This is a genomic window from Streptomyces sp. NPDC001020, assembly GCF_053599115.1.
This window is the reverse complement of the sequence record NZ_JBSFLQ010000001.1, coordinates 168,224-225,894: the sequence shown is the minus strand read 5'-3', so window position 1 is coordinate 225,894 and position 57,671 is coordinate 168,224. Positions and strand designations below refer to the sequence as shown.

The 57,671-nt window shown below is 70.4% G+C and carries 45 protein-coding genes and 2 tRNA genes (2 of these 47 running past the window's edge); 38 read left to right on the top strand and 9 right to left on the bottom strand.

The genetic code is table 11. From position 1 onward, the window contains the following. The 6 genes from ACWDEX_RS01025 to obgE all read left to right on the top strand — a co-directional run. On the top strand, positions 1-449 hold the end of the coding sequence (locus ACWDEX_RS01025; RefSeq protein WP_450460981.1) for a TIGR03960 family B12-binding radical SAM protein. Its footprint begins 1,477 nt before the window's first position; 449 of the gene's 1,926 nt are visible here — the last part of the coding sequence; its start codon lies off the left edge, out of view; the stop codon is at positions 447-449. Positions 450-657: 208 nt separating this feature from the next. Further along, positions 658-1,443 carry a TIGR03936 family radical SAM-associated protein gene (locus ACWDEX_RS01020; RefSeq protein WP_450460980.1) on the top strand — a complete coding sequence of 262 codons (786 nt, stop codon included), beginning with the start codon at positions 658-660 and terminating at the stop codon, positions 1,441-1,443. 259 nt (positions 1,444-1,702) lie between these two features. Continuing rightward, complete coding sequence (locus tag ACWDEX_RS01015; protein ID WP_450460979.1) at positions 1,703-5,833, top strand: Rne/Rng family ribonuclease; 4,131 nt, start codon at positions 1,703-1,705, stop codon at positions 5,831-5,833. Between the two features lie 330 nt (positions 5,834-6,163). Continuing rightward, the gene (gene rplU, locus ACWDEX_RS01010) at positions 6,164-6,484 is read left to right on the top strand and encodes a 50S ribosomal protein L21 (protein ID WP_450460978.1); all 321 of its coding nucleotides are present in this window, start codon (positions 6,164-6,166) and stop codon (positions 6,482-6,484) included. Between the two features lie 14 nt (positions 6,485-6,498). Next, on the top strand, positions 6,499-6,753 hold the full coding sequence (gene rpmA / locus ACWDEX_RS01005; RefSeq protein WP_061922958.1) for a 50S ribosomal protein L27: 255 nt from the start codon (positions 6,499-6,501) through the stop codon (positions 6,751-6,753). 160 nt (positions 6,754-6,913) lie between these two features. Further along, positions 6,914-8,350 carry a GTPase ObgE gene (obgE, locus tag ACWDEX_RS01000; protein WP_450460977.1) on the top strand — a complete coding sequence of 479 codons (1,437 nt, stop codon included), beginning with the start codon at positions 6,914-6,916 and terminating at the stop codon, positions 8,348-8,350. Between the two features lie 127 nt (positions 8,351-8,477). Here the strand turns inward: obgE and ACWDEX_RS00995 are convergent, their stop codons facing one another. Together ACWDEX_RS00995 and ACWDEX_RS00990 are read right to left on the bottom strand one after the other, a co-directional pair. Then, positions 8,478-12,041 (bottom strand): bifunctional glycosyltransferase/CDP-glycerol:glycerophosphate glycerophosphotransferase, encoded by a 3,564-nt coding sequence (locus ACWDEX_RS00995; protein ID WP_450460976.1) that lies wholly within the window; start codon positions 12,039-12,041, stop codon positions 8,478-8,480. Positions 12,042-12,063: 22 nt separating this feature from the next. Continuing rightward, positions 12,064-14,295 carry a bifunctional glycosyltransferase/CDP-glycerol:glycerophosphate glycerophosphotransferase gene (locus tag ACWDEX_RS00990; RefSeq protein ID WP_450460975.1) on the bottom strand — a complete coding sequence of 744 codons (2,232 nt, stop codon included), beginning with the start codon at positions 14,293-14,295 and terminating at the stop codon, positions 12,064-12,066. A gap of 331 nt (positions 14,296-14,626) precedes the next feature. Between ACWDEX_RS00990 and galE the strand changes: the two genes are divergently transcribed. The 6 genes from galE to ACWDEX_RS00960 all read left to right on the top strand — a co-directional run bounded on the left by galE (position 14,627) and on the right by ACWDEX_RS00960 (position 20,906). Further along, a complete protein-coding gene (gene galE / locus ACWDEX_RS00985) occupies positions 14,627-15,598 on the top strand; it encodes a UDP-glucose 4-epimerase GalE (protein ID WP_450460974.1) in 972 nt (323 codons plus the stop codon). 155 nt (positions 15,599-15,753) lie between these two features. Further along, positions 15,754-16,914 (top strand): glutamate 5-kinase, encoded by a 1,161-nt coding sequence (gene proB / locus ACWDEX_RS00980; protein WP_450461111.1) that lies wholly within the window; start codon positions 15,754-15,756, stop codon positions 16,912-16,914. A gap of 143 nt (positions 16,915-17,057) precedes the next feature. After that, positions 17,058-17,543, top strand: a complete 486-nt coding sequence (locus tag ACWDEX_RS00975; RefSeq protein ID WP_450460973.1) for a hypothetical protein — start codon at positions 17,058-17,060, stop codon at positions 17,541-17,543. An 83-nt stretch (positions 17,544-17,626) separates the two neighbouring features. Further along, a complete protein-coding gene (locus ACWDEX_RS00970; RefSeq protein ID WP_450460972.1) occupies positions 17,627-18,913 on the top strand; it encodes a glutamate-5-semialdehyde dehydrogenase in 1,287 nt (428 codons plus the stop codon). Positions 18,914-19,033: 120 nt separating this feature from the next. Beyond that, positions 19,034-19,648 carry an SCO2584 family spore wall biosynthesis protein gene (locus ACWDEX_RS00965; RefSeq protein WP_450460971.1) on the top strand — a complete coding sequence of 205 codons (615 nt, stop codon included), beginning with the start codon at positions 19,034-19,036 and terminating at the stop codon, positions 19,646-19,648. Between the two features lie 190 nt (positions 19,649-19,838). Continuing rightward, entirely contained in the window at positions 19,839-20,906 is a 1,068-nt protein-coding gene (locus ACWDEX_RS00960; protein ID WP_450460970.1) for an SCO2583 family membrane protein, read from the top strand. Between the two features lie 112 nt (positions 20,907-21,018). Here the strand turns inward: ACWDEX_RS00960 and ACWDEX_RS00955 are convergent, their stop codons facing one another. After that, positions 21,019-22,158 (bottom strand): M48 family metallopeptidase, encoded by a 1,140-nt coding sequence (locus tag ACWDEX_RS00955; protein WP_450461110.1) that lies wholly within the window; start codon positions 22,156-22,158, stop codon positions 21,019-21,021. Positions 22,159-22,333: 175 nt separating this feature from the next. Here ACWDEX_RS00955 and ACWDEX_RS00950 point away from each other — a divergent pair, with 175 nt between their 5' ends. The 7 genes from ACWDEX_RS00950 to ACWDEX_RS00920 all read left to right on the top strand — a co-directional run bounded on the left by ACWDEX_RS00950 (position 22,334) and on the right by ACWDEX_RS00920 (position 26,782). Next, positions 22,334-22,492, top strand: coding sequence for a hypothetical protein (locus tag ACWDEX_RS00950; RefSeq protein WP_450460969.1), 159 nt, complete (start codon positions 22,334-22,336; stop codon positions 22,490-22,492). A gap of 185 nt (positions 22,493-22,677) precedes the next feature. Beyond that, positions 22,678-22,833, top strand: coding sequence for a hypothetical protein (locus ACWDEX_RS00945; RefSeq protein WP_450460968.1), 156 nt, complete (start codon positions 22,678-22,680; stop codon positions 22,831-22,833). A gap of 82 nt (positions 22,834-22,915) precedes the next feature. Beyond that, a complete protein-coding gene (gene nadD, locus ACWDEX_RS00940; protein WP_450460967.1) occupies positions 22,916-23,578 on the top strand; it encodes a nicotinate-nucleotide adenylyltransferase in 663 nt (220 codons plus the stop codon). Positions 23,579-23,594: 16 nt separating this feature from the next. After that, positions 23,595-25,388 (top strand): LCP family protein, encoded by a 1,794-nt coding sequence (locus ACWDEX_RS00935; protein WP_450460966.1) that lies wholly within the window; start codon positions 23,595-23,597, stop codon positions 25,386-25,388. A 113-nt stretch (positions 25,389-25,501) separates the two neighbouring features. Then, entirely contained in the window at positions 25,502-25,948 is a 447-nt protein-coding gene (rsfS, locus tag ACWDEX_RS00930) for a ribosome silencing factor (RefSeq protein ID WP_450460965.1), read from the top strand. Further along, complete coding sequence (locus tag ACWDEX_RS00925; protein WP_450460964.1) at positions 25,945-26,613, top strand: histidine phosphatase family protein; 669 nt, start codon at positions 25,945-25,947, stop codon at positions 26,611-26,613. Before rsfS ends, ACWDEX_RS00925 begins: the two co-directional genes overlap by 4 nt. 96 nt (positions 26,614-26,709) lie before the next feature. Further along, a tRNA-Ala gene (locus tag ACWDEX_RS00920) sits at positions 26,710-26,782 on the top strand. 133 nt (positions 26,783-26,915) lie between these two features. Here ACWDEX_RS00920 and ACWDEX_RS00915 read toward each other — a convergent pair. After that, complete coding sequence (locus ACWDEX_RS00915; protein WP_450460963.1) at positions 26,916-27,767, bottom strand: helix-turn-helix transcriptional regulator; 852 nt, start codon at positions 27,765-27,767, stop codon at positions 26,916-26,918. 214 nt (positions 27,768-27,981) lie between these two features. Here ACWDEX_RS00915 and ACWDEX_RS00910 point away from each other — a divergent pair, with 214 nt between their 5' ends. The 3 genes from ACWDEX_RS00910 (at position 27,982) to ACWDEX_RS00900 (ending at position 30,038) form a co-directional block, all read left to right on the top strand. Further along, positions 27,982-29,346, top strand: a complete 1,365-nt coding sequence (locus ACWDEX_RS00910; protein WP_450461109.1) for an MFS transporter — start codon at positions 27,982-27,984, stop codon at positions 29,344-29,346. A gap of 246 nt (positions 29,347-29,592) precedes the next feature. Next, on the top strand, positions 29,593-29,826 hold the full coding sequence (locus tag ACWDEX_RS00905) for a hypothetical protein (protein ID WP_016643127.1): 234 nt from the start codon (positions 29,593-29,595) through the stop codon (positions 29,824-29,826). Between the two features lie 139 nt (positions 29,827-29,965). Then, positions 29,966-30,038: transfer RNA gene (locus ACWDEX_RS00900), tRNA-Ala, on the top strand. 107 nt (positions 30,039-30,145) lie between these two features. Here the strand turns inward: ACWDEX_RS00900 and ACWDEX_RS00895 are convergent. Then, complete coding sequence (locus ACWDEX_RS00895) at positions 30,146-31,732, bottom strand: NADH-ubiquinone oxidoreductase-F iron-sulfur binding region domain-containing protein (protein ID WP_450460962.1); 1,587 nt, start codon at positions 31,730-31,732, stop codon at positions 30,146-30,148. After that, the gene (locus ACWDEX_RS00890) at positions 31,729-32,934 is read right to left on the bottom strand and encodes a cytochrome b/b6 domain-containing protein (RefSeq protein WP_450460961.1); all 1,206 of its coding nucleotides are present in this window, start codon (positions 32,932-32,934) and stop codon (positions 31,729-31,731) included. The genes ACWDEX_RS00895 and ACWDEX_RS00890 overlap by 4 nt, the downstream gene beginning before the upstream one ends. 445 nt (positions 32,935-33,379) lie before the next feature. Between ACWDEX_RS00890 and leuS the strand changes: the two genes are divergently transcribed. From leuS to holA, 8 genes are all read left to right on the top strand, one after another. After that, a complete protein-coding gene (leuS, locus tag ACWDEX_RS00885; RefSeq protein WP_450460960.1) occupies positions 33,380-36,268 on the top strand; it encodes a leucine--tRNA ligase in 2,889 nt (962 codons plus the stop codon). 169 nt (positions 36,269-36,437) lie between these two features. Continuing rightward, complete coding sequence (locus ACWDEX_RS00880) at positions 36,438-37,175, top strand: hypothetical protein (RefSeq protein WP_450460959.1); 738 nt, start codon at positions 36,438-36,440, stop codon at positions 37,173-37,175. A gap of 72 nt (positions 37,176-37,247) precedes the next feature. Continuing rightward, complete coding sequence (locus ACWDEX_RS00875; RefSeq protein ID WP_450460958.1) at positions 37,248-38,093, top strand: DegV family protein; 846 nt, start codon at positions 37,248-37,250, stop codon at positions 38,091-38,093. 143 nt (positions 38,094-38,236) lie between these two features. Next, complete coding sequence (locus tag ACWDEX_RS00870) at positions 38,237-39,364, top strand: helix-hairpin-helix domain-containing protein (protein WP_450460957.1); 1,128 nt, start codon at positions 38,237-38,239, stop codon at positions 39,362-39,364. Then, a complete protein-coding gene (locus tag ACWDEX_RS00865; protein ID WP_450460956.1) occupies positions 39,361-41,997 on the top strand; it encodes a ComEC/Rec2 family competence protein in 2,637 nt (878 codons plus the stop codon). The genes ACWDEX_RS00870 and ACWDEX_RS00865 overlap by 4 nt, the downstream gene beginning before the upstream one ends. Before the next feature lie 174 nt (positions 41,998-42,171). Continuing rightward, positions 42,172-43,053, top strand: a complete 882-nt coding sequence (locus ACWDEX_RS00860) for a YceI family protein (RefSeq protein ID WP_450461108.1) — start codon at positions 42,172-42,174, stop codon at positions 43,051-43,053. A 41-nt stretch (positions 43,054-43,094) separates the two neighbouring features. Further along, a complete protein-coding gene (locus ACWDEX_RS00855; protein WP_450460955.1) occupies positions 43,095-43,340 on the top strand; it encodes a hypothetical protein in 246 nt (81 codons plus the stop codon). A 91-nt stretch (positions 43,341-43,431) separates the two neighbouring features. Beyond that, positions 43,432-44,421 carry a DNA polymerase III subunit delta gene (gene holA / locus ACWDEX_RS00850; RefSeq protein WP_450460954.1) on the top strand — a complete coding sequence of 330 codons (990 nt, stop codon included), beginning with the start codon at positions 43,432-43,434 and terminating at the stop codon, positions 44,419-44,421. 354 nt (positions 44,422-44,775) lie between these two features. On the opposite strand, the gene rpsT is transcribed toward holA, so the two are convergent. Continuing rightward, positions 44,776-45,042 carry a 30S ribosomal protein S20 gene (gene rpsT, locus ACWDEX_RS00845; RefSeq protein ID WP_450460953.1) on the bottom strand — a complete coding sequence of 89 codons (267 nt, stop codon included), beginning with the start codon at positions 45,040-45,042 and terminating at the stop codon, positions 44,776-44,778. A 231-nt stretch (positions 45,043-45,273) separates the two neighbouring features. Here rpsT and lepA point away from each other — a divergent pair, with 231 nt between their 5' ends. The 5 genes from lepA (at position 45,274) to ACWDEX_RS00820 (ending at position 53,461) form a co-directional block, all read left to right on the top strand. Beyond that, the gene (gene lepA, locus ACWDEX_RS00840) at positions 45,274-47,142 is read left to right on the top strand and encodes a translation elongation factor 4 (RefSeq protein ID WP_450460952.1); all 1,869 of its coding nucleotides are present in this window, start codon (positions 45,274-45,276) and stop codon (positions 47,140-47,142) included. A gap of 240 nt (positions 47,143-47,382) precedes the next feature. Beyond that, on the top strand, positions 47,383-49,257 hold the full coding sequence (locus ACWDEX_RS00835) for an AMP-dependent synthetase/ligase (protein WP_450460951.1): 1,875 nt from the start codon (positions 47,383-47,385) through the stop codon (positions 49,255-49,257). Between the two features lie 291 nt (positions 49,258-49,548). Continuing rightward, positions 49,549-51,486 carry a SpoIIE family protein phosphatase gene (locus ACWDEX_RS00830; protein WP_450460949.1) on the top strand — a complete coding sequence of 646 codons (1,938 nt, stop codon included), beginning with the start codon at positions 49,549-49,551 and terminating at the stop codon, positions 51,484-51,486. Positions 51,487-51,550: 64 nt separating this feature from the next. After that, entirely contained in the window at positions 51,551-52,783 is a 1,233-nt protein-coding gene (gene hemW, locus ACWDEX_RS00825) for a radical SAM family heme chaperone HemW (protein WP_450460948.1), read from the top strand. Positions 52,784-52,882: 99 nt separating this feature from the next. Beyond that, a complete protein-coding gene (locus ACWDEX_RS00820; RefSeq protein WP_450460947.1) occupies positions 52,883-53,461 on the top strand; it encodes a Uma2 family endonuclease in 579 nt (192 codons plus the stop codon). Here the strand turns inward: ACWDEX_RS00820 and ACWDEX_RS00815 are convergent. Both ACWDEX_RS00815 and ACWDEX_RS00810 read right to left on the bottom strand, forming a co-directional pair. Further along, complete coding sequence (locus tag ACWDEX_RS00815) at positions 53,439-54,248, bottom strand: DUF3097 domain-containing protein (protein ID WP_450460946.1); 810 nt, start codon at positions 54,246-54,248, stop codon at positions 53,439-53,441. The genes ACWDEX_RS00820 and ACWDEX_RS00815 overlap by 23 nt on opposite strands. Before the next feature lie 46 nt (positions 54,249-54,294). Further along, complete coding sequence (locus ACWDEX_RS00810; protein ID WP_450460945.1) at positions 54,295-55,029, bottom strand: MBL fold metallo-hydrolase; 735 nt, start codon at positions 55,027-55,029, stop codon at positions 54,295-54,297. A 190-nt stretch (positions 55,030-55,219) separates the two neighbouring features. Between ACWDEX_RS00810 and hrcA the strand changes: the two genes are divergently transcribed. The 3 genes from hrcA to ACWDEX_RS00795 all read left to right on the top strand — a co-directional run. After that, entirely contained in the window at positions 55,220-56,239 is a 1,020-nt protein-coding gene (gene hrcA / locus ACWDEX_RS00805) for a heat-inducible transcriptional repressor HrcA (RefSeq protein WP_450460944.1), read from the top strand. Continuing rightward, positions 56,240-57,376 carry a molecular chaperone DnaJ gene (gene dnaJ, locus ACWDEX_RS00800; RefSeq protein ID WP_450460943.1) on the top strand — a complete coding sequence of 379 codons (1,137 nt, stop codon included), beginning with the start codon at positions 56,240-56,242 and terminating at the stop codon, positions 57,374-57,376. Positions 57,377-57,583: 207 nt separating this feature from the next. Continuing rightward, positions 57,584-57,671, top strand: partial view of a nitronate monooxygenase gene (locus ACWDEX_RS00795; protein WP_450460942.1) — the beginning only. 1,031 nt of this gene lie beyond the right edge of the window; the window shows 88 of its 1,119 coding nt (coding positions 1-88); it begins with the start codon at positions 57,584-57,586; its stop codon lies off the right edge, out of view.

Below are 57,671 nucleotides of genomic sequence, written 5' to 3'. Positions count from 1 at the left end.
AGAAGTACGGCCGTTCGATCGGCTTCCGCTACCACGACGGCAAGCCCGGCATCGTCGAGGGTCTGCTCTCGCGTGGCGACCGCCGCATCGGTGCGGTGATCCGCGCGGTCTACGAGGACGGCGGCCGCTTCGACGGCTGGCGTGAGCACTTCTCCTACGACCGCTGGATGAACTGCGCGGACAAGGCACTTGCCCCCCAGGGCGTGGACCTCGACTGGTACACGACCCGCGAGCGCACGTACGAGGAGGTCCTGCCCTGGGACCACCTCGACTCGGGCCTCGACAAGGACTGGCTCTGGGAGGACTGGCAGGACGCCCTCGACGAGACGGAGGTCGAGGACTGCCGCTGGACGCCGTGCTTCGACTGCGGCGTGTGCCCCGCCATGGACACTTCCATCCAAATCGGCCCCACCGGCAGGAAACTGCTGCCGCTGACGGTCAAGAAGTAGAGGTGCCGCGCCGCTGATCGCACTCGGGACTTTGCCGGGGGCAGCAGCGGCGCGCGCCCTTCGGCGGCCCTCGCGAGCCCCGGCCGGTCTCCCGGCGGGACCCGAGGCCGCCGAGACACGTACTCTTGGTAGTAGTACGACCGCTCTCACGAAGGACTGAACGACACTGGGCAAGCGACAGCCCGAAGGCCCGCCGCCCGCACCCGCGGTGCAGCGCATCCGACTGCGTTACACCAAGCGCGGCCGCCTCCGGTTCACCAGCCACCGTGATTTCCAGCGCGCCTTCGAGCGTGCGCTGCGCCGTGCCGAGGTGCCGATGGCGTACTCGGCAGGGTTCACGCCGCATCCGAAGGTGTCGTATGCCAATGCCGCACCCACCGGCACGGGCAGTGAGGCGGAGTATCTGGAGATCGCGCTCACCGAGGCGCGCGACCCGGATCGGCTGCGCGAACTCCTCGACGGGTCGCTGCCCACAGGGCTCGACATCGTCGACGCGGTCGAGGCCCGCACCTCCGGGCTCGCCGACCGGCTCGCGGCGTCGGTATGGGAACTGCGCCTGGACGGTGTGGAGCCCGCGGACGCCGAGCGCGCCGCGGCGGCCTTCAATGCGGCCGAGACCATCGAGGTTCAGCGCAGGACCAAGAACGGCGTCCGTACTTTCGACGCCCGTGCGGCCGTCGCGAGCCTTGAAAGCCGTGAAGGTGCTGCAGCGCGGAGTTCGCAGGCTGATAGGCCGACCGACCGGCCCTGTGCGATACTGCGGCTGGTTGTTCGGCACGTGACGCCTGCCGTACGACCCGACGACGTCCTGTCCGGTCTCCGCGCCGTGGCCGACCTGGCGCCGCCGGTCCCCGCAGCGGTGACCAGGCTGGCGCAGGGGCTGCTCGATGAAGAGACCGGCACGGTGACCGACCCGCTCGCGCCCGACCGCGAGGCAGTAGCGACCGAGCCGACCACGGCCGCCGCCGCTGCCGCCGCGAAGGCGCCGGTGTAAGGAAGGATCCGCGTAGGGACGGACGTCGTAGCGCCGCCCTCGTACTCGGGAGCCACCTGGGTCGGGCAGCGCACCGACCAGAAGACTTTCGCCAGGCCGTACGTACATGGCGTACGGAACCGGCGAGACAGGACACAGAAAGCTCCCGTGTGGCGCCCGCGCCCCGGACGGCGGCACCGCGCATCGCGCGAGCCGCGGACGTCACCGGCGATGCCGGACCAGGCGCGGCGCCCGGGAGCCTGACGGGAGAAACGCCCGCATGCTCGAGCCGACCGAACCCATCAAGGGTTCCGCACACAGCACCCCCAGCGACACCCTGCCCCCGCGTCGCCGACGCCGCGCCGCGTCGCGTCCGGCGGGCCCGCCGACGGCCGCCGCCGAAGCCGCGACGACCGAGGCCGTGGCAGGGGCGGCGCCGGCCATACCGGCCGCGGAGACCGCGCAGCCTGCCGAGGCCGTACCGGCCACGGCGCTCACTGGGGCGGAAGAGATCGAAGAGACGGAGGCGGTGGCCGAGGCTGCCGTTTCCGGTGAGGCCGAGGCCGTAGTGCCCGAGGAGGCGGCGCCGCGTCGTGGGCGTCGTCGTGCCACGCGTCGGGTGACTTCGCCGGCCGGGGCGCCGGAGTCCGCGCAGGCGGTCGAGGTGACGGCGTCTGCCGGTGGCGAGGCCGCCGAGGCGGCTGTGGAGGCGCCTGCCGCTGAGGCCGAGGCCGTAGTGCCCGAGGAGGCGGCGCCGCGTCGTGGGCGTCGTCGTGCCACGCGTCGGGTGACTTCGCCGGCCGGGGCGCCGGAGTCCGCGCAGGCGGTCGAGGTGACGGCGTCTGCCGGTGGCGAGGCCGCCGAGGCGGCTGTGGAGACGCCTGCCGCTGAGGCCGAGTCCGAGGCCGAGTCGATCATGGAGGAGGCGGCGCCGCGTCGTGGACGTCGTCGTGCCACGCGTCGGGTGACCTCGCCGACCGAGGCTCCCGCGCCCGTGGAGGCGCCGTCGAGCGAGGAGGCCGAGGCCGCCCCTGCCGCCGAGACCCCTGCTGAGGCTCCCGCCGTCGAGACCCCCGCCGAGGCTCCCGCCGTCGAGACCCCCGCCGCCGAGGAGACCGCCCCCCGCCGCTCCCGTCGCCGGGTCACCCGCCGGGTGTCCGCGCCCGCCGGTGCCCCCGAGGAGGAGACCACCGCCGTGCGTGCGAAGGCACCCGTGGCCACCGTCGAGGCAGGGAAGACCGCCACCGAGGCCGTCGAGATCCCCGTCCCGGCGACCGCCACGCCGGAGCTGGAGCCGGTCGCCGAGGACGCCGGTCCCCGCCGGTCCCGCCGCCGCGTCGTCCGTAAGGCCGCCGGTGGTTTCTCCGAGCCCGCGCAGCCTGCCGCCACGGAGTCGCCCGAGGCCGCGCAGCGGCCCGAGCGGCCCGCTGTACCCACGTTCCAGGCGCCGGTGTTCGCTCAGCCCATGTTCCAGACCCCGGAGCGGGCCGCCGCTGCCGCAGCCGCCGAGGCCGCGGAGCAGGAGGAGGCCGCCGAGCAGGAGACCGCCGGCCCGCGTCGCCGTCGTCGGCGCCGTGGCGGTGACGAGGAGCCCGTGACCGTGACGCCCGAGACCACCGAAGAGGTGGAGGAGGCCGAGGAGCCGGAGGAGTCGGCCGAGGGCGAGGAAGAGGCCGAGGAGGCCGGTTCGCGTCGTCGCCGTCGCCGTGGCGGCCGTCGCCGTCGCCGTGGTGAGTCCGCCGAGGGCGAGTCCGCGGAGACCGAGGAACTCGCCGCCGAGCAGGCCGCGCAGGACGCCGAGGACACCGCCGAGCAGGTGGAGGAAGACGCCGAGGAGGCGGAGGAGGAGCCCGGCGAGGAGCCGGAGGCCTCCAGCTCCAGCAGCCGTCGTCGTCGCCGTCGTCGTCGCCGGGCCGGTGACACGGCCGCCGACAACGAGCCCTCGTCCGACGACCCGGAGCGCACGGTCGTCAAGGTCCGCGAGCCCCGCAAGAAGGAAGAGCGGGAGGGCGTCGACGAGGTGCAGTCCATCAAGGGCTCCACCCGTCTGGAGGCCAAGAAGCAGCGTCGCCGCGAAGGCCGCGAGCAGGGCCGCCGTCGCGTCCCGATCATCACCGAGGCGGAGTTCCTGGCCCGCCGCGAGGCCGTCGAGCGCGTGATGGTGGTACGCCAGAGCGGCGAGCGCACGCAGATCGGCGTCCTGGAGGACGGCGTGCTCGTCGAGCACTACGTCAACAAGGAGCAGTCGACCTCGTACGTCGGCAACGTCTACCTCGGCAAGGTGCAGAACGTCCTGCCGTCGATGGAGGCCGCCTTCATCGACATCGGCAAGGGCCGCAACGCCGTGCTGTACGCCGGTGAGGTCAACTTCGAGGCGCTGGGGATGGCCAACGGCCCGCGGCGCATCGAGTCCGCGCTGAAGTCCGGGCAGTCCGTGCTCGTCCAGGTCACCAAGGACCCGATCGGACACAAGGGTGCCCGTCTGACCAGCCAGGTCTCCCTGCCCGGCCGCTACCTGGTCTACGTGCCCGAGGGTTCGATGACCGGCATCAGCCGCAAGCTGCCCGACACCGAGCGGGCCCGGCTGAAGTCCATCCTCAAGAAGATCGTCCCCGAGGACGCGGGTGTCATCGTGCGCACCGCCGCCGAGGGCGCGAGCGAGGACGAGCTGCGCCGGGACGTCGAGCGGCTGCAGGCGCAGTGGGAAGAGATCCAGAAGAAGGCCAAGAACGGCGGCGCGCCGACGCTGCTGTACGGCGAGCCGGACATGACCGTCCGTGTCGTGCGCGACATCTTCAACGAGGACTTCTCCAAGGTCCTCGTGAGCGGCGACGAGGCCTGGCAGACCATCCACGGCTATGTCTCGCACGTCGCGCCCGACCTGGCCGATCGACTGAAGAAGTGGACGAGCGAGGTCGACGCCTTCGCCACGTACCGGATCGACGAGCAGCTCGCCAAGGCACTGGACCGCAAGGTGTGGCTGCCCAGTGGCGGGTCGCTGGTGATCGACCGGACCGAGGCGATGGTCGTCGTCGACGTCAACACCGGCAAGTTCACCGGCCAGGGCGGCAACCTCGAGGAGACCGTCACCAGGAACAACCTGGAGGCGGCCGAGGAGATCGTCCGTCAGCTCCGGCTGCGCGACCTCGGCGGCATCATCGTCATCGACTTCATCGACATGGTGCTGGAGTCCAACCGTGACCTGGTGCTGCGGCGCCTGCTGGAGTGCCTGGGCCGGGACCGCACGAAGCACCAGGTCGCCGAGGTGACCTCGCTGGGCCTCGTCCAGATGACGCGCAAACGCGTCGGGCAGGGTCTGCTGGAGTCCTTCTCCGAGAGCTGTGTCCACTGCAACGGCCGTGGCGTGATCGTGCATCTGGACCAGGCCGCCGCCACCGGTGGCGGCAAGCGCAAGAAGCGCGGCAAGGGCGCCGCCGAGCCCGAGACGCAAGAGGCGGTGGCCACGGAGGCCGAGGTGGTCGTCGAGGCCGCACCGGCCGTCGAGACCGAGGTCGAGGTGACCGCCGAGGCCGCGGCTCCCGTCGCGCTGCCCGAGCCGGCGTTCGCACCCGACGAGGAGCTGTACAGCAGCGTCGCCGAGGCCGAGGCCGCCGCTTCCCGGGGCCGTACGCGGCGTCGGTCGACCCGGCGGGCGTCCGCTCCGGCGGGTGCACCGCGGACCGAGGAGCGGGCGCCGAAGTCCCGTAAGGACGAGCGCGCACCGAAGTCCCGGGAGGCCGCGGAGGCGGAGCCGGTGGCGGCCGAGGACCCGGTCGTCGAGGCACCCGCGCCCGTCGAGGAGGAGGCCGCGCCCAAGGGCCGTACGCGCCGCCGTGCCACCCGCAAGGCGTCGGCACCGGCCGGTTCGCCCACGGAGGCCGTGGTGACGGTCACCGAGCCCGCGCCGCAGGCCGAGGCTCCGGCCGAGGTGGCCGCCGAGCCGGTCGAGGCGCCCGTCGAGGAAGCCGCTCCGGCCCGTCCGCGCCGCCGTGCCGTCCGCAAGGCCACCGCACCCACCTCGTCCGAGGAGGCGGCGGTCGTGGTCCTCCCGGCGACGGAGGCTCCCGCCGCACCCCAGGCCGAGGCCCCCGCGGAGGCCGGGACCGAGGCCGAGGCGCCCGCCAGGAAGGCGACGGCGAAGAAGGCCGCCACCAAGAAGGCCGCCACCAAGAAGGCCGCCACCAAGAAGGCGACGGCGAAGAAGGCCGCCACCAAGAAGGCGACTGCCGAGAAGGCGACGGCGAAGAAGGCGACGGCGAAGAAGGCCGCCACCGAGAAGACGGCGGCGAAGAAGACGGCCGCCAAGAAGACGACGGCCAAGAAGGCCACCGCCAAGAAGACGGCGGCGAAGAAGACGGCGGCGGCACAGCAGACGCTGTCCTCCGTCTCGGCTTCCACCGACGAGAGCTGACGCACTCGCCGGAACGGTGTGGTCCTGTCCGTTGCGGGCAGGACCACACCGTTTCCCACCCCCACGGATCAGGGAGGCGTACGCGCACCACGTCGGCGCGCTCGCCCGAGAGCTGGGTCCGGTTTGACCCCTGTGGGGCGGGCCCCGTAACCTTGGCCGTCGGCGTGTTCCAATACGCCAACTCCTGAGCACCTCACCTCCCGCCCCGGGAACCGTCAGGGCCCGTCGGAACGGGGGAGGCCGCTCGTCCTCCTGGATTTATCGGGTCCTTGCGGACCCGTGTGGGCGGCTGGCATCAGGGGTTCCGTTCCGAATGAGAGTGAGATCCGCGTGTACGCCATCGTGCGCAGCGGTGGTCGCCAGCACAAGGTTGCTGTCGGCGACATCGTTGAGGTTGACAAGATTTCCACTGCCAAGGTTGGCGACACGGTCGAGCTCTCGACCCTGCTCGTTGTCGACGGCGACGCAGTGACCAGCGACCCGTGGGTGCTGGCCGGCATCAAGGTCCAGGCCGAGGTCGTGGACCACCACAAGGGCCAGAAGATCGACATTCTGCGCTACAAGAACAAGACCGGCTACCGCCGTCGCCAGGGCCACCGCCAGCAGTACACGGCGATCAAGGTCATGTCGATCCCCACGGCTGCGAAGTAAGGGACTGAGAACAGATGGCACACAAGAAGGGCGCATCGTCCACCCGGAACGGTCGCGACTCGAACGCTCAGCGGCTCGGCGTGAAGCGCTTCGGCGGTCAGGTCGTGAACGCGGGTGAGATCCTGGTCCGCCAGCGCGGTACCCACTTCCACCCGGGTGCGGGCGTGGGTCGCGGCGGCGACGACACGCTGTTCGCGCTGCAGGCCGGTGCGGTGGAGTTCGGCTCCCACCGTGGCCGCAAGGTCGTGAACATCGTTCCGGTCGCCTGACCCGAGCGCTTCACGGCTTCGCGAACGATCGCGAAATCTTCGCGCGAGGCGGACCTCACTTCCCGGTCGGGAAGGCGGGTCCGCCTTTCGCTTGTTGAGCAGCACATACATTCCGTACTCCCCCAGCCGTCGGCCGGGGACCCCCCAGGAGGCACCAACCATGACCACCTTCGTGGACCGCGTCGAACTCCACGTCGCCGCGGGTAACGGAGGCCACGGCTGTGCCTCCGTACACCGCGAGAAGTTCAAGCCGCTCGGCGGCCCGGACGGCGGCAACGGCGGTCGGGGCGGCGATGTGATCCTGACCGTGGACCAGTCGGTCACCACGCTTCTCGAATACCACCACTCCCCGCACCGCAAGGCCACCAACGGCAAGCCCGGTGAAGGCGGCTTCCGAGCCGGCAAGGAGGGCCAGGACCTGGTCCTGAAGGTGCCGGACGGCACGGTCGTACTCGACAGGGCGGGAAACGTGCTCGCCGACCTGGTCGGGCACGGCACGTCGTACATCGCCGCCCAGGGCGGCCGTGGCGGCCTCGGTAACGCGGCGCTGGCCTCCGCCCGCCGCAAGGCGCCCGGCTTCGCGCTGCTCGGCGTGCCCGGTGACACCGAGGACATCGTCCTGGAGCTCAAGACGGTCGCGGACGTGGCCCTGGTCGGCTACCCGAGTGCGGGCAAGTCCTCGCTGATCTCCGTACTGTCCGCCGCCAAGCCGAAGATCGCCGACTACCCGTTCACCACCCTGGTCCCGAACCTGGGCGTGGTCACCGCGGGCGCGACCGTGTACACCATCGCCGATGTGCCGGGCCTCATCCCGGGCGCCAGCCAGGGCAAGGGGCTGGGCCTCGAGTTCCTGCGGCACGTCGAGCGGTGCAGTGTCCTCGTGCACGTACTGGACACGGCCACGCTGGAGTCCGAGCGTGACCCCGTCTCCGACCTCGACATCATCGAGGCGGAACTGCGGCAGTACGGCGGCCTCGACGATCGTCCTCGGATCGTCGTCCTCAACAAGATCGACGTCCCGGACGGCAAGGACCTGGCCGAGATGGTGCGGCCCGACCTGGAGTCCCGCGGGTACCGCGTCTTCGAGGTGTCCGCGGTGGCCCACACCGGGCTGAAGGAGCTGTCGTACGCCCTCGCCGACCTGGTCGGCAAGGCACGGGCCGCCAAGCCGAAGGAGGAGGCGACCCGGATCGTCATCCGGCCGAAGGCCGTCGACGACGCGGGCTTCACGGTCACGCGCGAGGACGACGGGCTGTTCCGGGTGCGCGGCGAGAAGCCCGAGCGGTGGGTGCGTCAGACCGACTTCAACAACGACGAGGCCGTCGGCTACCTCGCCGACCGGCTCAACCGCCTCGGCGTCGAGGATGCGCTGATGAAGGCGGGTGCCCGCTCCGGTGACGGCGTTGCCATCGGCCCCGAGGAGAACGCCGTGGTCTTCGACTGGGAGCCGTCGGTGATGGCGGGCGCGGAGATGCTCGGCCGGCGCGGTGAGGACCACCGCTTCGAGGGCGCACGTCCGGCCGCGCAGCGTCGGCGTGACCGGCAGGCCGAACGGGACGAGACGGAGCAGGAGTTCGACGACTTCGAGCCCTTCTAGAAGAAGTCAGTTCGCGGTGAAGACCGTGCGGCGGTGACCGCACGGCGGCAACGCGCACGGAACGGGCCGGGCCCCGGAGGTCGCAACCTCCGGGGCCCGGCCCGTTCCCGTCGCTACGGCCGCCGGGTCACAGCGTCCGGGCCTGCTCCAGCATCCGGTCCACGACCCGAGCCGAGGCGTGGCCGTCATCCAGGTCGCAGAACAGGTGGTGGAAGCGGTCGAAGCGGTCCTGGTACTCGGCCGACACCCGGTCGATGTCGCGGATCGCGTCGACCAGCTCCTTGGAGTTGAAGACCAGCGGGCCGGGCGAGTCCTGCTCGAAGTCGAAGTAGAAACCGCGCAGCGTGTCCCGGTAGTGCTCCAGGTCATAGGTGAAGAACAGCATGGGCCGCTTCAGGTGGGCGTAGTCGAACATGACCGAGGAGTAGTCCGTGATCATGATGTCGGCCGTGACGTAGAGGTCCGCGATGTCCGGGTACTCCGACACGTCCCATACGAACCCGTTGCCCGCGCCGGGCACTGCGTCCACCACGTTGGAGTGGCGGCGGATGAGCAGGACGTGGTCGTCGCCCAGCCGCTTCTGCGCGTCCTCCAGGTCGATCCGCAGGTCGAAGAGGTACTGACCGGCGCTGTGCGACTGGTCGTCCCGCCAGGTCGGTGCGTAGAGCACCACCTTCTTGCCCTCGGGAAGAGCGAGCTGCTTCCTGACGCGCTCGGCGATGAGGTCCTTGTCGGCCGAGTACAGGTAGTCGTTGCGCGGGTAGCCCGCCTCCTGGATCTCGCCGTCGTAGGAGAAGGCGCGCTTGAGGATCGGCGTGCTGAAGCGGTTGGAGGACACCAGCAGGCTCCACTGCTTGGCCTCCAGCGCCAGCTTCTCCTGGTAGCGGCGGTCGAAGTGCAGGGTGTCGATGTCGTGGCCGATCTTCTTCAGCATCGTGCCGTGCCAGGTCTGCACGATGACCTGGCCGGGCCGCCGCTCGATCCAGGCCGGCAGGTGGCCGTTGGTGACGATGTAGCGACTGGAGGCCAGCGCCGCGTACCACTCGCGGCCCCACATCCGCACCGGCTCGACACCCTCGGGCAGGATGACCTGTCCGTCACGCACGGCCCACAGGTGCTTCAGGTCCGTGCCGCGGGCGACGAGTTCCTCGTACATCGCCCGCGGGCTGTCGGAGAACTGCTTGCCGTTGTAGCTGAGGTAGAAGACCTGGTCCTTCAACGGCTGCTGACGCAGCGGCTCGTACAGTTCACGGCGCAGCTGATTCTGGCGGAACGGACCGCGCTCCAGGTCGCTCAGCTCGGAGCGGCAGTTGAGTTGCGGGAAGTCGCCCCAGCGGTTCTCCAGTTGGTAGAGGCGTCCGCCCAGCTCGGCGTGGAGCGGGAACTGCGTGACCGCAAGCCGGTCGATGACGAAGGGGACGTCGGGCGTCTGACCGTCCGACGGACGCAGGAAGAGGTTCCAGCGGCCGGCCCGCAACGGCACGTTGCCGTCGCCGCCGAGCGTGGAGGGGTCGAAGTCGACCTCGAAGCGGCCGTCCTCGAACCAGCGCGCCTCCACGAACCGCTCCTCGAAGCGGTTGCGGGGCTTGATCAGGAGCCGCGCGCCGGTGAGCCGGGCGTCGGTGTGCGCGGCGATGGTGATGCGACCGTCCTCAAGGCCGACGCGGTCGATCACGGCGCGCCGGGTGCGCCCGGAGAACTTCAGATAGCCGGTGTTGCCGGCGACTATGGCCACCTCGCACGGCACGGCCTGCTCACCGAGCGAGACGGGCAGGTTGAACCGTGCGTCGGCCAGGCCTTCCTGGAGCACGGTGCTGAACTCGCGTTCGGTGCCCCGTGTGTCCGTGGCGACCAGGGCGGTGGACCAGGTGCGGGTCGTCGGCTGGGCCTTGGCGTCGATGCTCTCGTGGAACGCCAGCGCCACATCGGCCACCGGGACCTCCACCGAGAAGCGACGCGTGCCGCCCTCCGCGGTCACGGTCACCGGGTACTCGTGGATCTCGGCGCCCTTCTGGTTCTTGACCCGCAGCACCACCTTCTCGCCCGCGGCGAGGGGGACCCGGATCTCGCCGGTGACCTTGATCCCGTCGCCCTCCAGCGTCCGCCCGGTGACCAGCGCACGGACCTTCTCGATCCGCAGCTTGAGCGCGCTGCCCTCGACGGACGGCAGCAGCCGGAAATCGGGGCTCAGCCAGTGGTACGGCGGGTAGTTGGCGGCTCCGCCGCCGCTGGACTGCACGGCGATGCGGCGTACCAGGCCGGAGGCGAAGAGGCCGAGCCCCACGTGCCACATGCCCTCCTGCCACTCGCCGCCCTTGCGCAGCCGGGCGGGGTCGATGGCGACCTCCCAGCCCGCCCAGTCGTAGTTGTAGCGCTCCTGACCGGAGTCGGTGGTGCATTCGGGGCGCCGCACGTTCCGGGCGGGCAGCAGAATGCGGCGGCGTGACTTGTCCTTGCGTAGCTGCAGCACCTTCACGGAGGAGTGCCTGGACGCCAGGTCGATCTTGTCGATCCAGGCGTTGCCGGACAGCACCAGCTTGCCCTCCGACCAGGTCACCTCCTTCAGCGGTGCGCGCATCTTCAGGTCCTGGTCGATGCGCAGCGCCTTGCGGGGGAACTCCACGTCGGCGTCGGCCAGGGACGGGAAGGTGGCGTACTTGCGGACCAGTCCGCGGACCTCGATGGGTTCCTTGCGCCGCTGCCCGGCCTGCAGGGTGATCAGCTCGTCGAGTTGGTGCTTGCGCACCAGGAGCCACTGCACCCGCAGCGGGGTCGGCAGCGCCATGACGATCTTGGGGTCGATGTGGTCGAGGAAGCGGTTGGCCGACCGCAGGAACTCGGCGCGGTACTCCGCGTCACCGTCGGGCACCACGTTGAGGAACAGCCGCAGGTCGTCGAGGAGGACGCGGGTGTCGTACTCCTGCTTGAGCCGGGCGAAGGTCTCGCCGGTCTGCTTGCCCAGGAAGGTGCTGATCTCCAGCACGGACGTGACTCGGTCGCGTACGCCGGCCGGGTCGGTGCGGCGCTGCGTGATGGACGGGGCGGCCTCACCCTCGCGCAGCCGCCAGTAGTAGCACGGCTCGGATATGACGTCGACGGCCTCGGCGAGGTAGTGGGCCCGCATGGTGACGGGGGTGTCCTCGTACAGGCGGCCCTCTGGGAAGGCGAAGCCGTTCTTCTCCCAGAAGGTCCGGCGGAACACCTTGTTGCAGGCGATCCGGTCGGCGACGAGCTTGGCGTACTCGGATATGTGGGTGCGCTGGCGGGCCTCGCCCGCGAGCATCCGCATCAGCGGTACCTGCCAGGACTTCTCGCCCTTGAGGTGGAAGACGTTGCCGGTGGCGAAGTCCGAGCCGCTGTCGTCCAGGCTGCTCACCATCAGGCGGTAGGCGTCGGGCGGGATGACGTCGTCGCTGTCGACGAACGTCAGGAACTCCGACTCGGGGGCCATGTGGGCGATACCCGTGTTGCGGGCGGCTCCCAGGCCTCCGTTCTCCTTGCGTATCAGCCGGAACCGGGGGTCGCGGGCCGCGTACGTCTCTGCGATCGCCGCCGAGTCGTCCGGTGAACCGTCGTCCACCATCAGGACCTCGAAGTCGTGGAACGACTGTGCCGCCAGCGAGTCGAGACAGGCCGGCAGATAGTTCTCGACGTCGTATATGGGAACGATGACACTGAGCCGAGGGGCCATGGCCAGGAGTTTCCTTTCGGGGTCAGGCCTGCTCGACCAGTGCGAGCGCTTGGGCAGGAGTCGGTGCGTGGGAACGTTCGGCGAACGGAACGAGCGGCAGCAGAGGCTCCTCGCCGAGGAAGACGCGTCGGACCACGCGTTCAGCCGCTCGCCCGTCGTCGAGCTCGCAGAAGCGCCGACGGAAGGCGGCCCGGCGTTCGGCAGCCTCCTGACCGTCGTGTGCGTCCGACACGAGCAGACCGATCAGCTCGGCCTGCGAGGTGGCAACAGCGCCCGGCGGTTCCTGAAGCAGGTTGAAGTAGGTGCCGCGCACCGCGGAGTAGATGTCCCAGTCGGGGGCGTAGATGATGATCGGCCGGTCCAGGATCGCGTAGTCGAACATCGCGGAGGAGTAGTCCGTGATCAAGGCGTCCGCGGCGAGGTACAGCTCCTCCACCCGGGGGTGCCCCGAGACGTCGACGATCCGGCCGCTGCGGCGCAGCTCGGCGACGTGCGGGGAACTCCCGTAGAAGTAGTGGCCTCGTACCAGCAGGGTCACGTCGGCCCCGAGGTCCTCGGCAACGCGGGCGAGGTCGAGGCTCGGTACGAACCCGGGCTGGTACTCGCGGTGGGTGGGCATGTAGAGGAAGGCCTTGGTGCCGTCGGCCAGCCCGAGCGCGGCGCGTGCTCGGCGCACGTCGTGGGACGTGGCGTTCACGAGGATGTCGTTGCGCGGGTAGCCGCTCTCCAGGGAGGTGTACGAGCAGGGGTACACCCGCTCCCACACGGCGGTCGAGAACCGGTTGGAGCTGAGGCTGAAGTCCCAGCGGTCAGAGCGTTCGAGGAGCTTGCCGAAGCTCATGTCCGTCGACGCCGGGTACTTGCGCTGGTCCAGGCCCATGGTCTTCAGCGGCGTGCCGTGATGGGTCTGCAGGTGGACCTGTCCCTCACGCTTGACCACGCGGTCGGCGAAGTTCACGTTGTTGACCAGGTACTTGGCGCGAGCGAGGGCGGCCCAGTACGCGCGGGAGCCCACGCGGACGTACTCCACGCCCTCGGGTACGCGGTCCACGGCATCCGGCCGGATGGCCCACACACGGCGGATGTGCGGGGCGAGGCGGGCGAGTTCGGCGTCGATGGCCGCCGGGTTGCAGGAGACGCTGCGGCTCCAGTAGGCGGAGAACACCGCCAGGTTCTCGTCGAGCGGCAGCTTCAACTGCGACTGGTAGAAAAGGCCCATCGCGCTGCGCTTCGACCGGCTGATGGCGGTGCGTGTACGGGTCGTGAGCGCCTGGCGCAACCGTCCCGCGGCCGCGGTGCCGGCCATGGCGGTGTACGCGTCCCGTTCCAGCATGGAGTACTTGTGGCCCCGGCCACCGGCCGGCCGCTGGAAGTCCTTGGGGACTCGGGCACGGTAGTCCTCGGCGGCGCGGTGGAAGAACTCCGCCCGCGCGTCCCGGGGCAGACGGTCGGAGTGCTCCAGCACCGTCAGATAGTGGTTGACCATCTTGCGGAACAACCACTTGTGCCAATGGGAGAGTTCGGGGTGGGCGTCGATGAACTCGAATACACGGCGGTACTGGTCGAAGATGTCGAAGTGCTTGCGGCTGACGGTCTTCAGAATGTTGCCGCCCTCGCGCCGCTGCCGGTACATCACACAGACCCGGTTCAGCAGGGCGATGCGCTCCGCGCTGATCATGGAGCAGAACGTCCAGGGCGCGTCCTCGTAGTACCCCGGTGGGAAGGTGAAGTCGTGGCGCGCGATGAAGTCCCGGCGATAAGCCTTGTTCCAGACGATCTGCAGCAGGTCGAGCAACTGCGGCCGGTCGGTGAGCGGGAACACGTCCGGGCCGTCGCCCTTCAGCAGGTCCGCCCGTTGGTTGGGAAGAATTTTGCCATCCCAATAACTGCGGGCGTAGTCGAAGACGAGGATGTCGGGATCCCCGACCTCTCCGAGGCGGTCGGCTATAGCCGTGAGTGCGCCGTCGGCCAGCGTGTCATCACTGTCCAGGAAAAGAACGTAATCGCCCTGGGCCTTTTCCAGTCCGGCATTGCGCGCGCGCCCGAGCCCCACGTTCTTCGTGAGGTGGATCACATGGATTCGGGCGTCCCGTTCCGCGTACTCGTCGAGAATGGCGCCCGAACCGTCGGGTGAGCAGTCGTCGACCGCGATGATCTCGAAGTCCCTGTAGTCCTGCCCGAGCGCCGAGTCGAGACACTCGGAGAGGTAGCCCTGCACCTTGTACACGGGGACGACGAGAGAAAATCTAGGCATGCTCTTGAACCTGTTCCGCGACTACCGCACGAGCGTGAGCTGGGACCGGAGCGCGCTCCGTCGCCCGATGAAATCGAAGCGCGCCGCCGCATCAGCGTAAGGGATTCACTAGAAGTTCCCGTGGGCCCGGTAGTCAGACGGTCAAGAGGGCCACCACGGTTCCGAAATCTCAACTGAGCGCGCTCACCCCGCCGTTGTGCCTTGTCGGAGAGCTTCCGTGGCGTTGGCCTCGCGCGTCGACCCTGGCGTCATATCCGAAATGTCGGATTCGATTTTCCCGAGCGCATGGACGAGTCTGCTGTCCAGTGACGAAGACCTGGGAGGCGTGAGGGTGAGCTGGCTGATCACGGGCGGTGCCGGGTACATCGGCGCACACGCGGTGCGTGCCATGGTCGAGGGTGGCGAGCGGGTGGTCGTGTACGACGACCTCTCGACGGGCGACGCCGACCGGGTTCCCTCAGGTGTGCCGCTGGTCGTGGGCAGCGTGCTGGACGCGCCCCTCCTGGAACAGACGATTCGTGATCACGCCGTGACCGGTGTTGTGCACATCGCGGGCAAGAAGCAGGTGGGAGAGTCCGTGGAGCGGCCGCTCCACTACTACCGGGAGAACGTCACCGGTCTGCAGACCCTCCTGGAGGCGATGGCGGCCACCGGAGTCGACCGGATCGTCTTCTCCTCGTCGGCCGCCGTCTACGGAATGCCGGATGTGGACCTCGTCACAGAGGACACCCCCTGTGTGCCGATGAGCCCCTACGGCGAGACCAAGCTGATCGGCGAGTGGCTGATCAACGCCGCCACGCGGGCCCAGGGGCTGCGGGCCGTCTCTCTGCGCTATTTCAACGTGGCCGGAGCCGCCGCCCCGGAACTGGCCGACACGGGGGTCTTCAACCTCATCCCCATGGTGTTCGAGCGGCTCGAGGCCGGTCAGGCGCCGCGGATCTTCGGTGCCGACTACGCCACGCCGGACGGCACCTGTGTGCGTGACTACATTCACGTCCAGGACATCGCCTCCGCCCACCTGGCTGCGGCACGGTGCCTGGGCGAGGCGCCGGAGGGAACTGCGCTCACCCTCAACATCGGCCGCGGTGAGGGCAGTTCGGTCCGGGAAATGGTGGACCGCATCCTCAAGGTCACCGGGAACGAGCACGCGATGCCCGAGGTGACCGCCCGTCGCCCCGGCGATCCGGCGCGTGTGGTCGCGTCGGCGGGCCGTATCCATGAGGAACTGGGCTGGGCCGCCCGCCACGATCTGGACGAGATGATCGAATCCGCCTGGCAGGGGTGGCGTCACCACCACGCCTGAGGTCGATGACCCCGTCGGTACACCGCGAGCCGTCCGCCCACCGGACGGCAGCGCACCGTACACGGCCGCTTCGCGTAGATTGCCCTGCAGGACAGCGGATCCGCGTCAAACGCGCGTGAAAGGGGCGGACCACAGTGGCAGGGGCAAGGCAGGCCGTGGGCGAGGCCCGCAGGATCGTCGTCAAGGTCGGCTCCTCCTCGCTGACGACCGCCGCCGGCGGCCTCGATGCCGACTGTGTGGACGCGCTCGTCGACGTCCTCGCCAAGCACCGAACGGAGGGGGCGGGCCGAAGGGCCTCGGTCGAGGGCGGTGGCGGGAGACGGGTGGGCGGTGGAGAGAAGGAGATCGTCCTGGTCTCCTCCGGTGCCATCGCCGCCGGCCTCGCGCCCCTCGGCCTGCGCCGCCGCCCCCGGGACCTCGCTCGCCAGCAGGCCGCGGCCAGCGTGGGCCAGGGGCTGCTCATGGCCCGCTACACCGCGTCCTTCGCCCGTTACGGCGTGCGCATCGGACAGGTGCTCCTGACCTCCGACGACACCAGCCGACGTGCTCACCACCGCAACGCCTCCCGCACCCTCGACAAGCTCCTCGCGATGGGCGCGCTGCCCGTCGTCAACGAGAACGACACGGTCGCCACGGACGAGATCCGCTTCGGTGACAACGACCGCCTCGCTGCCCTCGTCGCCCACCTGGTCCACGCGGACCTGCTGGTCCTGCTCTCGGATGTGGACGGTGTCTACGACGGTGACCCCAGCAGGCCCGGCACCTCCCGACTGGCGGAGGTCAGGGGGCCCGAAGACCTCGCACACGTCGAGATCGGCAGCGCGGGCAAGGCCGGTGTGGGCACCGGCGGCATGGTCACCAAGGTCGAGGCGGCCCGCATCGCGGCGGCAGCCGGCATCCCCGTGGTGCTCACCTCCGCCGTCCACGCTGCCGACGCCCTCGCGGGCCGGGACACCGGCACGTACTTCCATCCCACCGGCAGGCGCTCCGCCGACCGGCTGCTGTGGCTGCAGCACGCCTCCACCCCGCGGGGCGCGCTCACGCTCGACGACGGGGCCGTGGAAGCCGTCGTCGCACGCCGCAAGTCGCTGCTGCCCGCCGGTATCGCGTCGGTCGAGGGCGACTTCACCGCCGGCGACCCCGTCGAACTGCGCGACAGCGAGGGACGGGCGGTGGCGCGCGGGCTCGTGAGCTTCGACGCCAAGGAGATCCCACGGCTGATCGGCCGCTCGACCAGGGAACTGGCGCGCGAGCTCGGTCCCGCCTACGAACGCGAGGTCGTCCACCGTGACGACCTGGTCGTCCTCCACCCGTGACGGACGGCCGAAAGGCATGCCCCGCACGGTCGTGCGGTGGGGACGTTCCGTAAAACCACCCCACAGAGCCGTGCGGCCTGCTCAACTTTGTTCCACGGGCACATTCCGCACAAGCATCACCGGTACTGCGTAAGGAGGCCGTCGTGAGACGAGTACGCCCTGGGGTGGCGGTGCCCCGCGGTGGTGGCACCGCCGGTGCCTCTCGTGGCGGCGGTACCACCCGTGCGGGCGGGGAGCGCACGCTGACCAGCGTCGCGGCCGGGGAGGCGTACGAAGCGCGCGGCGATGCCCCTCGCCTGTGGCATGTCACGCTGAGCGTCTCCGGGGACACGGCCCCGCTGAACGAGGTCCGGCGCGCCCTCGAGCAGCTCGCCCACGACCACCCCTTCCTGCTGACCAGCCGCTATGCGGACGACCACGCGGAGATCCGCTACTGGGAGGAGGCTCGTGACCTGCATGACGCCGCCGCGGTCGCGCTGCGTCTGTGGGGCGAGCACCGCCAGAGCGCGGGGCTCCCGCCCTGGGAGATCGTCGGACTGGAGGTCATCGACCGCGAGACCTACCACCAGCGTGTCGCCGAAGGATACGGCCCGCCGCCCGCGACCCGGGTGGGCATACAACCCTTCTGAGACTTCCTGAGAGTCCTTCGCGGCGTGTCTCGGCGGGTGGAACGACCAGCGGATCGGACCGTCCGGCGCACTACCCTTCCCTCATGACCACGCTCTCGCCCTACGACTCCATGTCTCCGGTCGCCCAGGCCGCCTACCGCGCCCGGGCCGCCGCCGCCGACCTCGCGCCGCTGCCGCGTGTCGAGAAGGACGACGCTCTGCTCGCCATCGCGGAGGCGCTGGAGGTCCGTGCGAAGGAGATCGTCGAGGCCAACGCCCGGGACATCGCCCGCGCCCGCGAGGCCGGCAGCAGCGAGGCGATCATCGACCGGCTCACGCTCACCCCCGAGCGGATCCGGGCCATCGCCTCCGATGTACGGGACGTGGCCGCGCTGCCCGACCCGGTCGGCGAGGTAGTCCGGGGTTCCACCCTCCCCAACGGCATCGACCTGCGCCAGGTCCGTGTCCCGCTCGGCGTCGTCGGGATCATCTACGAGGCCCGCCCGAACGTGACCGTCGACGCCGCCGCCCTGTGCCTGAAGTCCGGGAACGCGGTGCTGCTGCGCGGTTCGTCCTCCGCGTACGAGTCGAACACCGCTCTCGTACGGGTGCTGCGCGACGCCGTGGGCGGTGCCGGGCTGCCCGCCGACGCCGTGCAGCTCGTGCCCGGCGAGGGCCGCGAGTCCGTGCACGAGCTGATGCAGGCCCGTGGTCTGGTCGACGTGCTCATCCCGCGTGGCGGCGCCTCCCTGATCCGGACCGTCGTCCAGGAAGCGAAGGTCCCGGTCATCGAGACGGGCACCGGCAACTGCCACGTCTACGTCGACGCCCAGGCCGACATCGACATGGCCATCGAGATCCTGATCAACTCGAAGGCCCAGCGGGTGAGCGTGTGCAACGCCGCCGAGACGCTCCTCGTCCACCAGGACATCGCCCCCGAGTTCCTGCCGCGTGCCCTGGACGCCCTCGCGGACGCCGGGGTCACGGTGCACGCCGACGAGCGTGTGATGGCCTGCGCCAAGGACTCCCGGGCCACGGTCGTGGAGGCCACCGCGGAGGACTGGGACACCGAGTACCTCTCGTACGACATCGCCGCCGCGGTCGTGGACTCCCTGGACAAGGCGGTGCAGCACATCCGACTGTGGAGCTCCGGCCACACCGAGGCGATCGTCACCACCTCGCAGCAGGCCGCCCGCCGCTTCACCCGACTGGTCGACTCGACGACGGTCGCCGTGAACGCGTCCACGCGCTTCACGGACGGCGGCCAGTTCGGCTTCGGCGCGGAAATCGGCATCTCCACGCAGAAACTGCACGCCAGGGGGCCGATGGGGCTGCCGGAGCTGACGAGCACCAAGTACATCGTGACCGGGGACGGGCACGTACGGCGCTGAGCACCCGCTCGGCACCGCGTGCCCCGGTGACTTCCGGCGACCGCCTGGGGGCCGTCATGCCGGGCGAATGAAGTTCCTTACGGTCTGCCCAAATTGACCCCCCAGGTTTACTCTGGATCCGTGCCGGAGGACGTGGGGGGCACGCCGTTTCACGACGGCCGGGAGCCCGACGACGACCGCGACCGCGGAGGGACGGACGAAGAGTTCGCCTCCGTGGTCTTCGACGAGGCCTTCGTACGGGCCGCCGAGATCCATGAGCCGACGGCCGTGGAGAGACTCCTCGCCGCCGCCGAGGCCCGCGCGCAGGCCCAGGAGGCCGAGGCGCGCCGGGCGCGCGCGAGGGGCGCCCTGGGCGACGACGAGCGCTATGAGGACGGATTCGGGCCCGCCGGAAGCGGTGAATTCGGCCTCGGCCGGGATCTGGACGACCTGGACGACACGGAGTTCCCAGAAGGGCACTACGGTGCGCGGCGCTTCTACGGCAGGGGCTACGGCAAAGGCGCCCGCTGGCACCGCCCGGTCGCCTGGCTGCTGGCCCTTGTGATGGGCATCGGTATGGTCGCGCTGGCCTTCGCCGCGGTGTACCGGGGTGCGTCCTCGGGCCGCCAGGACCAGGTCCCCTCGCCCGCCAGAACCGGTCTGGAACAGGGCCAGAAGGCCACCGTGGGTACGGGCCCCTCGGCCTCCGCGGACTACTCGCCACCGGCGTTCTCGGCGGTTCCGCGAACTCCCTGACGCGCCTACGAGGAATCGGGCGCCCTCGCTCCCGCACATCGTCCGGGCCGGGCGTTCCGCACCGTCGGAAGCGAACGGCCGGCGTGGCCGGACCGGGTTAGGCGCCCTTGCGAAAGTCTGGTGAGAACCTGTCAGAACTTGTCGTGCACCAGGGCGTTTACGGGAGCGCCGGGAGACCTAATCTGAAGGTATGGGCGGGCCCGGAAACCCACCTGAGGGGACACCCGAGGGCGCTCCCAGTGGGGGCGAGGACGAATACCGATCCGTCGTGTTCGACGAGTCGTTCATCCGGGCTGCCCGCCTCCAGGAGTACTCCGCTCGGGAGCGCATAGCCGACCACGCCCCGGCCGTACGCCGCCGTCCGCCCCTGCGCCGCGGACTGCCGCGGCCGGTGCTGATGCTCTTCCTGCTGATAGCGGTCGCCTTGGGCACCGCGATCTACATGAGCGTGCGCCACCCGGAACCGGCGCCCGAGGCACTGCCCGTCGAGCCGCTGCGGATGACGGTGATCCCCCTGGCCCCGCGGTCCGCCGTGCCCGGCTCCACGGATCCCGAGGCGCTGTACGCGCACAGCCCCGCCGCCCGGTTCCGTGTCGGCGCCGACGGCATCACTCTGCCCGCCGCCCGGCACACCGCGCACTTCTCCGAGGACCAGGTCGTCGCCGCCCTGACCACGGCGAAGGAATACCTGGTGGAGTCCTCGCTCGACCCGGCCGTCCTCACCGGCGGCGCCAACCGCCCGGTACGGCTCCTGCTCGCCCCCGAGCAGCTCGCCCAGTTCGACCAGAGCTTCGCCCACCCGGCCGCGGACGGGCGGCACACGCCCACCGGCTGGCTGGTCCGTTTCGACCCCGCCCGCGTCCAGCTGGCCGACCGCGGCATTCGCGTCCGGGGCACGCTGCAGGCGACGGAGGCCAACTCCGCCACGCTGGAGGTCACCGCCGACCACACCCTGGTGTACGCGCTGAAGCCGACCGGGGCCGATGCGAAGGCGCGGGCCTCGCTGTTCACCGTGCGGCGCGAGCTGACCTTCCGCTTCAACCGCGACGACCTGCGTCTGCACCAGGCCGAGCTGGCCGTCTCCTACGTCCAGGCCGGGCCGCTCTCCTGCGCCGAGGACTCCGCGAACCACCTGCACCCGCTGCTGGCGGGCCAGACGGCCAAGCGGGGCAGCCCGGCCGGCACGGACCCGTACGCGACGGACAGCGCCACCGCCCTGTGCGGCACCCTGGCGGCGGGCACACAACCGAAGCCATGAGCAATCGGGACCACGGCCCCAGGGCGCGCCCGGAGGGATGACCCGGAGGGATGAGCCGACGGGTGCGCCCCTGACCCTCCGGACCGCCCGCAGCCGGCCCGGAGCGCCTGGATCAGCCGTTGCCGGGGTCGGTCGCGTCCGGGTTCTCCTCGTCCGGCCGGCTGTCGTGCGGCTCGCGCCGCGCGTCCTTGGGAGCGCTGCCGGCGAAGCCGGCGAAACCGCGCCGCACCCGGCCGCCGAAGTCGCCCGCGAGGTCACCCGCCCCGCCCGCGATATCGGTGACCAGCTTCATCAGCGGATCCTTGGAGCGCTTCACCTCGCTGGCGTAGTTGGCCGCGGACTGCCGGAAGGAGTCCGACACCGAGGTGTCGCCGTCCTCGTCGCGCCGCGGGTAGTGACCGTCCATGATGCGCTGGTAGTCGCGGGTGGCGGCCCATTTCCGCAGCTCGGCCGCGCGGACCGTGGCGAAGGGGTGGGTGCGCGGCAGCACGTTGAGGATCTTGAGCACGGAGTCGCGCAGGTCGCCCCCTGCCTCGTACTCGTCGGCCTGCTCCAGGAACGCGTCCACGTTCATCTCGTGCAGGTGGTTGCCACCCGCGATCTTCATCAGCCCGCGCATCGAGGACTGCAGGTCCTGCCCGACCAGCAGTCCGGCCCGGTCGGCCGACAGCTCCGACTTGCGGAACCACTCCCGCAGCGCGGTCACGAGCGCCATGATCGCGACATTGCCCAGCGGGATCCAGGCGACCCGGAGCGCGAGGCTGGTCAGGAACAGCAGGATGGTCCGGTAGACGGAGTGGCCGGACAGCGCGTGCCCGACCTCGTGTCCGACGACCGCCCGCATCTCCTCCTCGTCCAGCAGCTCGACGAGCCCCGTCGTCACGACGATGATCGGTTCGTCCAGGCCGATGCACATCGCGTTCGGCTGCGGGTCCTGGGTGACGTACATCGGCGGGACCTTCTCCAGGTCCAGGATGTGGCAGGCGTCCCGCAGCATGTCGTTGAGGTGCGCGAACTGCGCGTCCGAGACCCGTACCGAGTCGGAGAGGAACAACAGCCGCAGGCTGCGCTCGGGCAGCAGACCGCTGAGCGCCTTGAAGACCGTGTCGAAGCCGCTGAGCTTGCGCAGGGCCACCAGGGCCGAGCGGTCCGCCGGGTGTTCGTACGCGCGCGAGGAGATCCCCGGGAAGCGCCTGCGTTGCCTGCTCGGCACGTTCTCGTGCCCGTTCTGCTCATGGCCGACGTCGGACATCTGTTCCCCCATGTGTCTGAAGGCTCGTTGTTCGTTTGAACATCGGACGACCGTGCGGTGCGCGCCGGCTCGCCGCGGGGCTGCGCGGCGCACGCCCTGCACGAGTGCCCCCTGGGCGGAGTCCAGCCTAGGCGGAGATACGGTGGCAGAGCAGCACGTCGTAAGGAGCGATCCCGTGGAGCACATCAACGCCGACTGGCTCACCGCAGCCGCGCTGGCCGCCGAGCGGCAGGGCCCGGGCAATCTGCTCCGTGTCGTGCTGATCGTCATGGTCGTCGGCTGCGCCCTGGCCGCGTGGTTCCTGCTGCGTGGCTACAAACGCAAGGACCAGTGACGGCGTGTTTCCGGTGGCGTACAGGGGTCGCTGACCGATCGGCCTCGCGAGTGGCCGCCCCGGTCCGGCGCTTTTGGAGGGCACTCTCCTCCCCAACGGCGGAGTCGGCGTGAGCGGCGCGGAGGCGCCCGCATACGATGAGCTGACGTCTTTATCCCGCCCACACCGGATAGGTTCTGCCGAAGATGAGCTTCCACAGCACCGCTGCACAGTTGGCCACCCTCGCCGAGGGCGAAGGCGGCAACCACGAGAGCATCAGCCCGTTCATGACGGGCGGAGCCGCCCTCATCATCCTTCTCCTGCTGCTGTGGATCACGACCCGCTTCAACCGCGACCGCTGAGTTCTGCACGCGGCCGGTCCCGGTCCTTCGCAGGGGGCCTGTCGAACGGAGCCCGGCCGCCGGGCCGGTAGGGTCTGCACGCATGGGAGAGCAGCACATGCCCACCGGTCCGGCGATGGGCCTGGGACCCGGCCCCGGAAGCGGGCCGTCGAACCCGGGCAAACGCCGCCTCGGCGTGATGGGCGGAACGTTTGACCCGATCCACCACGGGCACCTCGTCGCGGCCAGTGAGGTCGCCTCGCAATTCCACCTCGACGAGGTGGTGTTCGTGCCCACCGGCCAGCCGTGGCAGAAGACCGACCGCAAGGTCAGCCCGGCCGAGGACCGCTATCTGATGACGGTCATCGCGACCGCCGAGAACCCCCAGTTCTCGGTCAGCCGCATCGACATCGACCGTGGTGGCCCCACCTACACCACGGACACCCTGCGCGACCTGAAGGCCCTCAACCCCGACACCGATCTCTTCTTCATCACCGGTGCCGACGCGCTCAGTCAGATCCTCACCTGGCGCTATACGGACGAGTTGTTCTCCCTCGCGCACTTCATCGGCGTCACCCGCCCCGGCCACACCCTGACGGACCCGGGTCTTCCGGAGGGTGGTGTCTCGCTCGTCGAAGTTCCCGCGCTCGCCATCTCGTCCACAGACTGCCGTGCGAGAGTCGCCCAGGGCGAACCGGTCTGGTATTTGGTGCCGGACGGCGTGGTGCGCTACATCGACAAGCGGCAGCTGTACCGCGGCGACTGAGCCGGGAGGGACACCGGTGAACGACCGATACGACGGATACGCGGGCGGCGACCAGTACGAACTCGTCGGCTACGACGAATTCGGGCAGCCTGTGTACCGACAGGTGCCCACGCGGCAGACCCCGCAGGGCTACGACCCCTACGGCGCCCAGCAGCACCAGCAGCATCAGCAGCCCCAGGGCTACGGATACGACCCGTACGCGGCCGGTGCCCAGCAGCCCACGGCGCCGTACAACACCGGTCAGCAGCAACCTGTGTCCCCCCATGACACCGGCCAGCAGCCGCCTGCGGCCCCCTACGACCCCTACTCCCCGTACGGCACCCCCGCCTCCGGCGGCTACGACCCGTACGGCCAGGCCGCAACCAGCGGCCAACAACCGCGCATAACCGAGCAGGCCGCCTACATCCCTCAGCAGGCGGGCCCGGCCGAGAGCGGGCCGGGGTACACGGGCGGCACGGGCTTCGCCGACGGCTCGGCAGGTTTTGCGGACGGTGGCCCGCACGCACGGACGGAGCCCGACTCCGGGACGGAGTCGCAAGGCGAACGCGACTACCGCACCGAGCAGTTCGCCTTCATCGAGGAACCTGACGGTGACTCGGAGGACGTCATCGACTGGATGAAGTTCACCGAGAACCGCACCGAGCGCCGTGAGGAGGCCAAGCGACGCTCCCGAAGCCGGGTCATCGCCCTTGTCGTGGTCCTCGCCCTGGTGGCCGTCGGCGGCATCGGCTACCTCTGGTTCGCGGACAAGCTGCCCGGCACCTCCTCCGGCGACCCGGCCGCCACGACGCCCGCGACCGCCCAGAACCGCGACGTGATCGTCGTTCACCTGCACAACACCAAGGGCGGCGGCACCTCCACCGCGCTGCTCGTCGACAACACCACCACCAAGCAGGGCGCCACCGTCCTACTGCCCAACTCCCTTGCCCTGACCACCGACGACGGCACCGCGACCACTCTGGCCAAGTCGGTCTCCGAGGACGGCTCCTCCGGTACCAGCGACTCCATCGACTCCGTCCTGGGCACCAAGGTCGAGGGAACCTGGCGTCTTGACACCCCGTTCCTGAACAACCTCGTCGAACTCGTCGGCGACATTCTCGTCACCACCGACGTCGACGTTCCCGACCCCGGTGCCAAGAAGGGCGGCGCGCCCCTGGTGCACAAGGGTGCGCAGCAGTCGCTCAGCGGCAAGATGGCCGTCGCGTACGCCACCTACCGGGCCCACGGTGAGCCCCAGGACGCCCAGCTGAAGCGGTTCGGCCAGGTCATGCAGGGCGTACTGCGCAAGGTGTCCTCCGACCCGCAGGCCGCGACGGTCACCGTGCAGACGCTCGCGCAGATCATCGACCCACCCCTGACCGAGAAGGATCTCGGCAGCTTCCTCGCCAAGCTGGCGGACCACGCCAAGCAGGGCGACTACAAGACCGAACTGCTGCCGGTCCAGCCCGACGGCACGGTCGGCGAGAAGGCCACCGACACCGTGGTCAAGAACCTGCTCGGCGGGACCGTGAAGAGCCCCCAGACCGACGACGCCGTCCGGGTCGGCATCACGAACGCCACCGGCTCCAAGGCCGCCACCGAGCGGGCCCGTGTCGTCCTGGTCAACGGCGGCTATGCCTTCATCGACGCCGGTACCGGCACCGTCCGGTCCGTGTCCCAGGTCACCTACGCCGACGACGGCGACAAGGAGAAGGCGATCGAGGTCGCCAAGACGCTGGGCCTGCCCGTCGGCTCCGTGAAGAAGGGCAAGGTCACGTCGAACGCCGGCGTCTCCGTCGTCCTCGGTCAGGACTACAAGACCACGTCGTGACGCGGGCCACACCTCGGTGCGCCGAGGTGTGGCCCCGTTAATCACCTCGGGTGCCGTCGGCGGTCCGTGAGACCCTTGGGGGTACCACTGACCGTTCGACGGAAAGCCTTGTAGTGACCGCCACGGACCGCTCTCTCGAGCTCATCAACACCGCCGCTCAGGCGGCCGCCGACAAGCTTGCGCACGACATCGTCGCCTACGACGTCAGCGATGTGCTCTCCATCACGGACGCCTTCCTGCTCGCGTCCGCGCCCAACGACCGCCAGGTCAAGTCGATCGTCGACGAGATCGAGGAACGGCTGAACAAGGAACTCGGAGCCAAGCCGGTGCGCCGCGAAGGCGACCGCGAGGCCCGCTGGGTGCTGCTGGACTACGTCGACATCGTGGTGCACGTCCAGCACAGCGAGGAGCGCGTCTTCTACGGCCTGGAGCGGCTGTGGAAGGACTGCCCCGAGCTGGACCTGCCCGAAGAGGCCCGGGCCACCCGCGGCAAGGCCGCCGAGTACGCCAAGCTGAGGGCCGCCGAGGAGGCCGCGGAGCTGGGCGGGGAACTTCGGTGACGAGCCGGGGCGCCGACGCCGGGAGGAAGGGTCGGGGCCGCCGCCTCATCCTGTGGCGCCACGGTCAGACCTCGTGGAACGTGGAGCGTCGCTTCCAGGGCTCCACGGACGTGGCGCTGACCGAGACCGGCATCGGGCAGGCCCGCCGCTCCGCCCGTCTGCTCGCCTCCCTCCAGCCGGACGTCATCATCGCCTCCGACCTCGGGCGCGCCGTCGCCACGGCCGCCGAGCTGGCCGCGCTCACCGGCCTGGAGGTCACCCTCGACGAGGGCTTGCGCGAGACGTACGCCGGCGTCTGGCAAGGGCTGACTCACGAGGAGATCCTCGCCCGGCACGGCGAGGAGTACGCCGCCTGGAAGCGGGGTGAGCCCGTCCGCCGCGGCGGCGGCGAACTGGAGACCGAGGTCGCCGACCGCGCCGCCCCCGTGGTGCTGCGGCACGCCGAGAAGCTCCCGGTGGACGGCACTCTCGTGGTGGTCAGCCATGGCGGGACGATCCGCACCACCATCGGCCGCCTGCTCGGCCTGGAGGCCCGCCACTGGGAGAGCCTCGGCGGTCTCTCCAATTGCTGCTGGTCCGTCCTCGGGGAAGGCGCCCGCGGCTGGCGCCTGCTGGAGCACAACGCGGGCACCCTGCCGGAGCCGGTCCTCGGCGACGACGACTGACACCTCCTCACCGGACGCCGGGACCCGGATTTCACTTTCCGGCAGGTCGCAGGCTAAAGTTCTTCTTGTTCGCCCCGCCGAGCGGGAAGAACGCAAGGGGCTATAGCTCAGTTGGTAGAGCGCCTGCATGGCATGCAGGAGGTCAGGAGTTCAATTCTCCTTAGCTCCACGGATCGACACTCTTGAGTTGTCAAAGATCGTACGGAATATCCCGCCCCCGCCAGGGGGCGGGATTTTTCATGTGGCTCGCTTCCCACCGCCGCCGGGACTCTCACGGCGGCCGTCGCAAGGCAGCGCGGACGCTACGACCTCCCCCTTCGCTCCCTGAGCAGCGCCGCCTTCTCCCGTGCCTCGTCGTCCTCCGGCGTGTACACCACGATCCGGCACTCCGGCATCCCGTTGATCGACAGGGATACCGAGGTCATCCGCAACTCGCCCACCGCGTCATGACGGAAGGTCTTCACCCGCGGCCCGGGCGGTATCACCTGGCCGCTCGCCCACAGCTCGGCGAAGTACTCGCTGGCCGCCGACAGCGCGCGTATGAAGTTCTCCCAGGCCGGCTCGCCCACATGTCTGCCGTAGGCGGAACGCAGGGTGGCCACCATCACCGGCAGCTCCCTGTCCCGGTGCACCACCGGGCAGGCGGCCTCGGGCACCGTGAACAGCGCCCACAGCACATTGGGCACTTCGGTGTCGCGCCTCGCCCGGACCAGGAAGAGGTCACTGTAGGCGGAGTTGGTGGCGAGGACGTCGTAGCGAGAGTTGTAGACGACCGCCGGATGTGGGTCGAGGGCGTCGATGACGGCCTGGATCTCCGGGCCGACCCGCTGGGGAAGGCCCGCCGGGCCACGGTCGTAGGGCACCTCCGCCAGGTCGTACAGATGCTCGCGCTCCGGCTGGTCCAGGCGCAGCGTGCGCGCCACCGCGTCCAGGACCTGTGGCGAGGCGTTGATGGGGCGGCCCTGCTCGAGCCAGGTGTACCAGGTGACGCCTACTCCGGAGAGCTGCGCCACCTCCTCGCGGCGCAGGCCCGGCGTCCGGCGCCGCAGCCCCGGTGGCATGCCCACGTCGGCGGGTGTCACCCGGGCCCGCCTGCTGCGCAGGAAGGCGGCCAGCTCCGGCCTGCGGCGCTGCGTCGTCGTCGTCACTCGCATCCCCCCGTCGTCCATTGTCCGGGCCGGGGCCCATCGCTACCAGGTGCTGCCAGTACCAGCATCGGCGGGCTCTCGTTACCCGTATCCGGCTGTCGTCAGGCTCGAGGGCATGACGACGACCACTCCCGCGGGACCCGGTACAAGGCCTGGGACCCGACCTGACACCAGTAGAACTCCCGCCACTGACATTCGCCCCGGCCGACTGCTCGCGGTCGTGCTCAGCGCGCAGTTCATGGCCCTGCTCGACGTCTTCATCGTGAATGTCGCGCTACCCACGATCGGTTCCGAACTCCACGCGACCGGCGCCGGACTGCAGTTGGTGGTGGCCGGGTACTCCATCACGTACGCCGTGCTGCTGATCACCGGCGCGCGCCTCGGCGACCTGCTCGGTCACCGCAGGGTCCACCTCGCGGGGATCGCGCTGTTCACCGCCGCCTCGCTGGCCTGTGGACTCGCCGGGAGCACAGGGGAACTGATCGCCTTCAGGCTGGTGCAGGGGGCCGGATCGGCCGTGATGATCCCGCAGGTGCTCAGCCTGATCCAGCGTCACTTCACCGGTGACGCAAGGACGAAGGCGCTCGGCGCGTACTCCGCCGTCCTCGCCACCGGCGCCGCCGCCGGTCAGGTACTGGGCGGAGTCCTGGTCAGCGCCGACCTGTTCGGCACCGGCTGGCGGCCGGTGTTCCTGGTGAACGTGCCCCTCGGTGTGGCACTCGTGGTCGTCGGAAGCCGCGTCCTGCCGCGGGACGACGTGTCCGCCCGGGAACGCTCACGCGGCCTCGACCTGCCCGGACTGGTGCTGCTGGGCGCCGCCGTCGCGCTGCTGACCGTGCCGCTCGTGCTCGGCCAGGAGGAGGGCTGGCCGCTGTGGACCTGGCTGTGCCTCGCCGCGGCCGTGGTGCTCTTCGCCCTGTTCTGCGCGTACGAAGCCCGGCTCGCCCGACGCGGCGGGGCACCTCTGATCGCGCCGAGGGTGCTGCGCCACCCTGGCGTCGGCCTCGCGGTCTTCCGGGTGCTGGCCGTCATGGCGGTCAACGCGGGCTTCCTGTTCTCGCTCACCCTGCACGTCCAGGGCGGCCTCGGCTACAGCGCGCTGCGCGCGGGGCTCACCTTCGCGCCGACCGCCGTGGTGTTCGGACTGATCGGCCTGACCTGGCGGATGTGGCCGGCCACCTGGCAACGAGCCCTGATCCCGGTCGGGTTCGCGCTCGCCGCGCTCTCCGTGGCCGGTGTGGGGCGGGCGCTGCACGGCGGGGGCGACGGCGGACCGTGGCTGTACGTGGCCTTCACGGGCGTCGGCGCGGGCCTGGCGCTCGGCTTCGGCCCGACCCTCACCCGGGCCCTCGCCACCGTGCGGCCCGAGGACGCGGCGGACGCCAGCGGACTGCTCGCGACGGTCACCCAGCTCGGTCAGCTCCTCGGTGTCGCGGCCTTCGGCGCGCTCTTCCTCAACCGGCTTGAGTCACTTGGGGAACTGGGGGCGTATACCTCTTCGGACGCGCTCCTCGCGTGCATGTACGCGCTGGCCGCAACGGCCGTTCTGGGTGCCGTGTCCGGACTGGTACGAAGGCGTCGCTGACCGTATTGGCCCTGCCGTGGCAGAATCAAACGGCCGGAAGGGGGCGCGGCCCGACGGGAGGGAGTAGCGATGCCTGCGAGCATCCGCGAGGAGGTCCACGATCTTCCCGCAGTGGCGGTGACACGTCGGAATGCCACCCTCCTCGGCTGCCCTTCCTGCGGCTCGTCCCACGTTGCCCAGGTTCTCGGCGACAACGGTGGTATTTCCTACGTGTGCACGGCCTGCGGCCACAGCTGGAGCTGATCGATGGGTGCACACAGGCGGAAGTGCGACTGGTGCGGCAGTGGCACGCCGATCGTGCGTGACATGGAGCCGGTCAACCCGGACTACCAGTACTGGTGCGAGGAGTGCGCACGAGCGCTGATCATAAAAGGCGACCCGATCGAGACCTACCGGGAGCTGGAGGGCGAGCCGATCTACGGCCGGCTCCTCGACGAGCACTGCACGCTCAAGCGCTTCTACTCCTTCGCGACGGCCTGACCAGGGCCGGCACCGGCGCTCGTCTCCGCGGGGAACGAAACCGATTTGGTGGTCCACCCGGTTGACCGTGTAATGTTGGCGTCGCCGCCGGGGAAACCGGGCGACACGGTGAACATGCGGCTCCGCCGCGTGGCCACAAGGGGCTATAGCTCAGTTGGTAGAGCGCCTGCATGGCATGCAGGAGGTCAGGAGTTCAATTCTCCTTAGCTCCACAGGAATTGAAGGCGGTCCATCCGATCGGATGGACCGCCTTCGGCGTATGCGCCCATAAGCGCTCGGACGGCGGGCCGCATCCCTGCCCGGGCGGCCCGTGGCCCACTCAGCGGCCGAGGGTGCGGCGCCCTCGGCCCTGGGACAATACGGGCAGGTTGCTGCGGGACGGCGGCCTGGAGCGCGTGTCCTCCTCGATCCGCAGCGCGAGCGCAGGGCAGCGGCGTACCGCCCGCAGCGCCTTCGCCTCGGCGTACCGCGGCACCGGCGCCTGGGCGACGGTGGGGAAGCCGTCGGCACCCAGCTCGAAGACCTCCGGGAGGATGTCCGCGCACAGGCCGTGGCCGCGGCACAGGGTCCAGTCGACGAAGATCTTCCGTCCACCGGCACCCGCCTCCGGCTCGGCCCGGCCGCTTTCGAAGAGGGGCAGGACGCCCTCCACGGGTCTGCCGCAGCCCTTGCCGAGGACATACGCGGCCAGGTCGTCCGCGAATGCCGTGACGGTCGATTCCAGGAACATCGCCGAGCCGTCCGGGTGCGAGCACGCGCCACGCCCCTTCACGGCCTTCGCGACCTGCTTGAGCGCTTCAAGGGCGGCGGGGCCGCCCCCGCCCAGGACGTCCTCCATACCGCGTGCCGCGGCGGGCAGCCCGAGGTAGCAGGGGCCGCACTGTCCCGCGCTCTCCTCGGCCAGCCACTTGGCCACCCGCAGGGACTCGCCCAGCGGGCAGGTGTCCTGGCTGATCGGCAGGATCGCACCGGCGCCGAGCGAGCCGCCCACGGCGGCCAGGGAGTTGCGCGAGACGACGGCCTGGTCGACCGTCGCCGCGTCGATCCATCTGCCGTGGTAGCCGCCGGTCAGGACGCCCTGCGGAACCGGCGGGGCGCCGGCCAGCTGGAGCACGTACCGCAGCGGCACGCCCGTGGGGACCTCGAGCACCATGGGGCGGCTGACCGCGCCGGAGACGGTGAGCATGACGGTGCCGGGCTCGTCGTACAGCCCGGTGTGGCGGTAGCGCTCGGGGCCGATGCGCGCGGCGATCGCGAGCTGGGCGAACGTCTCGGCGTTCGAGAGCAGCGTGGGTGCGCCGCCGACACCTCTCCGCGAAGCGCTGATCTTGCGGCCCGGCGGGATGGCCGGTCCGCCGTCGATGGAACGGATCAGCGACGCGGCCGCACCGGTGACCATGCGCACCGGATTGCGCTGCACGCGCGCGCGTATCGGCGCCCCGCGCCGGTTGCTCAGCCCGCGTTCGGCGAGCGCCTGTCTCATCGACCGCTCGGTGGAGGCACGAGTCACTCCGACGACGAGGGTGCGAGCGCCGAGGGCCTTCGCGGCCAGCAGGGCGCCGTCCACGATGAGGTGCGGGGCGCGGTTGATCAGCACCGTGTCCTTGCGGCAGGCGGGCTCGTCCTCGCTTCCGTTGACGACGACCACCGGCCGCACTCCGCGGCGGATCGCCGACTCGGCGACCGACCACAGCTTCTTGTGGAAGGGGAACCCCGCGCCGCCGCGCCCCTTCAGGGAGATCCGCTCGGCGAGCTGTGCGAGCTGCTCGCCGCCCAGCGGTTCGAGCGGGCCGTGCACCTTGAGGTGCAGGGACAGATCGAGTCTCTCGGCGAGGTCGAAACCCGATGTGAGCTGTGGCAGCCCCACCACGCGGACCTCTGGGACGTCGGGCAGGGCCTCGTTCACTCAAAGCCTCCGGAAGGGGCGTTCCAGGGTTCACCGGCTCTCGGCGTGCCGAAGGCGCCGGGCAGCGTTTCCGTTGCGGGACCCGTGTTGTACGTGTTGTTGGAGACGTACGTGCCATAGGGGGCGTTCGTCTCACCCGTGGCGTACGTCTCACTCACGCCGTACTCGCCCTGTCCCGGACTGCCGTAGGCGGGGATGCCGTATCCGGTGCTCTGGAGCGAGTCGTACCCGGTGGGGGGCGCCGCGCCGATGGGCGGCGACGGAATCGGCCGGTCGGCCGAGCCGCCGCCGGCGCGTTGCATCGCCTCCGTGGGTCGCACGCCCGGGGGAGGAACCATGCGCGGGGACATGGTGGGGGCCGGAGATGCCTCGTAGCGGGACGCGGAAGGCTGCGGAGGGATGCGCCCCACTGCGATGGCGTCGCCACGGCCCTCCGGGCGTGCGGTGAAGCCCGCCAGGACTGCCTCGGAGCTGCGGGCACGGCTCGCCGCCAGGCCCTTGCGGCCCTTTCGGTTCTCGGCGTCCAGGAGGGCGGCGATCCGATCGGCCAGCTTGCGCTTGAACGGGTGTGGGGCACTGCGCAGGGCCAGGGCGCCCAGGACTGCGATCAGGCAGAGGCTGTACATGATCACGATGGTCGGCTTCGCCTGGCGTCCCGCGTACAGGCCGTGGATCAGGGCGCAGCACCAGGCCGGGTAGGCCAGCATGTGCATGGCCCGCCAGTGGGCGGCGATGGGTGCGGGGGAGGCGAAGGCACTGCGCAGTGCGCCGGTGAGGGCCGTGAAGATCATCAGCAGGGCGGCCGCGGAACCCAGGCCGATGAGGCCCGCCGAACCGGTGACACCGAGGCTGAAGGGGATCAGCGCGGCGATCGGCCGAGTGTGGTCGAGCGCGAGCTTGACCGTGATGTGCAGCAGCAGGAAGGCGGCCGACGAGACGGCGGTCGCGCGGTGCACGGCCTGCGCGACGATGCGCTGGCGCGTGCCGAGGAACAGCCGGTCGGTCGCGATCAGGCCCCAGATCACCGAGCAGGACAGGGCGACCAGCGACAGGACGCCGGCGCCGTAATTGAGGAAGTCACGGACCGCGTTCCCGCCGGCCAGCACGATGACGGGTATGAGCGGCAGGACCACAACCGTCGCCACACCGTAGGCCGAGCGGCCCGGCTTGGGGAGCGAGCGGTGACTACGTCGAGGGTTCATGGGGGGCAACTCCGAACAGTTTCGGGAAGGAGGTCCCGCTGCCGCACTTTAGGCGGCTCCAAACCGAGCGGTACGAGGTTTGAGTTATTGCGTCGTTACCAAAGGGCAACGGGGAAGTTGTGATGTCCGAGGGGCCGTCGTCACGCGAATCTGCGTTTGAACTTCGTTCGTCTTTTCGAGACCTTCACAACCCGCCCCTGGGTGTTCGGGTGCGCCTCCCACCCCTCGGGAGCGCCCGGCCCGTCGCGGCGTCCTCGGGCACTGCGGTACCCTGACGCCATGCGTGCCGTACGCCTTCTGCTTAGCGAGCCGCGCTGATCAGTCCCGACCACCGGGCGAGTCCCAAGGTCGGAATCGGCGCGGCATCCCCTCCTGTGCGAGGGGATTTTTCGTTTCTTGAATGTCACAGCCGCTGGCAGAGACGATCGATGGAGCTTTGAGGATCATGAGCGAGACGAACCCCGCTGCCGCCGCTGCCGTGTCGGCGGCGGAGGCAGCACCGCACCGCTACACGGCCGCCATGGCGGCCGAGGTCGAGGCACGCTGGCAGGACTTCTGGGACGCCGAGGGCACGTACGAGGCGCCGAACCCGGGAGGAGACCTGGCCGGCGACCCCGAGGTGGTCGCCCGGCCCAAGAAGTTCATCATGGACATGTTCCCGTACCCCTCGGGTGCGGGCCTGCACGTCGGTCACCCCCTGGGCTACATCGCCACCGATGTGTTCGCCCGGTTCCAGCGCATGACCGGCCACAACGTCCTGCACACCCTGGGCTTCGACGCCTTCGGCCTGCCCGCCGAGCAGTACGCGGTGCAGACCGGCACGCACCCGCGGGTGTCCACCGAGGCCAACATCGAGAACATGAAGTCCCAGCTGCGCCGGCTGGGCCTGGGCCACGACAAGCGCCGGTCGTTCGCCACGATCGACCCGGCCTACTACAAGTGGACCCAGTGGATCTTCCTGCAGATCTTCAACTCGTGGTACGACGACGAGGCGAAGAAGGCCCGACCGATCTCCGAGCTGATCGCGCAGTTCGAGAGCGGCGAGCGCGGCGTACCCGGTGACCACGGGCGCGCGTGGAACGAGCTGAGCGCCGGCGAGCGCGCTGACGTCCTGGGCGAGTACCGCCTGGCGTACGCCTCCGACGCGCCCGTCAACTGGTGTCCGGGCCTGGGTACCGTCCTGGCGAACGAGGAGGTCACCGCCGACGGCCGTTCCGAGCGCGGAAACTTCCCCGTCTTCAAGTCCAGGCTGCGCCAGTGGAACATGCGCATCACGGCGTACGCGGACCGGCTGCTGGACGACCTGGAGGGGCTGGACTGGCCCGAGGCCATCAAGCTGCAGCAGCGCAACTGGATCGGCCGCTCCGAGGGCGCCCGCGTCGACTTCCCGATCGACGGTGAGGCGGTCACGATCTTCACCACGCGCCAGGACACCCTGTTCGGCGCGACCTACATGGTGCTGGCGCCCGAGCACCCGCTGGTCGAGAAGTTCACCCCCGACACCTGGCCCGAGGGCACGCACGAGGTGTGGACCGGCGGCCACGCCACGCCCGCCGAGGCCGTCACCGCCTACCGCGCCCAGGCGGCCTCGAAGTCCGACGTCGAACGACAGGCCGAGGCCAAGGACAAGACCGGTGTCTTCACGGGCGCGTACGCGCTCAACCCGGTCACCGGCGAGAAGATCCCGGTCTTCATCGCCGACTACGTCCTGATGGGCTACGGCACAGGCGCGATCATGGCCGTCCCGGCGCACGACAGCCGCGACTTCGCCTTCGCGCGCGCCTTCGAGCTGCCGGTCCGCTGTGTCGTCGAGCCGACCGACGGCCGCGGCACCGACGCGTCGACGTGGGACGACGCCTTCGTCGCGTACGACGCGAAGATCGTGAACTCCGTCGGCGAGGCCGTTTCGCTGGACGGTCTGAACGTCGTCGACGCCAAGGCGCGCATCACCGAGTGGCTGGAGCGCAAGGGCATCGGTCAGGGCACCGTCAACTTCCGCCTGCGTGACTGGCTGTTCAGCCGCCAGCGCTACTGGGGCGAGCCCTTCCCGATCGTCTACGACGAGGACGGCATCGCCCACGCGCTGCCCGACTCGATGCTGCCGCTGGAGCTGCCGGAGGTCGAGGACTACTCCCCGCGCACCTTTGACCCGGACGACGCGGACACCCAGCCCGAGACGCCGCTGTCGCGCAACGAGGAGTGGGTCAACGTCACCCTGGACCTGGGCGACGGACCGAAGAAGTACCGCCGCGAGACCAACACCATGCCCAACTGGGCGGGTTCGTGCTGGTACGAGCTGCGCTACCTGGACCCGCACAACGACCGGAAGCTGGTCGACCCGGAGATCGAGCGCTACTGGATGGGCCCGCGCGAGGGCATGCCGCACGGTGGCGTCGACCTGTACGTCGGTGGCGCCGAGCACGCCGTGCTGCACCTGCTGTACGCGCGGTTCTGGTCCAAGGTCCTGTACGACCTGGGGTACATCTCCTCGCCGGAGCCGTTCCACAAGCTGTTCAACCAGGGCATGATCCAGGCCTATGTCTACCGCGACGGCCGCGGCATCGCGGTGCCGGCCGCCGAGGTGGAGGAGCGCGACGGCGCCTGCTACTACCAGGGCGAGAAGGTCAGCCGCCTGCTGGGCAAGATGGGCAAGTCGCTGAAGAACGCGGTCACTCCGGACGAGATCTGCGCCGAGTACGGGGCGGACACGCTGCGCCTGTACGAGATGGCGATGGGACCACTGGACGTGTCGCGTCCGTGGGACACGCGCGCGGTGGTGGGCCAGTTCCGGCTGCTGCAGCGGCTCTGGCGCAACGTCGTCGACGAGAAGACCGGCGAAGTCACCGTCGTTGACACCGAGCCGGGCGAGGAGACGCTGCGCGCCCTGCACAAGGCGATCGACGGGGTGCGCCAGGACCTGGAGGGCCTGCGGTTCAACACCGCCATCGCCAAGATCACCGAGCTGAACAACCACCTGACGAAGACGGGCGGAGCGGTACCGCGTGTCGTCGCCGAGTCCCTGGTCCTGCTGGTCGCGCCGCTGGCCCCGCACGTCGCCGAGGAACTGTGGCGCAAGTTGGGCCACACCGACTCCGTCGTCCACCAGGACTTCCCGGTCGCCGACCCGGCGTACGTCGTCGACGAGACCGTGACCTGCGTGGTCCAGGTCAAGGGCAAGGTCAAGGCACGCCTGGAGGTTCCGCCCTCCATCTCCCAGGAGGAACTGGAGAAGGTGGCAATGGCGGACGAGAAGGTGGTCGCGGCACTGGGCGACGCCGGGATCCGCAAGGTGATCGTCCGCGCGCCGAAGCTGGTGAACATCGTCACCGCCTAGCCGTCGTCGCACCGGGGCGCGAACGCCCAGGTGAACGGCGCCTTCTCACCGCGTCGGGGTAGTCCCCTACGGGCAGGTTCGGGGTTCATACGGAACCCAGGGCCTGCCCGTTGCGTTTACCGTGGAGGAGTGGCGCAGCAGCCGCGTGGCCGGGCGTAGGAGGAGCGCAGTGGAAGCCGTCTTGACCGTCGTCGCGCTCCTGTGCGTGCTGTGCGTCGTACTCGGGGTCTATGCGACGGTGAAGGCGATCGGCGCGGCCAAACGCGGCGTGGACCGCACCATCGCGCAGGCCCGCCGTACGGTCGAGGACACCACGCTGCGCGCCAAGACCATTGCCCAGCCCGGTCCGGTGGGCGAACTCGCCCAGCTCCGTCTGAAGCTGCGTACCACCATGCGCGCCACGCAGGACGCGCTGCATGCGGGCGTCAGCGGGGACGAGTCGCTGAAGGAATCGCTGGAACTCTTCAAACGCCTCAGTGCGCACGGATTCGAGCTGGACGCCGAACTCAAGCGACTTGAGGCCGAGCCGGACCGCGGCACGATGGCCTCCCGGCTGCCCGGACTGCGCGAGCGTACCGAGCGGATCACGGGGTCGGCGGACTCGCTGCGCTGGGCGGCACACGACAGAGCCCGCCGGTTCGCGGAGGACGACCTGGACGCCCTGAGCGCGCAGATCGACGTGGAGGCGGGCGCGTTGCGCCACTGGGTCAAGGAGTCGCCGACGGCGTCCGCGCCGTCCTGGCCGGAGGCACCGGCCTCCGACGCAGTTGCCGCCGACGGCCGGACGTGGCCGGAGACTCCCGAGGCCCCTGCGCCGCAGGGGCCGACCCGACCCGCCATCACCCCACCGGGACAGCGGCCCGTGCACCCCTGGCAGCGGAAGGCGCGTCCAGAGAGCACATCATGATCTCGACCCGGTGCGACCCGGCCGGTGGGGCCGGGCTGCCACCCGTTCGTTCCGGCAGGTAACCTCCAGCTCATGTCCCGCCATGTCGCGATCGTCACCGATTCAACGGCCTATCTGCCGCCGCGGACGATGGAGCGCCACGGCATCACCGTGGTGCCGCTGACCGTGGTCCTGGGCAACCAGGCGCTCGAAGAGGGCACCGAGGTCTCCGCCCGCTCCCTGGCCCAGGCCCTGCAGAAGCGACGGCCCGTCACCACCTCCCGGCCCAGCCCCGAACTGTTCGCCGAGACCTACCGCAAGGTCGCGGAGACGGGGGCGAGCGGCATCGTCTCGCTGCACCTGTCCTCCGAGCTCTCGGGCACGTACGACGCCGCGGTACTCGCCGGGAGCAAGGCTCCCGTTCCGGTGCGCGTGGTCGACACGGGGATGGTCGCGATGGCCCTCGGTTTCTGCGCGCTGGCCGCCGCCAAGACCACGGAGGCGGGCGGCACCGTGGACGAGGCGGTCACCGCGGCGGAGAAGCGGGCGGCGGGCACTTCCGCGTACTTCTACGTCGACACCCTCGACTATCTGCGGCGGGGCGGCCGGATCGGAGCGGCGCAGGCGCTGCTGGGCTCGGCGCTCGCCGTGAAGCCGCTGCTGCAGCTGGACGGCGGCCGTATCGAGTTGCTGGAGAAGGTGCGTACGGCCTCCAGGGCCATCGGCCGCCTGGAGGAGATCGTGGCCGAGCGTGCGGGCGGCACGGAGGTCGACATCGCGGTCCATCATCTCGCCGCCCCTGAGCGGGCGTCGGCTCTCGCGGACCGCCTGCGGGCACGGGTGCCGGGGCTGGCCGACCTGCATGTGAGCGAGGTCGGAGCGGTGATCGGGGCGCACACCGGGCCCGGCCTGCTGGGGGCCGTGGTATCGCCGAGGTGACGCGGCGACACCGATGCCTGCTCGCATGGTCGCAGTGGCGGTTGTCCTCCGTGTGAGTGACGGGATTATCCACAACTTGGTAGTAATCCCCTGGATTTGACCAAGATCATCGCGAAGTGGACGGTGTACCCCATTCTCGGCACATGTCACTTCGATCACCTTCGCGGCCCTTCAGTCCTACTCCGACGAGTGGTCCCGGTCGCGGGCCCGGCTCCGACGGGCGCACGCGCCACCGCCTGCGGCACGCGCGGCACCGCGCCCGACGGCACCACCGGGCACCGGCCGCCGACATCCTGCGCCTGCGTGCGGAGGGGCTCTTCACACAAGGGGTGAAGGAGCGGAGGGAGTCGGGGAACGGGCCGCCGTCCGAGGCCTCGACCATGGACGAGCCACGGACGCGTACGACAGCGGATGGCGGCAACGTCCGGCTGCCGGGACAAGACGGCGTCGAGCCGGTCCGGCTGCCCCGGCCGGGGCGGGCTGCCTCTGCCCCCGAGGAGGGTGGCGACGTCCCTGTACACGGGGCGACGGGTGGCGCGTGGGGGGAGCGGGTCGGGCCTGCCGTGCGCGAGCGGCTGCCGCTGTGGCTGCAGACGAGGTGCGGGCTGGAGCGCAGGAGCGTGGCGGCGCTGAGTGTGCTGCTCGTGGTCGCCGCGGTGTTTGCCGCACAGCATTTCTGGGTCGGACGGACGCAGCCGGTGCAGGCACCCGAGGAGGTGCGGGCGGCGGCACCGCACGGGGTGCGAGGAACCGAGCGGTCGACTGAGCCGGGTGGTTCGAGAGGGCCGCGGGCGGAGGTCGCGGCCGGCGCGGAGACGGGGGCGGCCGGCGCGGTCGTCGTGGACGTCAGCGGCAAGGTACACAAGCCCGGACTCCTCAGGCTTCCGGCCGGATCCAGGGTCGCGGACGCCCTGCTGGCCGCGGGCGGTGTGCGTCCGGGCACCGACACCGACGGCCTCAACCGCGCCCGCCTCCTGGTGGACGGCGAACAGATCCTGGTCGGCGGCCCCACCCCGGCGCCGGGCACCGACCCTGCGGGCCCGGCCATCGGTGGATCGGCGCGCGGCGCGGCCCCCGCCACCCCGGTCTCGCTCAACACGGCGACCATGGACCAGCTCAACGCACTGCCGGGCGTGGGCCCCGTCCTGGCCCAGCACATCGTCGACTACCGCACCCAGCACGGCGGATTCCGCTCGGTCGACGAACTCCGCAAGGTCAGCGGCATCGGCGAGCGCCGCTTCGCCGATCTGCGGAATCTCGTACGACCATGAGGGGGCCGGAGGAAGGAGGCGTGGACGGGGCACAGGCGCCGCCCCAGGGCGGGCGGACCGGCGCCTCGTGGACTACGGGCCCCGACCGCGCGGCTGCGCGGGGCGTCCTTGATTCGCCCGCCGCCCCCAGTCGCCTGGGCGACCCGCACCCCCGGCAGGACAGCCCGACGGACCTGCGGCTGGTGCCACCGGCGCTCGCGGCCTGGGGGACGGCGGCATGGGCGGTACATGCCCCGCCCGCGTGGCTCACCGGTGTGGTCGTCATCTGCCTCGCGGCGGCCGGCGGGTTGTTGGTGGTGCGGCGGCAGGGGGAGCGCGACGTCGCCGAGGCCGGTCGCCGGCCAGGGGGCGCCTGGTCGAAGGCGTCCGTCGCCGCCGTGCTGCTCTGTGTCGCGGCGACCGGGGCTTCTGCCGGCCTTCATGGCGCGGACCTGCGGCGGGGACCCGTCCCGGCACTCGCGCGTCAACACGCCGAGGTGACCGCGGAGATCGAGGTCTCCTCCGATCCGCGGTTCGCCCGGCCCAGGGTCAAGGGCGACCACATGACGCCGACCGCCGTACTGTTCGACGGGGAGATCCGGCGTCTGACGAAGCCGGACGGGACCGTGACGGCGACCCGGGCGCCGGTCCTGGTGATCGCCGACGTGAACCGTCGGACGGTGAGGGACGGTTCGACGGGTGCAGCGAAGGGGGCCGGGTCCACATCCTGGCCGGCGCTGTTGCCCTCCACGCGGGTACGGGTGACCGTACGGCTGGTACCCCCGCTGGCCGGGGGTGACCGCGTCGCCGCCGTGGCGCGGGTGCGCGGCGGGGGCCCACCCGAAGTGGTGGGTGAGCCGACCGGGGCGCAGCGTTGGGCGGGGCGGCTGCGCGCCGGGCTCCGAGAGGCGACGGAAGGGCTCGATCCGGATCCAAGGGCGCTGTTGCCGGGGCTGGTCGTGGGGGACACCGCACGGGTCACGCCCGAGTTGGACGACGCCTTCAAGGCAACCGACCTCGCCCACCTGCTGGCCGTCAGCGGCGGCAACTTCACTATCCTGCTGGCCCTGTTCATCGGCCCGGCAAGTCTGGCGCAACGCGTCGAGCGCCGGGGACTCGCGCCACGGCTCGGCATCTCGCTGCGGGGGACAGCGCTGCTCGGCGGGGCGCTCACGCTCGGCTTCGTGGTCGTGTGCCGACCGGACCCGAGCGTGCTGCGGGCCGCGGCCTGCGGGGCGATCGCCCTGGTCGCCATCGCGACCGGGCGCCGCAGATCCCTGCTTCCCGCGCTGGCCGCGGCCGTCCTGCTGCTGGTGCTCTACGACCCCTGGCTCGCCCGGAGCTACGGCTTCCTGCTCTCCGTGCTGGCGACCGGCGCCCTGCTCACCATCGCCCCACGTTGGAGTGCGTCACTGCGCCGGCGCCATGTGCCGCCGCGCCTGGCCGAAGCACTGGCCGCCGCGGCCGCCGCGCAGGCGGTGTGCGCGCCGGTCGTCGTGGTGCTGTCGGCGCGGGTGAGCCTGGTCGCGGTGCCGTGCAACCTGCTCGCGGAGTTCGCGGTGGTCCCGGCGACGATGCTGGGCTTCGCCGCGCTCGCTGCCGCACCGGTGGCGATGTCCCTTGCCAAGGCGCTGGCGTGGGGCGCGAGTTGGCCGGCGGGGTGGATCGCCGGTATCGCGCGTACGGGGGCGTCTCTGCCGGGCGGCGGAGTGGACTGGCCTCGCAGTTGGACGGGGGCGCTGCTGCTCGCGGCGGTGACGATGCTCGTCGTGTTCATCGGCCGACGCCTCCTTCGGCACCCCTGGCTGGCCGGCGTCTGCGCCCTGGTGCTGCTGCTTGTGGTGGTGCAGCCGCCGCCCCTGCCCCGTGTGATCACGGGGTGGCCACCACCCCGCTGGAGGTTCGCCATGTGTGACGTGGGCCAGGGGGACGCGACCGTGCTCGCCGCGGGCGACGCCACGGCGGTGGTCGTGGACGCGGGCCCCGATCCGGTGCTGGTCGACCGTTGTCTGACTCGGCTCGGCGTCACCCGCATTCCGTTGATCGTGCTGACCCACTTCCACGCCGACCATGTGGCGGGGCTACCAGGAGTGCTGCGCGGGCGTTCGGTGGGTGCGATCGAGACGACCGGATTGGAGGAGCCACGGGAGCAGGCCGCATCCGTCCGGGCGCAGGCGGCCGCCCGGCGCATTCCGGTGACGCGTGCCGTGGCCGGGGAGCACCGCCGTACCGGAGCGCTCGACTGGCGGGTGCTTTGGCCGCCGCCAGAACCCGCCTCGCTCCCGGACGGGCCGAACGACGCGAGCGTCGCCCTGCTCGTACGGTCGGCGGGACTCACCCTGTTGCTGCCCGGTGATCTCGAACCGCTGTCCCAGCAGGAGCTGTTGAGGTCACCGGCCGGTGCCGGGCTGGGGCCCGTGGACGTTCTCAAGGTCGCCCATCATGGATCGGCGTACCAGGATCCGCAGCTCATACGGAGGCTGGCGCCACGGCTCGCGCTCGTGTCGTGCGGCCGGGACAACCCGTACGGTCATCCGGCGCCGAGCACCCTCGCGGCGCTGCGGGACGAGGGCGCGCTTGTGCTGCGTACGGACCGGGACGGGGCGATCGCCGTCACCGGAGAAGGCAAGGGACTGGCCGTGGCGAGGGACTGAAGTCGCGATACCCGTGAAAGACCGAGCAAAAAAGGCCAATTGGGGGTACTCGTGCTTAGTTCAGGTACATGTTCTGGTTTCCCGTGATGTAGTCCGTGTTGCCTCGAAAGCCTCAGTGGTGATCAAATGCATCTTCGATAGCAGATAGTGTCACGTTGCGCAGGGGTGTCGCAGATGATCGGCCGTTGGCGGGGAAACCGTACGAACCAGGTGCAACGGACCGGGCCCCTCACGGCGATATGGATGCCGCCCAACGCCGGAGTACTCAGCTGTCGGGTGCTCGATCCGGTCAACGAGCCAGTGAGGCACGCCGAGTTCACGGTTAGTGACGCCCTGGGCCGCAAGGTGGTGGCGGGCGGCACGGACCCGTTCGGGTCGTTCCTGACGACCGTGCCGGCGGGGGAGTACCGGCTGGCGGTGTCGGCCGAGGGGTACACGCCGTACCTGGCGAGCGTCGTTGTCGCGGAGAACTCCCTGGCCTCGCTGGGCGATGTCACGCTCCAGGTCGCCCGGCCGCCGGAGCTGCCGAGGGCGGGCGATTGGGAGATCGACCCGACGCATTCCTCGATCGCGTTCACCGCGCGGCATATCGGACTGGCCCGGATCCACGGGCGGTTCAACACGTTCGCAGGGGTTGCCCGGGTCGCCGACCCGATGGAGCGTTCCGCGATTCACGTGGTGATCGACGCTGCCTCCATCGACACCAACGTCGCGATGCGGGACCACCACCTGCGGTCCGCGGACTTCCTGGATGTGGCGCGCTTTCCGACCCTGGAGTTCTACGGCGACCGGTTCGTGCACAAGGGCGGCACGAGGTGGGCGGTGACCGGGGCGCTGACCCTGCACGGGGTGACGCGGACGGTGACGCTCGAAACGGAGTACCTCGGCCTCGGCAACGGCGTGGAGGGCGAGGTGAGGGCCGCCTGCCGGGCCACCACGGAACTGCACCGCGACGACTTCACCGTGAGCTGGCAGACGATGCTCGCCCGGGGAATCGCGGCCGTCGGTCCGAGCATCACGATCGACTTGGACGTGCAGCTCGTGCCCAAGGTTTGACCTGCGTGTTCGCTGCCGGTGGCGTGCCGGAGAATGGCCCCGTGAGCGATGTGAGACACGTACTGGTGCTGCCCGACCGCGATGCCGCGGAAGAGGCGGCGGAGGCGCTCGGGGAGCGGTTCGGCCTCGATGAGGAGCCGCAGATCGTGCGGGACGCCTTGGCCGGTGAGGACGATGCCGAGGACGCGCAGTGGCTGGTGGTGCTGCGGGACGAGGACGGGCTGCTCGACCCGGAGCGGCTGGACGCGTTCGCGGGGGAGTGGGACGGCTGGCGGGAGGCGCCGTAACTCCTGGTGCCTGCCGTGCGCCGACAGGGCCCGGCGGTGAGCGGCCGGTGCCGGGATCGTGTTGTCAGTGGCGCGTGGGATGCTTTCTGTGATGGCCAAGAAGACCGCGAATGACGACCCTCTCGCCCCCGTCACCCTGGCCGTGGGCCAGGAGGACCTCCTGCTCGACCGTGCCGTGCAGGAGGTGGTGGCCGCCGCGCGAGCCGCCGACGCCGACACGGACGTACGGGATCTGACCTCGGACCAGTTGCAGCCCGGCACGCTGGCCGAGCTGACCAGTCCGTCGCTCTTCGCCGAGCGCAAGGTCGTGGTCGTACGCAACGCACAGGATCTGCAGGCCGACACGATCAAGGAGCTGAAGGGGTACTTCGGCTCGCCCGCCGAGGAGATCACCCTTGTGCTGCTGCACGCGGGCGGCGCCAAAGGCAAGGGGCTGCTCGACGCCGCGCGCAAGTCGGGGGCGCGGGAGGTGGCCTGTCCCAAGATGACGAAGCCGGCGGACCGGTTGGCGTTCGTCCGAGGGGAGTTCCGGACGCAGGGCCGGTCGGCGACGCCCGAGGCGTGCCAGGCGCTCGTCGATGCGATCGGAAGCGATCTGCGGGAGCTGGCGTCCGCGGTGTCCCAGCTCGTCGCCGACGTCGAGGGCACCATCGACGAGACGGTGGTCGGGCGCTACTACACCGGACGGGCCGAGGCGTCGAGCTTCACGGTCGCGGACCGGGCCGTCGAGGGGCGGGCCGCGGAGGCGCTGGAGGCGCTCAGATGGTCGCTGGCCACGGGGGTGGCACCGGTGATGATCACCAGTGCGCTCGCGCAGGGGGTGCGGGCGATCGGGAAGCTGTCGTCGGCGCGCGGCGGTCGTCCCGCGGACCTTGCCCGCGAGCTGGGAATGCCGCCGTGGAAGATCGACCGGGTGCGCCAGCAGATGCGGGGGTGGACGCCGGACGGCGTGGCGATCGCCCTTCGGGCGGTAGCCGAGGCCGACGCCGGCGTCAAGGGTGGCGGTGACGATCCGGAGTACGCCCTGGAGAAGGCCGTCGTCACGATCGCGCGGGCGGCGCGATCCAGGGGGCGGGCGTAGCCGCGGGCCACCCATCCGCCCTGCGGGCCTGTGGCCCGGTGGTGGTGTCCTGTGGGCCTGTCGTGCCGCGATCGTGCCCTGCGGGCCTTGTGGCCCGGCGGTGCCGGCGGTGCTGTTCTGCGGGCCTGCCGTCCCGCCTCTGCTCTGGGGCAGCCCCCGGATTCGGCACAGCCGAGCCCCGCGCACGCCGAAGGCCCCTGCGTCCGTCCTGGGGAAGGTCAGACGCAGGGGCCTTGGTTCAAGCTCGTGGGCTCGTACCCGCGTGGCGAACGCAGGCCGCGTACGAGCCCGGGTGCCGGGTGGGAGCGGATGAGAGAGGGCCCGCTCGGTTCCCTCCGGCGTTCAAATCAAGTTTCAGCCCTTGAGGGCCGCGACCTTGGTGGCCAGCGCCGACTTCTTGTTGGCGGCCGAGTTCTTGTGGATGACGCCCTTCGAGACGGCCTTGTCGAGCTGACGCGCGGCGACGCGCTGGAGCTCGGTGGCCTTCTCGACGTCACCCGCGGCAGCGGCCTCGCGAGCCTTGCGGATCGCGGTCTTGAGCGAGGACTTGACGGCCTTGTTGCGCAGGCGCGCCTTCTCGTTCGTCTTGTTCCGCTTGATCTGGGACTTGATGTTCGCCACGAATGAGCCTTTACAGGTTCAGGCACGCGAGACTGACCGTCTCCCGCGCCGGTGATTTCTTCAGATGTGCCTCGCGCTGAGAGGGCATGAGACACAGTGACCCAGGCTACCAGCCGCCTTTCCGGCCGCCCAAACCGGTCGCAGCCTCTCGCGCGTGGGACCATGGAAGCTACGTATAGATCCGACCCGAGACCGCAGACACTGCGGACGCCTCAAGAATCAGGACCCTGCGTGCCCGCGATCCCTAGCCATGTGCCCGAGCCGAGCCGTACCGGCCCGGCGCTGATCCGCAACTTCTGCATCATCGCGCACATCGACCACGGCAAGTCCACGCTCGCCGACCGGATGCTCCAGCTGACCGGCGTCGTCGAGCAGCGGCAGATGCGCGCTCAGTACCTCGACCGCATGGACATCGAGCGCGAGCGTGGCATCACGATCAAATCCCAGGCGGTGCGTCTGCCGTGGGCCCCGACCCACGATCCGGGCAACACGCACATCCTCAACATGATCGACACCCCGGGACACGTCGACTTCACGTACGAGGTCTCGCGGTCGCTCGCCGCCTGCGAGGGGACCATCCTCCTCGTCGACGCCGCCCAGGGCATCGAGGCCCAGACCCTCGCCAACCTCTACCTGGCGATGGAGAACGACCTCACGATCATTCCCGTCCTCAACAAGATCGATCTGCCTGCGGCGCAGCCGGAGAAGTTCGCCGAGGAACTCGCCAACCTGGTGGGGTGCGAGCCGGACGACGTGCTCAAGGTGTCGGCCAAGACCGGCCTGGGCGTCGAGGCGCTGCTCGACAAGGTCGTCGACCAGATCCCGGCCCCCGTCGGCGTCGCGGACGCGCCCGCCCGCGCGATGATCTTCGACTCCGTGTACGACTCCTACCGGGGCGTGGTCACCTACGTCCGTGTGATCGACGGACAGCTCAACAAGCGCGAGCGCATCAGGATGATGTCCACCGGCGCGACCCACGAACTGCTGGAGATCGGCGTCAACTCGCCCGAGATGCTCCCGGCCGACGGGCTCGGGGTCGGCGAGGTGGGCTACCTCATCACCGGTGTGAAGGACGTCCGCCAGTCCAAGGTCGGTGACACGATCACCAGCCAGCACAAGGGCGCCGAAGAGCCCCTGGGCGGGTACAAGGACCCGAAGCCGATGGTCTTCTCGGGCCTGTATCCGCTCGACGGCTCCGACTACCCCGACCTGCGCGAGGCCCTCGACAAGCTCCAGCTCAACGACGCCGCTCTCGTCTACGAGCCGGAGACCTCCGCCGCCCTCGGCTTCGGTTTCCGCGTCGGCTTCCTGGGTCTGCTGCACCTCGACGTGGTCCGCGAGCGACTGGAGCGCGAGTTCGGGCTCGACCTGATCGCCACCGCGCCGAACGTCGTCTACCGCGTGCTCATGGAGGACGGCACCGAGCACACGGTCACCAACCCGAGCGAGTTCCCCGAGGGGAAGCTCGCCGAGGTGTACGAGCCGGTGGTCCGGGCCACGATCCTCGCGCCCACCGAGTTCATCGGCGCGATCATGGAGCTGTGCCAGACCCGCCGCGGCACCCTCCTCGGCATGGACTACCTCTCCGAGGACCGCGTCGAGATCCGCTACACCCTCCCGCTCGCCGAGATCGTCTTCGACTTCTTCGACCAGCTGAAGTCCAAGACCCGCGGGTACGCCTCCCTCGACTACGAGCCCACCGGCGAGCAGACCTCCAGCCTGGTCAAGGTGGACATCCTGCTGCACGGCGACAAGGTCGACGCCTTCTCGGCGATCACCCACAAGGACCAGGCGTACGCATACGGTGTACGACTCGTCGCCAAGCTGAAGGAACTCATCCCGCGGCAGAGCTTCGAGGTGCCGGTGCAGGCCGCCGTCGGCTCCCGGGTGATCGCCCGCGAGACCATCCGTGCCATCCGCAAGGACGTCCTCGCCAAGTGCTACGGCGGTGACATCTCCCGTAAGCGGAAGCTGCTGGAGAAGCAGAAGGAAGGCAAGAAGCGGATGAAGATGGTGGGTTCCGTGGAGGTTCCACAGGAGGCCTTCATCGCCGTGCTCTCCAGCGACGACAGCGGGGGATCGAGCAAGGCCAAGAAGTAACCACTGGCTGCTTTCGGGCAGACCGGGTGGAACAGGGGCTCGTCGTGCGAAAGCGCGGCGGGCCCCTTTGCATGGGACCAGCACTCCTGGAGGAAGCGAGGGCCCGTCGCCTCTTACGCACTGGCCGGTCGGGCTCTACCCTGATCGGACTCCATAGTTACTCGCGAGTTAAACAAGTGCCCGCGAGCGAATACAGCCGAAATGAGCCAGCCGCATCGTCGCGGGCCCCCGGAGGATGTCGTGAGTGACACACAGACTTTGATCGATAACCGTCCGCCGTCCGTGGCGGCCCTCTTCCTGGAGCGTGTGGCGGCCACACCGGATGCCGAGGCTTACCGGTACCCCGTACCGCCCTCGTCGGGTGAGGGCCCGGACGACTGGAAGTCGCTGAGCTGGGCGCAGGCCGCCGAGCGGGTCTTCGCGGTCGCGGCCGGACTGATCGAGCTGGGTGTGCGGCCGGAGCAGCGGGTGGCGCTGGCCTCCTCGACACGGGTCGAATGGATCCTCGCCGACCTGGGCATCCTGTGTGCCGGTGCGGCCACGACGACGGTCTACCCGCAGACGAACGCCGACGAGTCCGCGTTCATCCTCTCCGACTCGGAGAGCAGGGTGCTCATCGCGGAGAACGTCGAGCAGCTCGCCAAGGCGCAGGAGAAGCGCGACGAGCTGCCCGAGCTGACCCATGTGGTGGTGATCGACCCCAAGGGCGTCGAGACCGGCGACCGGGTGCTCACCCTCGCCGAGCTGGAGACCCGGGGCGCCGCGTACCTGGAGGAGCACCCCGAGCTGATCAAGGAGCGGGTCGGCGCGATCACCAGCGACCAGCTCGCCACCCTGATCTACACCTCGGGTACCACCGGCCGCCCCAAGGGCGTGCGTCTGCCGCACGACAACTGGTCGTACATGGCCAAGGCGATCGCCGCGACCGGGCTCCTCGACGGTGAGGACGTGCAGTACCTGTGGCTGCCGCTCGCGCACGTCTTCGGCAAGGTCCTCACCTCCGGCCAGATCGAGATCGGGCACGTCACCGCCGTCGACGGCCGTGTCGAAAAGATCATCGAGAATCTGCCGGTGGTCCAGCCGACGTACATGGCAGCCGTGCCGCGCATCTTCGAGAAGGTCTACAACGGGGTCGCGGCCAAGGCGCGGGCCGGTGGTGCCGCCAAGTACAAGATCTTCCAGTGGTCGGTCGAGGTCGCGCGCGAGTACGCAAAGGTCACGCAGGACAACTTCCGCCGCACAGGCACCCACTCCGCGCCCTTCGGTCTCGCCGCCAAGCACAAGGTCGCCGACGCGCTCGTGTACGCCAAGATCCGTGAGGCCTTCGGTGGCAGGCTGCGGGCCTGCATCTCCGGGTCCGCCGCCCTCGCGCCCGAGATCGGCTATTTCTTCGCCGGCGCCGGCGTCCACATCCTGGAGGGGTACGGACTCACGGAGTCCTCCGCCGCATCCTTCGTGAACCCCGGCGAGGCCTACCGCACCGGCACCGTCGGCAAGCCGCTGCCCGGCACCGAGGTGCGCATCGCGGACGACGGCGAGATCCTGCTGCGCGGCCCCGGCATCATGGAGGGCTACCACGGGCTGCCGGAGAAGACCGCCGAGGTGCTGGAGTCGGACGGCTGGTTCCACACCGGTGACATCGGCGAACTCTCGCCCGACGGATACCTGCGCATCACCGACCGCAAGAAGGACCTCATCAAGACCTCCGGTGGAAAGTACATCGCGCCCGCCGAGGTCGAGGGCCAGTTCAAGGCGGTGTGTCCGTACGTCTCCAACATCCTCGTGCACGGCGCCGACCGGAACTTCTGCACCGCGCTGATCGCCCTCGACGAGGTGTCCGTCCTGGAGTGGGCGAAGGCGAACGGCCTGGAGGGCAAGTCATACGCGGACGTCGTCGCCGCGCCCGCCACGGTGGAGATGGTCAAAAGCTACGTCGAGCAGCTCAACCAGGGCCTCCAGCGCTGGCAGACCATCAAGAAGTTCCGCCTGCTGCCGCGCGACCTCGATGTGGAGCACGGTGAGGTCACGCCGAGCCTGAAGCTGAAGCGGCCGGTGGTGGAGCGGGAGTACAAGCATCTGATCGACGAGATGTACAGCGGTACCCGCGAGGCATAGGGGACTCCTGGGGCCTCTCGTTCGGACCAGGCCGGGCTCGCGGGATCTGGCACCGTTCCCTGCTCCGGCCCGCCCGGAACGAAAAGGCCCCAGCCGCAGGACCTGGCTGCGCGGTTCCGTCAGATCCGAGGACCCCGATACCCGAATCCTTCCGGTTTCTCGCGCATCCGTAGCACTGTTCTCACCCGCGGAGGCTCACTTCGGTAACTCCGCGCTCATGGATGCGGCCGGTCTGTCACCCTGTCCCCATCGTCAGAGGCGAATTTGCGCGAACTGCTCGGGGAGCTGTCGATGGGGGCCATACCGACGCGTCGGGAAGCCATCTCCCGTGCCCGCGATACGCCCGAGCACGAGGGGACGGGCCGGCGCGCGGTGGTGCGTACGACGCTGCCCGGCGGCCCGCTCGCGCCCGGCGCCGCTCGCCGTTTCGTGCGCGCCGCCCTCGCCGAATGGGCCGGCCTCGCCGAGCCCGACACCTTCACCGAGCGCCTGAGGGACGACGCCCTGCTCGTCACCAGCGAACTCGTCACCAACGCCGTCGTCCACGCGGGCACGGACGTGGACCTGGTCTGCCGACTGGAGGATGCGGACGAGGAGCCGGCCGGCCTCGTCATCGAGGTCTGCGACCACCACCCCTCGCGGGCGGTACGGGAGGACAGCAACGAAACCCCTTATGGCATACCGGAGTACGGGCGCGGTCTGCGGCTCGTCTCCAAGCTCTCCACGGCCTGGGGGATCACCTACCGCACCGGTGCCAAGACCGTCTGGGCGCGGCTGCCCCTGGACGGTGTCCTGGACGCCGAGGAGGACATCGACGCGTACGCGGGCGGCGGTGCCCTGGACCACGGACCGGACACGACCGAGTTACCCGGGCCCGACGTCCTGGCGTGCGCCGACCCCCGGTACGGCGCACGGGACCGGGACTGGCGGGGCCACGGTGCCCTCTCCTTCCTGGCCGAGGCCTCCGATCTGCTCACCGGACAGCTCGACGAGGACCTGGTGGCCGCGCTCACCGGACAACTGCTCGTACCGCGGCTCGCGGACTGGTGCGCGGTATGGCTGGAGGACGAGGCCACCGGTTGGCACGGGCCCGAGGCGGTGGTGGCCACCGGTCCACGGCTCGCCCGTGTCTGGCACGGCAGCGAGAACCGCATCGAGGAACTGCGCCGGGCCCTGGAGAAGGACCCGCCCCGGCTGCCCGAGTCCGTGCGCTCCCGGGCGGTGCCCGTGCGCTGGCCGGGCGAGGCGCTGGGCCCGCGGGGCGCCGTCGGGGCGGCACTCGCCTACCGGCTGATCGCCGGCGGGCGGCCGCTGGGCACACTCGTCATCGGACGGGCAGGGCTGCCGCGCTTCCCCGACGAGGTCACCGGGCTCGTCGAGGACCTCAGCAGACGGGTGGCGCTGGCCATCGGAGCGGCCCGGCAGTACGCCCGGCAGGCCACCATCAGCCAGGTGCTGCAGCGCGGGCTGCTGCCCGGCGCGGTCGCCGAGATCCCCGGGGTGAGCAGTGCGCTCGTCTACGAACCCCGCGACAAGGGCGGGCCGAGCGGCGACTTCTACGACCTGTTCCCGGCAGGCCACGGACGGTGGTGCTTCGCTCTCGGTGACGTGCAGGGCAAGGGGCCGGAGGCGGCGGTCGTGATCGGGCTCGCCCGGCCCTGGCTGCGGCTGCTGGCCCGCGAGGGCTACGCGGTGCCCGACGTCCTGGACCGCCTCAACCAGCTCCTGCTGGACGACGCGACAGAGGCCTCGGACGCGGCGGCGCGGGCGCTGGTCACGGCGGGCGCCCCGGTGCCGTTCGCCGACGACGGCCCCCATGCCCGCTTCCTCTCCCTGCTCTACGGCGAGCTGGTCCCCTTCGACGGCGGAGTGCGCTGCACGCTCGCCGCCGCCGGGCATCCGCTGCCGCTGCTGTTGCGCCCGGACGGTGACGTACGGGCCGTGGCACAGCCGCAGACCCTCCTCGGGGTCGTCGAGGACGTGACGTACACATGCGAGACCTTCGAGCTGCGCCCCGCCGACACACTGCTGTGCGTCACGGACGGGGTGACCGAGCGGCGCAGCGGGACCCGCCAGTTCGACGACGGTGACGGGCTCGCGGCGGCCCTCGCCGGATGCGCCGGGCTGAGCGCGCGGCCGATCGCGGAGCGGATCAGAAAGCTGGTGCACGAGTTCGGCGAGGAACCGCCGGAGGACGATCTGGCGCTGCTGGTGCTGCGGGCGGATTGAGCGGAGCCATGAGCAGAACCATCAGCAGAACGAGGAGTCCGGGCGGTACGGGACAATGGAGGACATGCCTTCCGCACTTCCCGACGGCGAGCCCGTCCCCGACGACGGGGCACTGCCCGCCCAGGCCCTGGCCGGGGCCGCCGACCGCCCTCTCGGGTTCTACCTCCACGTGCCGTACTGCGCGACGCGCTGCGGCTACTGCGACTTCAACACCTACACGGCGACGGAGCTGCGCGGCACGGGCGGGGTGCTGGCGTCCCGCGACAACTACGCCCAGACGCTGATCGAGGAGATCCGCCTGGCCCGCAAGGTGCTGGGCGACGACCCGCGCGAGGTCCGCACGGTCTTCGTCGGAGGCGGTACGCCGACCCTGCTGCCCGCGGACGACCTCGTACGGATGCTGGCCGCGATCCGCGACGAGTTCGGCCTCGCGGACGACGCGGAGGTGACGACGGAGGCGAACCCGGAGTCGGTGGACGAGCGGTATCTGGTCACGCTCCGGGAGGGCGGCTTCAACCGGATCTCCTTCGGCATGCAGAGCGCGAAGCAGCACGTCCTGAAGATCCTCGACCGCACACACACCCCCGGCCGCCCCGAGGCCTGTGTGGCCGAGGCACGCGTGGCGGGCTTCGAGCACGTGAACCTCGATCTGATCTACGGCACGCCGGGGGAGTCGGACGACGACTGGCGGGCGTCGTTGGACGCGGCGCTGGGCGCGGGGCCGGACCACATCTCGGCGTACGCCCTGATCGTCGAGGAAGGCACCCAGCTCGCGCGCCGCATCCGTCGGGGCGAGGTCCCGATGACGGACGACGACGTCCACGCGGACCGCTACCTGATCGCGGACGAGGCGCTGGCGGGGGCGGGCTACGACTGGTACGAGGTCTCGAACTGGGCCACGTCCGAGTCCGGCCGCTGCCTGCACAACGAGCTGTACTGGCGCGGCGCCGACTGGTGGGGCGCCGGCCCGGGCGCCCACAGCCATGTGGGCGGGGTGCGCTGGTGGAACGTGAAGCACCCGGGCGCGTACGCGGCGGCGTTGGCGGCGGGGCGGTCGCCGGGGGCCGGGCGCGAGGTGCTGTCGGACGAGGACCGCCGGGTGGAGCGCATCCTGCTGGAGCTGCGGCTGCGGGAGGGCGCACCGCTGTCCCTGCTGCGGGAGAAGGGGCTGGCGGCTTCCCGCCGCGCGCTCGCGGAGGGGCTGCTGCAGGAGGGGGCCTACGCGGAGGGGCGGGCCGTTCTGACGCTGCGGGGGCGGCTGCTGGCGGACGCGGTGGTGCGGGACCTGGTGGACTGATCACTCCGGCGGGTGAATCGGTGCGGAGCGGGGGTTCGGTCCCTAACCTGGTTCGTAGGCTGCCGCTAACAGTACGCGGCGGATGTGGAGGCCACGGAGATGACCGCTGTGGACGAGCGTGGGATGGCAGAGTTCTTCGCGGGGTTCGAGCCCCCGGAGGGCGTCAAGGCCGAGCTTCTCCGGGGGGAAATCGTCATGATGTCGAGTCCCGATCTGGTGCATAACCGGATCGTCGCCAGTGTGCAGGACCAGATCCCGAGGGAGCGGTGGGAGCGGCTGCAGACCACGGACGTTGACATCGTCAGTGAGGCGAGTGAGCCCGTACCAGACCTGGTGATTCTGGAGCGCGACGTCAGCCCTGCGTCGGGGCGCCTGCTGCCGTGCAACCTCATCACGTTGGTGGTCGAGGTGGTGTCCAAAACCAGTGTCGATCGGGACTACGGCATGAAGCGCTCGATCTACGCGGCAGGCAAGGTGCCCGCCTACCTGATCGTCGACCCTGTTGTGGCCCATTGCGTTCTGCTCACCGAGCCCACGGGCATCGGCGAGGACGCCGACTACCAGGTACAGCGGATCACCAAGTTCGGTGAGCCTGTGCCGCTGGAGCTGCTCGGCATCAAGTTGGAGACCAGCGACTTCGGCACGCTCCCCGGCGTCAGGCCTCACCGCCGACCGTAACGAAGTCGATCAACTCCTCCACCCGCCCCAGCAGTTCCGGCTCCAGATCCTTGTAGGACCCCACCCGCGACAGGATCCCCTGCCACACCGCCCCCGTGTTCTCCGGCCACCCGAGCGCCCGGCACACCCCCCTCTTCCAGTCCTGGCCGTGCGGGACGCGCGGCCACTCCCTGATACCCAGGGACGCCGGTTTCACCGCCTGCCAGATGTCGATGTACGGGTGTCCCACCACCAGGGCGTGTTCGCTCGTCACCGACTGCGCGATGCGCCACTCCTTGGTGCCCGGGACCAGATGGTCCACCAGGACGCCGAGGCGGGCGTCCGGGCCGGGGGAGAAGGCCGAGACGATCGACGGCAGGTCGTCCACGCCCTCCAGGTACTCCACCACCACGCCCTCGACGCGCAGGTCGTCGCCCCACACCCGCTCGACCAGTTCCGCGTCGTGGCGGCCCTCCACATAGATACGGCCGGCACGGGCCACGCGCGCGCGTGCGCCGGGGACGGCCACCGAACCCGACGCCGTACGGGTCGGACGCACCGGAGCCTTCGACGGGCGTACCAGCGTCACCACCCGCCCCTCCAGCAGGAACCCCCGCGGCTCCAGGGGAAACACCCGGTGCTTGCCGAACCGGTCCTCCAGGGTGACCGTGCCCGCCTCGCAGCGGATCACCGCGCCGCAGAAGCCGGTGCGCGGCTCCTCCACCACCAGACCGGGGTCCGCCGGGACCTCCGGCACGGGCTTGGGCTTCTTCCACGGCGGGGTCAGGTCCGGCGAGTACTGGCGCATTCGGATGACGATAGGAGAAGCCCGGGGCGTGATGTCGTACGAGGGTCTACGACACGCCGAAACGGGCCGCCAGCTCGTCCCGCTGGGAGCGGACGAACCGCGCGTCCACCACCGCACCGTGCCCCGGCACGTACAGCGCGTCCTCTCCGCCCAGCTTCAGCAGCCGGTCCAGTGCGGCCGGCCAGTGCGAGGGAACCGCGTCCGGGCCCGCCTGCGGCTCGCCGGACTCCTCCACCAGGTCCCCGCAGAACACCACCGCCGGGTCCCCGGGGACGAGGACGGCCAGGTCGTGGGCCGTGTGACCCGGGCCCACGTTCGCCAGCAACACCTCCACCCCGCCCAGATCGAGCGTCCGCTCGTCCGAGACCTGGTGGTGTGGGCGCACCAGCGCCTCCGCGGCCTCGACCGCCTCGTCCGAGGCCAGGCCGTGGCGGATCGCATCCCCGCGCAACTCGTCGCGCTCGCGGACGAACAGGGCGTCGAGGCCCACCGCTCCGAACACCTCCGCGCCGTCGAACACCGCCGCGCCGAAGACATGGTCGAAGTGGGGGTGCGTGAACGCGAGATGTGTCACACGTCTCTCCGCCCCCAGCGGCGCGAGCAGCCGCCCCGCCTCGGCGCGCAACCACGCACCCTCGCGCAGGCTCGACCCCGGGTCGATCACGAGCGTTCCGTGGTCGCCCACGACCAGTCCCGCCGTGCAGTCCCAGACCGGAAGCCGTACACGACCGGCCCGTGAACCGAGCGCCTCCCACCCGGATTCTTCCCACAACACCGTCATGGCGCGACGCTATAGGCATGCGCCCGGTCCGGCCAGACAGCCCCGGACAGGTCGGTACACGCCGGTACGACAGCCGGGCCCACCCTTGCCGGGGGCGTACCCGGCGGCCGTACACTGGGCCGGGGATGCTGGCACTCGCACGGACAGAGTGCCAGGAACGTCAACGGGACGAACGCTGGAGGTGCGCGCGATGCTCAGTGAACGCAGGCTCGAAGTGCTGCGCGCCATCGTCCAGGACTACGTCGGCACCGAGGAGCCGGTGGGCTCCAAGGCACTGACCGAGCGGCACAAGCTCGGCGTCTCCCCGGCCACCGTCCGCAACGACATGGCCGCGCTGGAGGAGGAGGGCTACATCGCCCAGCCGCACACCAGCGCCGGACGCATCCCCACGGACAAGGGCTACCGCCTCTTCGTCGACAGGCTCGCGGGCGTCAAGCCGATGACCGCCCCCGAGCGCCGGGCGATCCAGAACTTCCTGGAGTGCTCGGTGGACCTCGATGACGTGGTCGCGCGCACGGTACGGCTGCTCGCGCAGCTCACCCGACAGGTCGCCGTCGTGCAGTACCCCTCGCTGACCCGTTCGACCGTGCGGCATGTCGAACTGCTGTCGATGGCACCCGCGCGCGTGATGCTCGTGCTGATCACGGACACCGGCCGCGTCGAGCAGCGCATGATCGACTGCCCCGCCCCGTTCGGGGAGGCGTCTCTCGCGGATCTGCGCGCACGGCTCAACAGCCGGGTCGCCGGACGTCGTTTCGCGGACGTCCCGCCACTGGTGCAGGACCTGCCGGAGGCCTTCGAGGAGCCCGAGGACCGCGGCGCGGTCTCGACGGTGCTCTCCACCCTGCTGGAGACGCTCGTGGAGGAGACCGAGGAACGGCTGATGATCGGCGGTACCGCCAATCTCACCCGTTTCGGGCATGACTTCCCTCTCACCATCCGGCCCGTCCTCGAGGCGCTCGAGGAGCAGGTCGTGCTCCTCAAGCTGCTGGGTGAGGCGAAGGATCCGGCCATGCGGGTGCGTATCGGTCATGAGAACGCGCACGAGGGACTCAACTCCACGTCCGTGGTCTCCGTGGGCTACGGTTCGGGCGGCGAGGCAGTAGCGAAACTCGGCGTGGTCGGACCGACCCGCATGGATTACCCGGGAACGATGGGAGCGGTACGAGCGGTGGCACGGTACGTCGGACAGATCCTGGCGGAGTCGTAAGTGGCCACGGACTACTACGCCGTACTCGGCGTGCGCCGCGACGCGTCGCAGGATGAGATCAAGAAGGCGTTCCGTCGGCTCGCGCGCGAGCTGCACCCGGACGTCAATCCCGATCCGAAGACGCAGGAGCGGTTCAAGGAGATCAACGCGGCGTACGAGGTGCTCTCGGACCCGCAGAAGAAGCAGGTCTACGACCTCGGCGGCGATCCGCTGTCCCAGGCGGGCGGTGCCGGTGCGGGCGGCTTCGGCGCGGGCGGCTTCGGGAACTTCTCCGACATCATGGACGCGTTCTTCGGCACGGCGTCGCAGCGCGGACCGCGCTCGCGCACCCGCCGTGGCCAGGACGCCATGATCCGGCTGGAGATCGAGCTCGACGAGGCCGCGTTCGGTACGACCAAGGACATCCAGGTCGACACGGCCGTCGTCTGCAACACCTGCAACGGCGAGGGCGCCGCGCCCGGCACCTCCGCGCAGACCTGCGACATGTGCCGTGGCCGCGGTGAGGTCTCCCAGGTCACGCGGTCCTTCCTGGGCCAGGTCATGACGTCGCGTCCGTGCCCGCAGTGTCAGGGCTTCGGCACGGTCGTCCCCACCCCCTGCCCGGAGTGCGCGGGCGACGGGCGGGTGCGCTCCCGCAGGACGCTCACCGTCAAGATCCCGGCCGGTGTCGACAACGGCACGCGGATCCAGCTCGCGGGCGAGGGCGAGATCGGCCCCGGTGGCGGCCCCGCCGGTGACCTGTACGTCGAGGTCCACGAGCTGCCGCACCCGGTCTTCCAGCGTCGCGGCGACGACCTGCACTGCACGGTCACCATCCCGATGACGGCGGCGGCCCTCGGTACGAAGGTCCCGCTGGAGACGCTGGACGGCCTGGAGGAGGTCGACATCCGGCCCGGCACGCAGTCCGGGCAGTCGATCCCGCTGCACGGCCGCGGCGTCACGCATCTGCGCGGCGGCGGCCGAGGCGACCTGATCGTCCATGTCGAGGTCACGACGCCGGGCAAGCTGGACGCGGAGCAGGAGCGGCTGCTGCGCGAACTGGCGAAGCTGCGGGGCGAGGAGCGGCCGCAGGGGCAGTTCCAGCCGGGGCAGCAGGGGCTGTTCTCGCGGCTGAAGGACGCGTTCAACGGGCGATGACCGTGGCGTGGTCACTCGGCGTCGGCAAGGCAGTCGGCGCCGAGTGACCCGCCCGGCCGCCCCGCTTCGGCCTGAACGAGCACACCACCTGCTGGGACACCGGCCAGGGGCGCCCTCGCACCGCCTCTGACCCACTGCCCATTCCCGGGCACATGCAGACGGAAGGCCGGATTCGGACCTGATCGCGCGACGTGACACCATGCGGTCATGTCCACCGCGCTGACCGATCTTCTCCGTCACCCGATCGTGCAGGCCCCCATGGCGGGCGGCGTCTCCGTGCCTCAGCTCGCCGCCG

What these genes read in the sequence shown, in the direction of transcription:
- ACWDEX_RS01015 (WP_450460979.1), top strand. Translation starts at nt 1,703, where the DNA reads ATGCTCGAGCCGACCGAACCCATCAAGGGTTCCGCACACAGCACCCCC.
- rpmA (WP_061922958.1), top strand. Translation starts at nt 6,499, where the DNA reads ATGGCACACAAGAAGGGCGCATCGTCCACCCGGAACGGTCGCGACTCG.
- obgE (WP_450460977.1), top strand. Translation starts at nt 6,914, where the DNA reads ATGACCACCTTCGTGGACCGCGTCGAACTCCACGTCGCCGCGGGTAAC.
- ACWDEX_RS00995 (WP_450460976.1), bottom strand. Translation starts at nt 12,041, where the DNA reads ATGGCCCCTCGGCTCAGTGTCATCGTTCCCATATACGACGTCGAGAAC.
- ACWDEX_RS00990 (WP_450460975.1), bottom strand. Translation starts at nt 14,295, where the DNA reads ATGCCTAGATTTTCTCTCGTCGTCCCCGTGTACAAGGTGCAGGGCTAC.
- ACWDEX_RS00970 (WP_450460972.1), top strand. Translation starts at nt 17,627, where the DNA reads ATGACCACGCTCTCGCCCTACGACTCCATGTCTCCGGTCGCCCAGGCC.
- ACWDEX_RS00960 (WP_450460970.1), top strand. Translation starts at nt 19,839, where the DNA reads ATGGGCGGGCCCGGAAACCCACCTGAGGGGACACCCGAGGGCGCTCCC.
- ACWDEX_RS00955 (WP_450461110.1), bottom strand. Translation starts at nt 22,158, where the DNA reads ATGTCCGACGTCGGCCATGAGCAGAACGGGCACGAGAACGTGCCGAGC.
- ACWDEX_RS00945 (WP_450460968.1), top strand. Translation starts at nt 22,678, where the DNA reads ATGAGCTTCCACAGCACCGCTGCACAGTTGGCCACCCTCGCCGAGGGC.
- nadD (WP_450460967.1), top strand. Translation starts at nt 22,916, where the DNA reads ATGGGAGAGCAGCACATGCCCACCGGTCCGGCGATGGGCCTGGGACCC.
- ACWDEX_RS00915 (WP_450460963.1), bottom strand. Translation starts at nt 27,767, where the DNA reads ATGCGAGTGACGACGACGACGCAGCGCCGCAGGCCGGAGCTGGCCGCC.
- ACWDEX_RS00905 (WP_016643127.1), top strand. Translation starts at nt 29,593, where the DNA reads ATGGGTGCACACAGGCGGAAGTGCGACTGGTGCGGCAGTGGCACGCCG.
- ACWDEX_RS00890 (WP_450460961.1), bottom strand. Translation starts at nt 32,934, where the DNA reads ATGAACCCTCGACGTAGTCACCGCTCGCTCCCCAAGCCGGGCCGCTCG.
- leuS (WP_450460960.1), top strand. Translation starts at nt 33,380, where the DNA reads ATGAGCGAGACGAACCCCGCTGCCGCCGCTGCCGTGTCGGCGGCGGAG.
- ACWDEX_RS00875 (WP_450460958.1), top strand. Translation starts at nt 37,248, where the DNA reads ATGTCCCGCCATGTCGCGATCGTCACCGATTCAACGGCCTATCTGCCG.
- ACWDEX_RS00870 (WP_450460957.1), top strand. Translation starts at nt 38,237, where the DNA reads ATGTCACTTCGATCACCTTCGCGGCCCTTCAGTCCTACTCCGACGAGT.
- ACWDEX_RS00865 (WP_450460956.1), top strand. Translation starts at nt 39,361, where the DNA reads ATGAGGGGGCCGGAGGAAGGAGGCGTGGACGGGGCACAGGCGCCGCCC.
- ACWDEX_RS00860 (WP_450461108.1), top strand. Translation starts at nt 42,172, where the DNA reads ATGATCGGCCGTTGGCGGGGAAACCGTACGAACCAGGTGCAACGGACC.
- holA (WP_450460954.1), top strand. Translation starts at nt 43,432, where the DNA reads ATGGCCAAGAAGACCGCGAATGACGACCCTCTCGCCCCCGTCACCCTG.
- ACWDEX_RS00830 (WP_450460949.1), top strand. Translation starts at nt 49,549, where the DNA reads ATGGGGGCCATACCGACGCGTCGGGAAGCCATCTCCCGTGCCCGCGAT.
- hemW (WP_450460948.1), top strand. Translation starts at nt 51,551, where the DNA reads ATGCCTTCCGCACTTCCCGACGGCGAGCCCGTCCCCGACGACGGGGCA.
- ACWDEX_RS00820 (WP_450460947.1), top strand. Translation starts at nt 52,883, where the DNA reads ATGACCGCTGTGGACGAGCGTGGGATGGCAGAGTTCTTCGCGGGGTTC.
- ACWDEX_RS00815 (WP_450460946.1), bottom strand. Translation starts at nt 54,248, where the DNA reads ATGCGCCAGTACTCGCCGGACCTGACCCCGCCGTGGAAGAAGCCCAAG.
- ACWDEX_RS00810 (WP_450460945.1), bottom strand. Translation starts at nt 55,029, where the DNA reads ATGACGGTGTTGTGGGAAGAATCCGGGTGGGAGGCGCTCGGTTCACGG.
- hrcA (WP_450460944.1), top strand. Translation starts at nt 55,220, where the DNA reads ATGCTCAGTGAACGCAGGCTCGAAGTGCTGCGCGCCATCGTCCAGGAC.